This window comes from Leptolyngbya subtilissima AS-A7, from assembly GCF_039962255.1.
Classification (GTDB): Bacteria; Cyanobacteriota; Cyanobacteriia; order Phormidesmidales; family Phormidesmidaceae; genus Nodosilinea.
The window spans coordinates 1-57,671 of record NZ_JAMPKY010000014.1; the positions used below are offsets into that span (position 1 = coordinate 1).

The 57,671-nt window shown below is 50.5% G+C and carries 39 protein-coding genes, 1 tRNA gene and 1 pseudogene (1 of these 41 running past the window's edge); 30 read left to right on the top strand and 11 right to left on the bottom strand.

Features of this window, described 5'->3' with window-relative positions; genetic code table 11:
- Positions 1-2: 2 nt before the first annotated feature.
- Positions 3-833 carry an oxidoreductase gene (locus NC979_RS24315; RefSeq protein ID WP_190517823.1) on the bottom strand — a complete coding sequence of 277 codons (831 nt, stop codon included), beginning with the start codon at positions 831-833 and terminating at the stop codon, positions 3-5.
- A 1,279-nt stretch (positions 834-2,112) separates the two neighbouring features.
- On the opposite strand from NC979_RS24315, the gene thrS reads away from it, so the two are divergent.
- The 9 genes from thrS to NC979_RS24360 all read left to right on the top strand — a co-directional run bounded on the left by thrS (position 2,113) and on the right by NC979_RS24360 (position 11,186).
- Entirely contained in the window at positions 2,113-3,354 is a 1,242-nt protein-coding gene (gene thrS, locus NC979_RS24320) for a threonine--tRNA ligase (protein WP_190517826.1), read from the top strand.
- A gap of 84 nt (positions 3,355-3,438) precedes the next feature.
- A complete protein-coding gene (locus tag NC979_RS24325; protein WP_190517828.1) occupies positions 3,439-4,176 on the top strand; it encodes a class I SAM-dependent methyltransferase in 738 nt (245 codons plus the stop codon).
- A gap of 99 nt (positions 4,177-4,275) precedes the next feature.
- On the top strand, positions 4,276-4,905 hold the full coding sequence (locus NC979_RS24330) for a nucleoside/nucleotide kinase family protein (RefSeq protein WP_190517831.1): 630 nt from the start codon (positions 4,276-4,278) through the stop codon (positions 4,903-4,905).
- Between the two features lie 175 nt (positions 4,906-5,080).
- A complete protein-coding gene (locus NC979_RS24335; protein ID WP_190517834.1) occupies positions 5,081-5,572 on the top strand; it encodes a GNAT family N-acetyltransferase in 492 nt (163 codons plus the stop codon).
- A 594-nt stretch (positions 5,573-6,166) separates the two neighbouring features.
- A complete protein-coding gene (locus NC979_RS24340) occupies positions 6,167-7,792 on the top strand; it encodes an ABC transporter substrate-binding protein (protein WP_190517836.1) in 1,626 nt (541 codons plus the stop codon).
- Positions 7,783-8,781 (top strand): ABC transporter permease, encoded by a 999-nt coding sequence (locus NC979_RS24345; RefSeq protein WP_190517839.1) that lies wholly within the window; start codon positions 7,783-7,785, stop codon positions 8,779-8,781. The genes NC979_RS24340 and NC979_RS24345 overlap by 10 nt, the downstream gene beginning before the upstream one ends.
- Complete coding sequence (locus tag NC979_RS24350; RefSeq protein WP_190517841.1) at positions 8,778-9,638, top strand: ABC transporter permease; 861 nt, start codon at positions 8,778-8,780, stop codon at positions 9,636-9,638. The genes NC979_RS24345 and NC979_RS24350 overlap by 4 nt, the downstream gene beginning before the upstream one ends.
- 2 nt (positions 9,639-9,640) lie before the next feature.
- Complete coding sequence (locus NC979_RS24355; protein ID WP_190517843.1) at positions 9,641-10,570, top strand: ABC transporter ATP-binding protein; 930 nt, start codon at positions 9,641-9,643, stop codon at positions 10,568-10,570.
- Positions 10,557-11,186 (top strand): ABC transporter ATP-binding protein, encoded by a 630-nt coding sequence (locus NC979_RS24360; protein WP_190517846.1) that lies wholly within the window; start codon positions 10,557-10,559, stop codon positions 11,184-11,186. Before NC979_RS24355 ends, NC979_RS24360 begins: the two co-directional genes overlap by 14 nt.
- On the opposite strand, the gene NC979_RS24365 is transcribed toward NC979_RS24360, so the two are convergent.
- Positions 11,172-11,483, bottom strand: a complete 312-nt coding sequence (locus NC979_RS24365) for a hypothetical protein (protein WP_242023966.1) — start codon at positions 11,481-11,483, stop codon at positions 11,172-11,174. The genes NC979_RS24360 and NC979_RS24365 overlap by 15 nt on opposite strands.
- 543 nt (positions 11,484-12,026) lie before the next feature.
- Here NC979_RS24365 and NC979_RS24375 point away from each other — a divergent pair.
- Positions 12,027-13,289, top strand: a complete 1,263-nt coding sequence (locus tag NC979_RS24375) for a Na/Pi cotransporter family protein (RefSeq protein WP_190517848.1) — start codon at positions 12,027-12,029, stop codon at positions 13,287-13,289.
- A gap of 126 nt (positions 13,290-13,415) precedes the next feature.
- On the opposite strand, the gene NC979_RS24380 is transcribed toward NC979_RS24375, so the two are convergent.
- The gene (locus NC979_RS24380; RefSeq protein WP_190517850.1) at positions 13,416-13,670 is read right to left on the bottom strand and encodes a hypothetical protein; all 255 of its coding nucleotides are present in this window, start codon (positions 13,668-13,670) and stop codon (positions 13,416-13,418) included.
- 1,481 nt (positions 13,671-15,151) lie between these two features.
- Here NC979_RS24380 and NC979_RS24385 point away from each other — a divergent pair.
- The 3 genes and pseudogenes from NC979_RS24385 (at position 15,152) to NC979_RS24395 (ending at position 18,627) form a co-directional block, all read left to right on the top strand.
- On the top strand, positions 15,152-15,700 hold the full coding sequence (locus NC979_RS24385) for a nucleoside triphosphate pyrophosphohydrolase family protein (protein ID WP_190517855.1): 549 nt from the start codon (positions 15,152-15,154) through the stop codon (positions 15,698-15,700).
- 749 nt (positions 15,701-16,449) lie between these two features.
- Positions 16,450-17,698: pseudogene (locus tag NC979_RS24390) on the top strand (erythromycin esterase family protein).
- Positions 17,699-18,471: 773 nt separating this feature from the next.
- Complete coding sequence (locus NC979_RS24395) at positions 18,472-18,627, top strand: hypothetical protein (protein ID WP_190517857.1); 156 nt, start codon at positions 18,472-18,474, stop codon at positions 18,625-18,627.
- Between the two features lie 188 nt (positions 18,628-18,815).
- On the opposite strand, the gene NC979_RS24400 is transcribed toward NC979_RS24395, so the two are convergent.
- The 3 genes from NC979_RS24400 to NC979_RS24410 all read right to left on the bottom strand — a co-directional run bounded on the left by NC979_RS24400 (position 18,816) and on the right by NC979_RS24410 (position 22,524).
- Complete coding sequence (locus NC979_RS24400) at positions 18,816-21,770, bottom strand: COR domain-containing protein (RefSeq protein ID WP_190517859.1); 2,955 nt, start codon at positions 21,768-21,770, stop codon at positions 18,816-18,818.
- Positions 21,771-21,794: 24 nt separating this feature from the next.
- On the bottom strand, positions 21,795-22,181 hold the full coding sequence (locus tag NC979_RS24405) for a hypothetical protein (protein ID WP_190517861.1): 387 nt from the start codon (positions 22,179-22,181) through the stop codon (positions 21,795-21,797).
- A 112-nt stretch (positions 22,182-22,293) separates the two neighbouring features.
- Positions 22,294-22,524 (bottom strand): hypothetical protein, encoded by a 231-nt coding sequence (locus tag NC979_RS24410; protein WP_190517863.1) that lies wholly within the window; start codon positions 22,522-22,524, stop codon positions 22,294-22,296.
- Positions 22,525-22,861: 337 nt separating this feature from the next.
- On the opposite strand from NC979_RS24410, the gene NC979_RS24415 reads away from it, so the two are divergent.
- The 3 genes from NC979_RS24415 to NC979_RS24425 are packed head-to-tail and all read left to right on the top strand — an operon-like array spanning position 22,862 to position 25,922.
- Positions 22,862-24,586: a Mu transposase C-terminal domain-containing protein gene (locus tag NC979_RS24415; protein ID WP_199308784.1), complete on the top strand. Its 1,725-nt coding sequence runs from the start codon at positions 22,862-22,864 to the stop codon at positions 24,584-24,586.
- A 2-nt stretch (positions 24,587-24,588) separates the two neighbouring features.
- Positions 24,589-25,419, top strand: coding sequence for a TniB family NTP-binding protein (locus NC979_RS24420; RefSeq protein WP_190517865.1), 831 nt, complete (start codon positions 24,589-24,591; stop codon positions 25,417-25,419).
- Positions 25,419-25,922 carry a TniQ family protein gene (locus NC979_RS24425; protein WP_190517868.1) on the top strand — a complete coding sequence of 168 codons (504 nt, stop codon included), beginning with the start codon at positions 25,419-25,421 and terminating at the stop codon, positions 25,920-25,922. Before NC979_RS24420 ends, NC979_RS24425 begins: the two co-directional genes overlap by 1 nt.
- A 22-nt stretch (positions 25,923-25,944) precedes the next feature.
- Here NC979_RS24425 and NC979_RS24430 read toward each other — a convergent pair whose 3' ends face one another.
- From NC979_RS24430 to NC979_RS24445, 4 genes are all read right to left on the bottom strand, one after another.
- Positions 25,945-32,220 carry a DEAD/DEAH box helicase gene (locus tag NC979_RS24430; protein WP_190517870.1) on the bottom strand — a complete coding sequence of 2,092 codons (6,276 nt, stop codon included), beginning with the start codon at positions 32,218-32,220 and terminating at the stop codon, positions 25,945-25,947.
- A gap of 18 nt (positions 32,221-32,238) precedes the next feature.
- Entirely contained in the window at positions 32,239-33,102 is an 864-nt protein-coding gene (locus tag NC979_RS24435) for a hypothetical protein (RefSeq protein WP_190517873.1), read from the bottom strand.
- A gap of 81 nt (positions 33,103-33,183) precedes the next feature.
- Complete coding sequence (locus NC979_RS24440) at positions 33,184-35,568, bottom strand: hypothetical protein (RefSeq protein WP_190517875.1); 2,385 nt, start codon at positions 35,566-35,568, stop codon at positions 33,184-33,186.
- Positions 35,569-35,767: 199 nt separating this feature from the next.
- Positions 35,768-36,946, bottom strand: a complete 1,179-nt coding sequence (locus NC979_RS24445) for a helix-turn-helix transcriptional regulator (RefSeq protein WP_190517877.1) — start codon at positions 36,944-36,946, stop codon at positions 35,768-35,770.
- Positions 36,947-37,188: 242 nt separating this feature from the next.
- Between NC979_RS24445 and NC979_RS24450 the strand changes: the two genes are divergently transcribed.
- The 11 genes from NC979_RS24450 to cas12k all read left to right on the top strand — a co-directional run bounded on the left by NC979_RS24450 (position 37,189) and on the right by cas12k (position 52,850).
- Positions 37,189-39,462 carry a type I restriction endonuclease subunit R gene (locus NC979_RS24450; RefSeq protein ID WP_190517880.1) on the top strand — a complete coding sequence of 758 codons (2,274 nt, stop codon included), beginning with the start codon at positions 37,189-37,191 and terminating at the stop codon, positions 39,460-39,462.
- 47 nt (positions 39,463-39,509) lie between these two features.
- Positions 39,510-40,325: a hypothetical protein gene (locus tag NC979_RS24455; protein WP_190517883.1), complete on the top strand. Its 816-nt coding sequence runs from the start codon at positions 39,510-39,512 to the stop codon at positions 40,323-40,325.
- Entirely contained in the window at positions 40,326-41,318 is a 993-nt protein-coding gene (locus NC979_RS24460; protein ID WP_190517886.1) for a hypothetical protein, read from the top strand.
- Between the two features lie 35 nt (positions 41,319-41,353).
- On the top strand, positions 41,354-42,994 hold the full coding sequence (locus tag NC979_RS24465; RefSeq protein ID WP_190517888.1) for a type I restriction-modification system subunit M: 1,641 nt from the start codon (positions 41,354-41,356) through the stop codon (positions 42,992-42,994).
- Positions 42,995-43,168: 174 nt separating this feature from the next.
- On the top strand, positions 43,169-43,516 hold the full coding sequence (locus NC979_RS24470) for a hypothetical protein (protein WP_190517891.1): 348 nt from the start codon (positions 43,169-43,171) through the stop codon (positions 43,514-43,516).
- Positions 43,517-43,837: 321 nt separating this feature from the next.
- A complete protein-coding gene (locus NC979_RS24475; protein WP_190517893.1) occupies positions 43,838-45,118 on the top strand; it encodes a restriction endonuclease subunit S in 1,281 nt (426 codons plus the stop codon).
- A gap of 35 nt (positions 45,119-45,153) precedes the next feature.
- Entirely contained in the window at positions 45,154-45,408 is a 255-nt protein-coding gene (locus tag NC979_RS24480; RefSeq protein ID WP_190517896.1) for a hypothetical protein, read from the top strand.
- Positions 45,405-47,270, top strand: coding sequence for an AAA family ATPase (locus NC979_RS24485; protein WP_190517898.1), 1,866 nt, complete (start codon positions 45,405-45,407; stop codon positions 47,268-47,270). The genes NC979_RS24480 and NC979_RS24485 overlap by 4 nt, the downstream gene beginning before the upstream one ends.
- Before the next feature lie 2 nt (positions 47,271-47,272).
- A complete protein-coding gene (locus NC979_RS24490; protein ID WP_190517901.1) occupies positions 47,273-48,220 on the top strand; it encodes a hypothetical protein in 948 nt (315 codons plus the stop codon).
- A 197-nt stretch (positions 48,221-48,417) separates the two neighbouring features.
- Entirely contained in the window at positions 48,418-50,877 is a 2,460-nt protein-coding gene (locus tag NC979_RS24495; RefSeq protein ID WP_190517903.1) for a 3'-5' exonuclease, read from the top strand.
- An 83-nt stretch (positions 50,878-50,960) separates the two neighbouring features.
- On the top strand, positions 50,961-52,850 hold the full coding sequence (cas12k, locus tag NC979_RS24500) for a type V CRISPR-associated protein Cas12k (protein WP_190517905.1): 1,890 nt from the start codon (positions 50,961-50,963) through the stop codon (positions 52,848-52,850).
- 934 nt (positions 52,851-53,784) lie between these two features.
- On the opposite strand, the gene NC979_RS24505 is transcribed toward cas12k, so the two are convergent.
- Positions 53,785-53,857, bottom strand: a tRNA-His gene (locus NC979_RS24505).
- Between the two features lie 215 nt (positions 53,858-54,072).
- Here NC979_RS24505 and NC979_RS24510 point away from each other — a divergent pair.
- The 3 genes from NC979_RS24510 to NC979_RS24520 form a co-directional block, all read left to right on the top strand.
- A complete protein-coding gene (locus NC979_RS24510) occupies positions 54,073-54,813 on the top strand; it encodes a TIGR04283 family arsenosugar biosynthesis glycosyltransferase (protein WP_190517908.1) in 741 nt (246 codons plus the stop codon).
- Between the two features lie 388 nt (positions 54,814-55,201).
- Positions 55,202-57,004 (top strand): DVUA0089 family protein, encoded by a 1,803-nt coding sequence (locus tag NC979_RS24515; protein WP_190517910.1) that lies wholly within the window; start codon positions 55,202-55,204, stop codon positions 57,002-57,004.
- A 110-nt stretch (positions 57,005-57,114) separates the two neighbouring features.
- On the top strand, positions 57,115-57,671 hold the start of the coding sequence (locus NC979_RS24520) for a DUF4331 domain-containing protein (protein ID WP_190517912.1). Its footprint extends 667 nt past the window's final position; only the first 557 of its 1,224 coding nucleotides appear in the window; its start codon is at positions 57,115-57,117; its stop codon lies off the right edge, out of view.

Genomic DNA, 57,671 nt, shown 5'->3' on the forward strand with positions numbered 1-57,671 from the left:
TGTTATCGATAATCAGTCGATTCAGCTAGCGCACGCCATTGCGCCGTTTCTTGCTCGACGTAAGCGTTTTTCTGAGCAATCGCTTGAAGGGTGTCGGTGCCAAGCGGCAACCGTAGCGGTGGCGCATCCGCATTGGCAAGCTGAAGCATGGCTTGGGCCAGCTTGACCGGGTCTCCCGGTTGCTGGTAGCTCAGTTGGGAGGCGATTTGACGAACCTTACCGACCGTCTCGGCGTAATCGGGAATCTCGGTAGCAGTGCGCTGGAGCGAACTGCCATCGAGGAAATTGGTGCGGAAGTAGCCCGGCTCGACCACCGTGGCATGGATGCCCAGCGGCGCTAATTCATCGTGCAGCGCTTCGGTGATGCCTTCAACGGCAAACTTGGTTGAGGAGTAGACGCCCCATCCCGGCGTAGAGCGATAGCCCCCAATCGACGAAAGGTTGATGATATGTCCAGAGCGGCGCTGACGCATGCTGGGTAGTACCGCACGGGTCATATTCAATAGCCCAAAGACATTCGTGCGATAGACCCGCTCAACCTCTTGGGCGCTGGTTTCTTCAATGCCGCCCAGGATGCCGAATCCAGCATTGTTGACGAGGACATCAATCTGCCCAAAGCGTTCTAGTCCGGCTACCACGGCCGCCTGTACTTGAGCCTCGTCGGTGATGTCCAGGCTGAGCGTCAAGGCATTGGGGTTCGACTCGAATTGCTCCAGATCAGACGTTTTGCGAGCGGTTGCAATAAGTTGATCGCCTGCGGCCAGAACGGCTTTTGCGATTTCGGCCCCAATTCCACGGGACGCACCGGTAATGAACCATGTTTTTTGAGTCATCGGTCTATCTCCTTTATTGCCTTATCCTTTCATTGCCTTTCGGGCATGGGTTCATAGTAGGTTTTGGTGCAAGGGTTATAAATACACAGACCTTGCAGATCATTGCCTAATTGTCTCAAGCAGGAGAGCGGCGCTCAGAAGCATCCTCTCGAGTAGGGGCAGCCAACCGCTGAGCGGGATGTCTATGACACACCGCTCAGCGGTTACAAAGAGCTGCCGAGAGATCGTGATGCTGCTTTGTGGCGCGGGGCAACTAGCCTGAACCAATATCCAAAAAATGCTGAGCCTTTTGTTTGGTGTCTCGGTCTTGCGTATTTGCATACTATGGCCTCGGCTGGATTCTGCCCCCTTCAACGCCTGTTGCCAAACGCTAGGCCGTCCTGATGCCTTAGGGTTCTGTGGCTCCCTGGCCGTTTCCGGCCAGACCTCAGTTAGACTCCCCTAGCCTCAATGACTGTCAAAGGGGTAGACCTTCCCAGGTAAGAACGTGAACTGTCAATGCACCGCCGCGTCATTTACCGTATCCTCCGAACCAAAAGGCTTCGTTGTGTTGTGCCAACTCGCCCCGGGAACTCGGCCTTCTATGACGTTTCTGTCCGTCGGCCCGCACTTTTGCCGCTAGCTTCCTATGCTTTCGGCAGGCTGCGCCAACAGACCCTTGCTCGCGGAAACGCCCTTGCCTTAAGCTAGTGGTTGTCCATCTCTCGGCTCTTATGACTTTCGAGCATTTGGAAAGCTGGTCCTCCCACAGGGGACTTTCACCCCATTAGTTCACGCCCGTGCTGGGCGTACCCAATGCGTTGGTGCGGATGGTACAGAGTTTATTAGTGGGCATTCAAGGCGCTCTGCCGCCGCACAACTTCTTCGTTAGCCTGCTAAATATGTTGTTCAGTTTTCCTAAGTACTTGACATTTTTTAGATAATTGAGTTAGAGAACATATATCAAAACAGAACTTCTCCCGCCATGAGAGTAGCGATCGCCCTTACTACCACTACCACCCCAACTATCCATCTAGGAGGGTCGTAAGGCGCTGCACACAAATACAGTCTTACTACTTTAGTTGCCCTCCAGACAGAATCTGGGGGGCAATGTTTTTGAATGGAAAGGAATGCTCATGTTACTGATGATGCTGCTTGCAATAAATACTAATACCACCACTACCATCACGCCAGGAGGGACGTGACGATTAGATTGCATATGCAATTTTTTCTAAACCCTCCGAGCCAAGATTGGAGGGTTTTTTGTTGCCAAATTACTTTTACATCAGGAGAAACTAAAATGGCGGATCACCGTGAACTTGCAAGAGATATGGACTTGTTTCATTTTGAGGAGCATAGTCCGGGAATGGTGTTTTGGCACTCCCAAGGGTTTCAGCTTTTTCGCAGCATTGAAAACTTGATGCGACAAGTTTATCAAGCCTATAACTTTGAAGAAGTGCGATCGCCCATTGCGCTGAGCCGATCACTCTGGGAACGTTCAGGGCATTGGGAAAAATTTCGCAAGGGGATGTTTGTGGTGGGCAGTGGAGAGCCAGAGGCAGACAATGACTCAGCTCAATCCATCCTCAACCCTGACTATGCGCTCAAGCCCATGTCTTGCCCTGCCCACATCGCCATTTATCAGTCCCACAAGCGCAGCTATCGAGAGCATCCCATGCGATTGATGGAGTTTGGCATGTGTCATCGCAATGAACTCTCTGGAACCTTGTCGGGCTGTATGCGACTACGACAGTTTGTTCAGGATGATGCTCATATCTTCTGCCGAGAATCTGATGTGCAGCATGAAATCGGCAATTTCCTCAAAATGGTGCAGCAGGTCTACGCTGCCTTTGGCTATGACCACTTTTCCTTGCAAATTTCTCTGAGACCTGAGCAACGGCTTGGCTCTGATGACCTCTGGGATCGCGCTGAGTCGTTGTTAATCGAAGCCGTTCAATCACTAGGGCACAGCTACCAATTAGCTCCAAAGGAAGGAGCATTCTACGGGCCAAAACTCGAAATTAGTTTGCAAGATCAGTTGGGGCGATCGTGGCAGTGTGGCACGTTTCAAGTTGATTTTAACCTTCCTCAGGTGTTTGAGTTAGCGTTTGTGAATGAACAGGGAGAACTGGAACGACCTGTCATGCTGCATCAGGCAATTTTAGGGTCGCTAGAGCGGTGGATCGGCATTTTGTTAGAACACCATCGCGGTGTCCTCCCCGTTTGGGCCGCCCCGACACAGATTGCGATCGCCTCTATTTCTAACAAGGCATCTGTCTGGGCAGAAACGATTTTCTCTCGGCTCAAGCAACTGGGGATTAGAGTAGAACTTCACAATCAAGATCGAACAATTAGCAAGAAAATTCGGGACCTCTCCAAACGCAGGGTTCCGTTGATTGCGATTGTGGGTGAGCAGGAAGCTAAGAGCCAAACGTTGAACCTTCGACGTTTGGGTGCTGTCGAACAACAAGAAATCAGCCTTGCTCAACTTGAGCTTATGTTGGCAGATCTTGCCATGCCGAGCGTACGTTTGTCATCCTGATTACCAGAAGAAGATACGCAATTGCAAGCTGCAATAAGATTTAAAGGTTATACCTGAAGTGTTATCAGATTATCGAGCTGGAGAATGAACACAGCGAAAGATCACTATGATCAGCAGATTGCCTCTGTTTATAGTTGGATGACGGGTGCTCCAGAAACAGCACTTAAACGCAATCATGACCTTTTCCGTCAGCTTGGGCTTGATTCAACACCACGGGGATTAGCCATCGATTTAGGAGCAGGATCGGGATTTCAATCCATTCCATTAGCAGAGTTGGGATTCCCAGTCGTTGCTGTGGATTTTTGTGCAGCGTTATTGTCAGAATTGAGTGCTCGTGCCAAGTATCTTCCTGTCCGCACGGTTCACGACGACATTCTTAACTTCTCCAAGCATGTCAAAGAGCAAGCGAAGGTCATTGTTTGCATGGGCGACACGCTGACACATTTGGAGTCATTGAGTTCAGTCCAGTCTTTACTCTTGAACATAAAATGTGCATTGGTTAAAGATGGTAAACTGATTTTGACTTTCCGTGACTACGCTTCTGCAGAGCCTGACAGAACACAGCGTTTTATCCCTGTCCAAAGTGATGAGTCTACAATTCTCACCTGTTTTCTTGAGTATCATGAAGACTTTGTGGAAGTCTACGACCTACTTTATCGAAAGATTGGAGAACAATGGATATTGAATGTTAGTTCTTATCCGAAGTTACGCATCAATAAAAACTGGATTTTTGATCAGCTACAAAAAGAAGGATTTCAAGTGGTTCGGAATGAAACAATCAATGGAATGATATGTATTGCTGCCAATGCACTGGAACTTTGAAGTACACTGGGTTCTAGCAAAAACTATTTGCGTCCGGTGATTGCGCACGTTAGGTTGCCAAATTGCAAGAGTATGACAGAGTTACTGAGATGCAAGAGTATGGCAGGAACAGTTAACAAACGATCATCAAGTTTTGTAGTTGCTATCAGTGGGCCCTCTGGAGCAGGAAAAACTTCTCTGGTGCAGAAAGTGACCTGCTTGTTAGAGGACGCTGTATCTTTCTATTTCGATGACTATGTCTGTGTATCAAAGTATCCTTCAGACTTCTCTCAGTGGATTAGAGAAGGGGCTGATCTTAATCAGTGGGAAACTCTACAGCTCCTCGAAGACTTACAAGCATTACGGCATGGAAAGGCCATTTCTTTGCCCGAGAATCAAGAAATAATTCAATCAGCCAGCTTCATTGTGATCGAAGAGCCGTTTGGTAGAGAACGCGCCAAGATGAGCGAACTAATTGATTTTGTAGCATATATCAACCTTCCGCTAGAAGTTGCCTTGGCACGTCGATTGCTGCGAGACATTGAACAGTGTGTCACTGAAAGAAAGCAAGATATCCTAGCAGCCTATCTCAAAGAATATCTGACAGAATATCTCAATGGTGGCACTCGAGAACTGTATTTTGAAGTAAGTACAAGAGTTTTGCAGAATTGTGATTTGATTCTAAATGGGGTCAACTCTTTGGATGAGTTAGCGAATGAAATAGTGACTGCGATCAAAACAAGGGTGTAGGTTGCCTAATAAGGATCTGGATCTAACCACCTTCGTCAACCCCGATAAATAGAAGTGGTTGTCGCACCTAACCCTTCGCTGCAACGGGCAGCATCAAGATCCTAGCTGTGTCCCAAAGATTACTAACCATCGTTGAGCTTCACCGTTAAGGCGCACAACAACCAACGAGGCAAGAATGATCATTACAGGCGTTCGTGAAAGTGAGAGAGAAGAGTTGCTCAGTTTGGCGGTCAGCACAGGTCTCTTTACGCCCGAAGATGCAGAGGGGCTGCTCGGTGGAATCTTAGACGGGCTTGCGGCTGGAGGGCTCCCAGAAGGCCACATGGCTGTGGCCTGTCGCAAGTCACACGACAGTGAGGCCATAGGCTGGTCCTACTATGCACCTGACCCGTATGCAGAAAATATACTGAATGTGTGGTGGATTGGTGTAGCTCCAGAGCATCATGGAAGCGGTGCAGGACACGTTCTTCTGTTGCACATAGAGAAAGAAGCAAGAGATCAAGGGGTGCGCGTTGTAGTTATTGAGACAAGCGATCAAGCCCCTATGGCTAGAGCTCGTAAGTTCTACGACAAGCAGGGATATGCGGAGAGGGGTCGGATCCCAGATTTCTATGGGCAAGGAGATGCAAAAGTCATCTTTTCGCGCTCACTTGCGAGTGCGCCCTAACGCCGACAATTAACCTATTTCCTGAAGTATGGACTTTAACTAGGCAGAATGGCACGGCTAACAGGTAGCTGAGGTGACTTTTGATCAAGCCGAGTGCTCAATGGCCTTGACTTGCTGAAGGCTTGTGGGTTGAGTAGTTGCCTGCGCGTGCAGCTAGCCAATCTGGCTTAACCCCATGCCTGTACTCACGAAAGAGCTGCTAAGAGGGGTTGTGATGCTGCTTTGTGGCGCGGGACAACCATTCCGCCACGTCTTTTAGCTATTTGGCTCGAACTGCTTCTAGTTTTACCAGCGAGCATAGGGCGACGGAAACGTCGCCAAAAACCTTATTAGCTTTTGCCCAGTAGTTCACGAGTCCTCAGAAAAGCTGTGCGTTGGCCAAATCTGTCGTTTTAGTCAATGCTTGGATTAGAACTGTTCAAATGAGCTTGCCAGCCTAAATTCTCTTCTGCTCTATATCCCTCACCCCCGGATTGTTGATTAGAGCAGGCGGTGGTAGCCTCAAAAGTCGTGAAACCCCTCTTGCTGCTTAGGATGCTTGATTAAGCCATAAAGGGGGCAACTCATTTTGCAAATTAACTGATAGGTGCAGCTATGGCATTACGTCTCAAACTGCCCGCCTGGTCTATAGGGGTGCTCCTCCTGGGGCCAATTCTGACTGGATGTGCTTCAAATTCAACTGAGCCAAGTGCTACTGCGCCAGCCTCCAATGCTTCTGCAGAGCAGATAGTCCTGGCGATTGGAGGAGAGAGTGAGGAAGGGTATGACCCCACGTTAGGCTGGGGCCGCTACGGTTCACCCCTGTTTCAGAGCACCTTGCTGCAGCGCGATGAAAACCTTGAAATCGTCAATGATCTGGCGACCAACTATACGGTCAGCGAAGACGGCAGAACCTGGACGGTGACGATTCGCCAAGACGCTCAGTTTTCTGATGGGGAGCCGCTGACAGCAGCCGATGTTGCCTACACCTTCAACAAGGCAGCAGAGAGCGGCGGCCTGACCGATGTAACGGTACTAGAAGAAGCTGTCGCCACTGACGACTACACGGTAGAGCTGCGGCTGAAGCAGCCCCAAAGCACCTTCGTCAACCGCCTGATCACCGTAGGCATTGTGCCGGAGCACGCCCATGGTCCTGACTATGCTCGCAACCCCATTGGCTCTGGCCCCTATCAACTCGTCCAGTGGGACGAGGGGCAGCAGCTGATTGTCGAAGCCAACCTCAACTATTACGGCGAAGCTCCTGGGATTGGGCAACTCGTTTTTCTATTTACTGAAGAAGACGCGGCCTTTGCGGCCGCCCAGGCGGGACAGGCCCAAGTGGTCAGCGTGCCCCAGTCGCTGGCGGTGCAGAGCATTGAGGGCATGAAGCTCTATGACGTTGCCAGCGTGGATAACCGGGGGCTGATGTTTCCCTTTCCTGACGAGGGGAGTAAGACTACGCCAGACGGTAAACCGGTGGGTAACGCCGTCACCTCAGATCGGGCAATTCGGCAGGCGGTGAACTACGCCGTCGATCGGCAGGCGCTGGTAGATGGAGTGCTGGAGGGTTATGGATCGCCCGCCTACGGCCCAGTCAGCGGCCTGGCTTGGGAGGAACCGAACGCCAATATCGACGATGCTGACCCTGAGCTGGCCCGTCAGATCCTAGCAGACGGGGGCTGGAGCGACAGCAATGGCGATGGTGTCGTTGAAAAAGATGGCTTAAAGGCCGAGTTCACCCTACTTTATCCGGCCAGTGACAGCACCCGTCAGGCCTTGGCGTTGTCGGTCGCGGAGATGCTTAAGCCCGTGGGCATTCAGGTCAATGTCGAGGGCAAGAGCTGGGATGAGATTACCCCCCTAGCGCACAGCAACGCGGTGCTGTTTGGCTGGGGTAGCCACGACCAGACGGAGATGTACAACCTCTATCACAGCAAGGCGGCCCAGGGCGATTTTTACAACGCGGGCTACTACGCTAACCAAGCCATCGACCAAACGCTAGATTTGGCGATGGGTGCCCCTTCAGAGGCAGAAGCGATCGCATTCTGGAAAGCCGCCCAGTGGGATGGCCAGCGAGGGTTCACGGCCAAGGGCGATGCCGCTTGGGCCTGGCTGGTCAACCTTGACCACACCTACTTTGTCCACGAGTGTCTAGACATCGGTCAACCCCAGGTTGAGCCCCACGGCCACGGCTGGCCGATCACCGCCAACATCGCTAGCTGGACCTGGACATGCAATTAAAACCAATTCTGCTGTTTTTCAGCTACAAGCTGGTGCGGCTGGCGCTGCTGCTGGTCGCCGTAGCAGTGCTGACCTTTGGGCTGATGAGTCTGTCACCGATTGATCCGGTGCAAGCCTATGTTGGGGCCGACATGCTGCAGGTCAGTGCCACTCAGCGAGAGCTGATCGCCCAGCGCTGGGGCCTGGATCAGCCAATGATTGTGCGCTTTTGGGACTGGTTTGGGCAGATCATTCAGGGCAACTGGGGCACCTCAATGGTGTTTAACCAACCGGTTTTGCAGGTGATCGGCCAGCGGTTTCAGGTGTCGCTACAGCTGCTTGCGATCGCATGGCTCGTTTCTGGTCTGCTGGGGCTAGTGCTGGGTGTGCTAGCCGGAGCCTTTGAGGGCACCTGGATTGACCGGGGCATTCGCCTCTATGCCTACACCCTGGCCTCATCGCCAACATTTTGGGTGGCGCTGCTGCTGCTGATTTTCTTTTCGGTGTCGCTGCGGCTTACCCCAATTTGCTGTGCCGCTCCGCCCGGTGTGCTGGCCCAAAACGTTACTTTCTGGCAGCATCTGCACCACCTACTGCTGCCCGCCCTCGCCCTGAGCATCATCGGCATTGCCAACATTGCCCTGCACACCCGCCAGAAGCTGATCGATGTGCTGCACAGCGACTATGTGCTGTTTGCCCGCGCTCAGGGCGAAAGCCTTTGGGGCATCTTGCAGCACCACGGACTGAGGAACATCCTGCTGCCCGCATTAACCCTGCAATTTGCTTCTCTCAGTGAGCTGTTTGGTGGCTCGGTGCTGGTGGAGCAGGTGTTTGCCTATCCGGGGCTGGGGCAGGCGACCGTGCAGGCGGCTCTGCGCAGCGATGTGCCGCTGCTGGTGGGCATCGTTTTCTTCAGTGCCCTGTTTGTCTACGCCGGAAATACCCTGGCCGATTTGTCTTACCAGGTGATTGACCCACGTATCCGCATTGGCGGCAGGAGGACCGCATGACCACCCTTGCACCTCCTCAGATCCGCGCTGCCAAACAGCGGAGCAATCGGCGGCAACGAACTCTTTGGACCATTGGGCTGTGTGCCTTCTTTTTAGCGGCCATCATCTTCAGCACCTGGGTGATTGGCGATGCTGGACTTAGCCCGGTATTGACCCAGCGCAACCAGCCTCCCTCCTTAGCCCATCCCTTTGGCACCGACTGGCTGGGGCGAGACATGCTGACGCGATCGCTCCACGGCATGTCCCTTAGTCTGCGGGTGGGTCTGCTGGCCGCCACCTCCAGTGCGCTGATCGCTACTTTGCTGGGGTTGGCGGCAGGCACGTTGGGCGGCTGGGTTGATGCCGTCATCTGCTGGATTATCGACGTGTGCTTTAGCCTGCCCCACCTGGTGCTGCTGATTTTAGTTGCCTTTGCGGTCGGGGGCGGAACGCGGGGCGTAATCATTGCCGTAGCGCTGACCCACTGGCCTAGTCTGGCCCGCGTCATTCGGGCAGAGGTGTTGCAGGTCAACAGCTCCGACTACGTGCAGCTCTCTCACCGGCTGGGTCGCTCTCCCGCCTGGATTGCCCGCCACCACATGGTGCCCCACGTCATTCCTCAGCTGCTGGTGGGGCTGATTCTGCTGTTTCCCCATGCCATTTTGCACGAGGCAGCGCTGTCGTTTATCGGCATTGGCATTTCGCCCCACCTGCCCGCCATTGGCATCATTTTGGCGGAGTCGATGCGCCACCTATCTACCGGCTACTGGTGGTTGGGGGTGATGCCCGGTTTGCTGCTGCTGCTGTCGGTCAAAGCCTTTGACTGGCTGGGCGAAAATTTGCGGGCGTTGCTTGATCCGAAGACGAGTCAGGGGTAGCTATGCTGTCAGTTTCAAATCTCAGCGTTACGTTTACTCAGTACGAGCAGGGGCTGCGCCGCAAGCAGCTAACAGTGATCACTGACCTAGATTTAGAGGTCAAAGCCGGAGAAGTGGTGGCGGTGGTGGGCGCTAGCGGGTCGGGTAAGAGCCTGCTGGCCCACGCCATTTTGGGCATTTTGCCGGAGAACGCGACCGTCGGTGGCACGATGCTGTTTCAGGGTCAGCCGCTGACGCCCCAACGGTGTCAGCAACTGCGCGGCAAGGCCATTGCTCTGATTCCTCAGTCAGTGGGCTATCTCGATCCGCTCATGCAGGTGGGGAAGCAGGTGCAGCGGGTAGCTCAGCTCAACGGGCTGGCCAAATCAGCGGCTCGAACGGCGGTGAAGCAAACCTTTCAGCGCTACGACCTGCCGCCCCAGACAGGTCGCTGCTACCCGTTTCAGGTCTCAGGGGGCATGGCACGGCGGGTGCTGGTGTCTACGGCGGTGGTCAGTCAGGCCGATCTGGTCATCGCCGACGAACCCACGCCTGGCCTGCACCCGGATGTGGTGATCGAAACGCTAAACCACCTGCGGGAGCTGTCTCAGGAAGGGCGCGGGGTGATTTTGATTACCCATGACATCGAAGCGGCGCTGCTGATAGCCGATCGGGTAGCGGTGTTTTACGCCGGCACGACGGCAGAGATTGCTTCGGCTCAGGACTTTGCCACCGGGAACTTGCGCCACCCCTACACCCAGGCGCTCTGGCGATCGCTGCCCCAAAACGATTTCACGCCGGTGCAGGGTAACCAGCCCAGCCCTGAGGCGCTGCCGGTAGGCTGCCTGTTTAGCGATCGCTGCCCCTGGATGACAGAGGCCTGTCTGCCAGAGCGACCAGTGCTGCGGATGGTACGAAGTGGTTTAGTGAGGTGCATTCATGCTGACCGGTGAAGACCTTTGGTTTCGCTATGCGCCCCAGCTGCCCTGGGTGGTGCAGGCTCAGTCTCTGGCCGTGAAACCGGGTGAAGTGGTCGGACTAATGGCCCCTTCTGGTTTTGGTAAAACAACTCTGGCCAAGCTGCTGGCGGGCTATTTGATGCCCACCCGCGGCAGGGTGAGCTTAGACGAACAGCCGCTTCCCGCCCGGCGGTACTGCCCAGTGCAGCTCGTTTTTCAAAATCCGGAGCTGGCGGTCAACCCGCGCTGGCGCATTGACCAAATTTTGCGCGAAGGCCATCCCCCCCAGATGCATCAGCTCGATGCCCTAGGCATTCACCCTGGCTGGCTCAGCCGCTACCCCCATGAGCTGAGCGGCGGTGAGCTGCAGCGAATTGCGATCGCCCGCACCCTCAACCCTCAAACTCGCTACCTGATCGCCGACGAAATGACGGCCATGCTCGATGCCAACACCCAGGCGCTGATCTGGCAGGCCGTTTTGGCCTACACCCATTCCCATCAGATCGGGGTTTTGGTAGTCAGTCACGATTGGCCTCTGATGAGGCGGCTGTGCGATCGAATCCTCGATTTGGCGGCCACACAAAACCACAGCACCCTAATTTCTCAGTAGCCGCAGCCTGCTCAGCGTCGAGCCTTCGTGCCCCAGCACGCCCAAGGGCAGCGTCAGATTGCCTGCAAAATTCGAAATCAGCAGAAGTACGACAAACCCAAGGGCAAACACTATGTTTTGCTTGACCACGTTCTGGGCCCGACGGCCTAGCCGAATCGCGTGCTCTAGGTGCTCCAAGCGATCGGCCATCAGCACAACGTCTGCGGTTTCAAGCGCCGCGTCGCTGCCTGCGGTTACGCCTAACCACCAAGCCGAGGGCAGCTCCATTGGCCTTGGCGAAATTGAGTCAAGGGTCACGCAAATTAGGCGGCGGGTGAAGATTTTGGGAACTCAGTGGGACGAAGACAACGTGCAGCGGGTGCTGCGACAGCAGTGCGCGTATTTAAACAATTACTTCTCAAAATGAGTCTTGCAAGACTGGGCTGCCCCCGTTCACCGGGTGCATTATCTTGCTCTGACGCAGATGTTGCAGAAGGTCAGTTGTGTTGCAACAGCCTAAGGCAGCGAACGCTATTGAGTACTACTTAATCGATGCGATGCGATTGAAGTTTAATGGGCTATCACTAATAAATAAATCTGGCTTTTGACCTCAGAAACTAACTTAGTTTTTCTTCTGCTTACCTTAAACAAAATGAATCGATGGTTAAGTTTAGCTTTAGAGGAAATTAACGCTGTTAAATGTAATTAAAAATGTAAGTTCGTCTGAGAAAAAACAATTAATCTACGCCTTTTGGAAGAGAGGCGAGCAAAACCATTAAGATACTCTAAGCATGCTTGAATCGCGATGTTTGAATCAGTTTTGCGCTCATTTATCACAATCAAAATAATTGAGAGACAAACATGTTTATCTTAAAGCAACTAAGCCGCAAACTATTCAGCTATTTGAGTCTTGTACTTTTAGTTTTAACATTACTCGTTTTTCCACCTGAGTTTCCTACTCAGTTTTCATTTTTGAATTTGCCTGCTATTGCATCTAGCGTCAGTGCTCAGACGACTCAACCTGGAGATAACGAGTCTGAATCTAGTGCTCCTCAACAACCTGAGCTTCCTTTGAGCCAGGAAAAACAAGGGGAAAATTCGATCGGCTTCTTCAAAATGATAATGGGTGCGCTCGCAGGTTTAGTGTTGTTTATTTATGGTGTTACGCGATTAGCTGAGGGATTAGAAGACATGGGAGAAGAACGGATGAAACGCCTCCTCAGCAAATTCACTACGAATCGCTTTGCAGGGGTTGCAACTGGAGTCGTCGCCACAACATTCTTGGAATCATCATCCGTCACAATTATTCTGGTGATTGCGATGGTAAGTGCTAGCATTCTTACCTTTGTACAATCCCTTGGGGTTGTACTGGGTTCCAATATTGGTACAGCAGTCGGAGCACAAATTATTTCTCTCAATATCGAATTGTATGTTCCTATTTTAATGTTTAGCGGTCTGCTGGTGTTCTTCTTAGGCAGAACGGTCCGTATTAAATCTATTGGTATCGTTTTGCTCGGGTTTGGATTGATGTTTTACGGGCTTGAAGCGATCAACTCAGCCATGGAGCCGTTTCGAGATTACGAACCGTTCTTAAACTGGATGGAAAGGCTGGGTCGTAATCCCATTCTAGGGGCTTTGGTGGGGGCTATCTTTACGGTGATTATTCAATCTTCTTCAGCCACAGTCGCGATCGTAGTGACATTAGCAGGCTCCGGTTTAATTGCTTTGCCTGCTGGAATTGCAATTATGCTGGGTGCAGAAGTTGGAACCTGTGCTGATACTCTGATTGCTACGATTGGACGGGGAAGTGCTGCGTTGCGAACGGGTCTATTTCACCTCTTATTTAACCTCAGTAGTGCCGCTGTGGGAATTCTTTTAGCGCCACAACTAGCTCAATTAGCTCAAACAATTTCTGGTGATGACGTTGGACGGCAGATTGCGAATGCTCAAATGCTATTTAATATCATTGGCGCTGCTGCTGTCATCGGTTTTTTGCCAATCATTGCACGGGCGCTAGAAAAGCTAGTTCCAGAAACTGATGCAGATCGTGAACGGCAGCAACGCCAGCTCGAAAAACAGCAAGCGAATGCTAAAAACCCGCAGGCTGAACCTCTCACTCGTTAAACATGCCTTATACCTTAGCCAAGGCTTCTGAGCTAAGGGGCTTCAATTAGCTCCTTAGCTCTTCATGGTCCACTAGCCTTAATTCAGTGCCACTCAGGATACAGCGTGCTTTCTAAGAGACAAAGCTCAGTCTGGAGAGCGATTAACCAGCAGGTCAAACTGACCTCTTCCCACATCCAGCTTGTCTTGATCTTCCTGCACAATTTCATCAATGTTTTCTACTCCGGAATCTGCCGAAGTTTGAGATGAGTCCTCCTGCTGCATCTTGTTTAGGGTCTCGTCACCCAGGGGTTGACGAGTCTGGCTTGTGGTTGGTGGCTGCATGACACTTTCGAGCCCCAAAGGTTTTTGGCTATCGTTATCTAAATTTTTGTTTTCCACTTTTAATACCACTAAATTCTTATTTTTATACTTGCTCTAGTGCTCTAATTTTTTATCAATCTAAAGTCGGATTAATTTGGCTCTAAATGTACATTTGAAATTAATGTTCGATGGCTAAACATCTCAAACCCATTTTCACTTGCTATGAAGACTCCCTTATTTTCACCGCTGGAGGCACTGGTCTATTAAGAAGAGATGCAAAGAACCCCTAGCAATAAGGCTAGGGGCTGAGGTGAAATTTTGCTAAGGCTATTGTGCCTCAAGCTGCTTCAGGACAGCGATCGCGCTTTGGATGCCCCCATAGGCTTTATCTATCAATGCGGCCTGGGTTTTGTCGGCGGGTTCAGTATGCAGGATGCGGTTGAGAATTTGCTCTAGGGTCTGAATGTCGGCGTCTATTTGATACCTTACCAGTGTGGTCTAACCTGAACTATCCCATTGCTCTAAGGGCGGTGTTGCTGAGGGTTTGCGCGTTTTTTGCCCAAACCTTGGCGTACTATGGGCTCCTGCGCGATCGCCCCGATGAGGGGCATAGCAATGGTGGTCTATCCAAAGCTAACCCTAGGTAGAGTGTTGACTTGTGATTCTGCTGCTCTCAGCTCACGACGATTTACCTTGGAGCTTTTGGACAGTGCTCCAAAAAGCGTTCTCAAGTTGGGATGATACAGCTAGACCATCTAGTTCTCTCATCAACGCTTCAGCAGTCCCCGTGTCCCCGTCGTTCGAGGCTTGGGTATAGGCTTCTAGCAAAATACAAAATTCGTTGTTCACCGTTTGCCACCGCTCTGGTACTGCGTCAGGTTGATTTCTCCTCTACGAGATAACACTTGTAGTTATTGAGGAACCATGACCGAACGGCGGATTTCACAGGAAGTCTTACTAGTGGTGCTGACTGCGCTGGCAATCAAGCACCTGTACTAAAGAAGGCGCTGGGCAGGGTGGGTTGAGTAGTTGTCTGCGCACGCAATCAGCCGATCTGGCTTACCCCATGCCTGTACTCACGAAAGATCTGCCAAGAGAGACTGTGATGCTGCTTTACGGCGCGGACAACTAGTCTAGGCCACTTTTCGCCCTGCCCCTGCTATCGCACCCACATGCTGAGTACCATAAGCTCAGCACCGGCGATCACTATGCGGTAATGAGGTGTCCAAATTGTGGAGACGGTGGACGCCAGATCAGCGACAGCTACAGGGGAAATTGCCTTAAGGTTGAGGCTGTGGGAGCAATTGACCGGCCCCAAGACAGAAGGCGGCAAGCGCATCGTGGCACAGAATGCTAATAAGCATGGCCAGCGATCGCGAGCGCTATCGAGCGCCAGCAGCAGTTTAACGCTGCACTGAGAGAGCTTAGAGGATTGCTCGATGGCTTAAGTATTTAGGCTACGGTTGACCCCGGTGCAAATGCCCCATGCCCCCAGGGAGAGTTCCCAGGCGGGCACTAAGGCGGCAGCCATGCAGCAATCATCATTTAAAGGCAGGGTCATGGAAACGGCAAAAATCTACGATGAGGCACTCCAACTTTGGGGTGCAGAGGCAGTGGTCGCGATCGCCCTTTGCGAGGCAGCTGAGCTAACGGCTGCGATCATTCAGCATGAATTGCAGGGGTGCGACGACCTCTCCGTCAAGGAGAAGATCGTCGATGTTTCAATTATGTCGGAGCAACTTGGTCTAATCTGCAGCCCAGCCGCTGCTCTACTCTTGCCAGAAGGAGCGACACCCACGCTTTTGCTAACCAAGGCCATGAGCATCTTTGCTCAGCCTAGCTCCCTCAATTCGGCGAGTACTCAAGAGGCTCTTCGCAGCCTCCTGAGTGCGTGTGACATGTTATGGCCCGACCGCGAATCCACTGAAGAATTTCGGCAGATGAAAGCAGATAAGCTGGGTCGTCTTTATGAGAAAGTTTGCGCTGAAACCAACCGGCAAGCACTGGGAATTGCCGAGCAGTCAACCACCTCTGAGAATCATTTAGGTGTAGCTTTCACCGAAAACTTAAACACATTGCCGCTCCAGCTCCAAAAAACTGGTGCCTAGTCAGCCAGCTTCGCTGTCGCTGGTGCTGTGGCTAGCACCAGCGGCAGCGAAACTCCCCTAGCGACTCCCAATTTCACTGAAGCGAAAATGAAAGGCTGCCCAGTGGTGAGCCGCTATAGGTAAGGCTGGAGCGATCGCCAGGGTCTGACGCTATGCAATGCAGCCGGAGGGCAACCGGCCCACAGTGGCGACTGGTTTCCGTTGCTCAATCATGCTCTGAGCCTGTCGTTCAACTTCAACTTCTTGACCTGATTTATATCTCGGCGAAGTAACCGAAGAGGGATTAATCTTAAGCCTCCCCAGACGACTTTAGTGGCAGAGCCTGTCTCTAAAAACTGGCCTATTGATTAGGGGCAATTTCAACTTGTGACGGAGCATTGCACCGGCCAGTACCCTCTACAGTGAAAGCCACACTGGAAGGGGGAAAAAGATCACTATCCTGGCTCGGTCGCTGGTCGCGTGAGCAGGGGTATGACCTGCAGGCAAAACCATTTTGATGGCTGGGTCCCACGCGGATTAGGGCTGGCATGGCACGTCAGCTAGTTAAGGCCTGTGCTCGGCTGGCGATTTGCGCGGGATGATGCCGAACTGGAGCGGGCGCGCACCAAACTGACGCAGAGGAAACGGCTGGCAGAGATCTGATAAAGAGGTGAAGAACCATGCCTAACGATACAAGCACAACCCTTGCCGATACTGTGCGGCAGGTCGCCCACCCCCTGAGGGGAAATGCTTCAGATTACGATCCGTTGATGAATTGGGTAGGGGATGCTCGTCTGGTGCTGCTGGGCGAAGCCACCCACGGCACCCACGAGTTTTATGCCCAACGGGCAGAAATCACCCAGCGGTTAATTCAGGAAAAAGGCTTTACAGCGGTGGCCGTAGAGGCAGATTTCCCCGATGGCTACCGGGCGAATCGCTTTATTCGCGGCATTGGGGAAGATTCAACGCCTGAAGAAGCCCTGCGGGGCTTTCAAAAGTTTCCAACCTGGATGTGGCGCAATACCGATGTCGTGCATTTTGTGGGCTGGTTACGGCAGTACAACGAGGCTTTGGCGGCCGACAGGCCCAAGGTTGGCTTCTACGGGCTCGATCTTTATAGTCTGTATGCCTCTATGGGCGAGGTGCTCAAGTATTTGGAACAGGTTGATCCAGAGGCGGCCCAACGGGCTCGCGATCGCTATGCCTGCTTCGAGCAGTTTGAGCAAGATTCTCAGGAATACGGTTTTGCGGCCAGCTTCGACTTAGAAGCATCCTGCCGCGATGAAACCGTGAATCAGCTGCGAGACTTGCAGCAGCAAACGGCAAAATATCTCCAAAGCGACAGTCAAATGGCGGCAGATGAGTTCTTCTATGCCGAGCAAAACGCGCGGCTGGTGAAAAACGCTGAGGAGTATTATCGCTCAATGTTTCAGGGTCGAATTAACTCATGGAACGTGCGCGATCGCCATATGGCAGAAACCCTAGAGCAATTGATGGCTCATTTGGAGCGCCAAGGCAATCCAAGCAAGATCGTAGTTTGGGAACACAACTCCCACTTAGGCGATGCCCGCGCTACCGATCTGGGACGAGTCGGGGAATGTTGGCCAGCTGGTGCGCGAACGCTACGGCAATGAAGCGGTTCTAGTTGGTTTCACGACCTACACGGGCACCGTGACGGCAGCCTCCAACTGGGGCGACCTACCTCAATTTAAGCCGGTTAACCCAGCCCTTCCAGACAGTTATGAGGCTCTGTTTCACGACACCGGCTTGCCCCGGTTTCTGCTGAACTTGCGGGATCAAAACCAGGCCGTTACCGAACTGAACCAGAACCGGCTAGAGCGGGCCATTGGTGTGATTTATCGACCTGAAACCGAGCGCAGCAGCCACTACTTCTATGCCCATCTGCCCGCTCAGTTTGATGCTATCATTTACATCGACGAGACCCAAGCCGTGCAGCCCCTCGATCTGGCTCCGCCTGAAACAGGGGAGATTCCCGAAACGTTTCCCTCAGCCCTTTAGAGCATTGCGGTTTGACTAGCAGCCAGCAACGCTGCAAACAAGCCAAACTCCAGCAGGGGAGACAGTATAAACCAATCTACTTGGATGTTGAGTACTACTCAACACCTCTAACCTTTGAATATGTGGGGCCTACAGGGGTGTCGTTGGTATTTGTTGAGCAGGTTTTTACTGCTTCATTCCAACCTGCCCATTCTCAATGGGCAAAAAGCCAAAAATAAAAACACCAGGTTCTAAGTGATCGATAGATCACTATGACCGCTTACACCATACAGAGAGAGAGAATCAGGTAGATCACTTAAGTGATCTACCTGATCTATAGTTCAGGTATGCTTACCCATAGATCGCTTGCAGGTCTATGGGCGAAGAAGCTCTGTACCAGCTGAAAAATGTCCAGCTGAGTGTCAAGTTTGTTCTGTTGAACCCTAAATGTACAGTGACACGTTATTTGTCATCGGGTCAAATTGGTGTCGTCAGCCTAAAACCCTTTATTTTCCTGCGTTTCAAGTGCTGCCCTAGGTATTTTAGCTCTCTTCATGGTCTGTGGATGCGTGACACATAGACTGTCGTCTTCCGAAAAAGTGCCACACTGCTTGTCGGCTTTCTTCAAAGCCCAAATTAGACGAGTGACAGAATGAGTGTCGCTTTCTGCTCAAATGACATACAATACGCATGAACTACTTACCCTGCTTGTCCTAACGATTGAAGTAGTTGCCTTTTTTGATTACGAGGACTAGCGTGGCGGGGTGACCCATCAACGACTCGCGGCCTGGCGCGTGAGCAGAGTTGATAAGTATGTAGGCAACACCGGCCAAGAGGCTATGGATGACGTGGTCATTGTCTACTGTGCTTATGGGCCGCTGCTAGAGAATGAGAATCCTTGGGTAGAAACGGGCTCCGGCGATCGTCTCTCCCGATTCCTTTGGGGGTGATGTGGCAGGTTATGAGGCATGGAAGTCTCGCCAGGTCGTGACGGTTTAAGCCTGTTAAGGGCCTATTGGCCTTTTCTCTGAACGCGCTGATCGCCCAAAACGATACTGGCTCAAGCTGTTGATACCCACAGGCTGAGTTGTGTCCCACCTGCGAGGATCGGGTGCGTGGCACGATTGCGACGTCCTATTTATTCTAGGTAGCCTTCTAGACCTGCGACTAAGACTTTGGCAACGGGATGATCGATTGCTTCTTCAAAGGCGGTTTTGCCTGCTTGTTTGAGGGCGTTGAGGGCGCGACTTTGAATAGTGGTGTTGCCTTCGAGGGCTTCAAGGACTCTATCGGAGAGTTTGCGCTTGCCGGATGGGGTGGTGGTGTCGTAATCGGCGGAAAGTTGATTAATTAGGGCTTTGATATCTTGGGCGGCTTGGGCAAGGTTTTGCGTGTTGACGATTTTGTTGCCTGCGATCGCATCACCTTCAACGGTGTGAATCTGCATTTTGTTGCCTGCAACTTTGTCACCCACGACTTTGTCGCCATCGATGCGATCGCCCTGCCAGATTTTATCGTTACTCATAGCTTGCTCCTGTTGATTTTTGTTATTAATGGGAACCGTTAGTGCAATATTAACTGTTGAATGATCTTGTGAAGGGCGATTGCGCTTCCGCTTTTTTCCTGACAATTTCTTAGGGAACAACTCAGATTCAAGAAATTTACCGATCGCATCATCGATCAAACTAAAGACATCGACTTTGAGATAAGGAGGTTTGTCACATTCAATTTCGTAGGTTTTATTTTGAATTCTTTCTTGTAATTTTTGAAGTACATACGCATGGGGATTTTGAGAACCTTTGCAAGCTTGGCAATTGCAGGGGATTAATTCTTGATAGCGAAGTCTTTCGTAAGAATCGTGGATTTTATTAAATTCGTGGCGAATGCGGGTAAGTAGTTCTTTCTTGGGAAAACCGGACACACGAATACAAATTTCGTTTTTATAATAGGCTTCAATAACTTCAGCACGGGCATTTTCATCGGCAAGAATGACGCCATCTTTCCAAACGAGGTCGCGTTCAATTAACCTGTGCATTTCGACGACAAAGCGAATGAGCATTCCCTTGGGCATGAAGTCATAATGGTAACGCAGGATTAGATTGTCGTTTTCATTCCAAACGTATTCGGGTTGGTTAAGAGATAGAAGCTGGGGGGCGATGTAAGTGCGGGGGCGATGCGGGATTTCGTAGCAGAGTTTAAACCGCATCATCAGCTGCAATAGTTCATCGCGCATATCTGTATATTGATCGTCTGCCCAGATTTCTGCTAGGTCGTCGTGGCTGAAATGTCCAAGGGTTTGTTGGACTCTTGGGGTGTCGAGAACTTTGTAAACAGCGGTGGTGCCCCATTCGGGTTTGAGGATGATCCAGTTTTTGAGAATGGGGTCGTCTTGGAAGTGGAGACAAACACCGAGGTCATGAAGATATCCACTGAGTTGGAGTTTGTCTTCACGGCGTTTGAAGCCGTTGATATCGCAGAGCGATAGGAATTCGGATTGGGTCATGTAATCTCGAGGGTCTGCTTCAAGTTCTTCGCGAACTCGCACCCAGGTTTTAGGCAGGGGTTGCCCAATATGGGGGAGCTGACCAATGTGGTGTTTGACAGCATTGAGGATTTCGGCAAGTCCGCGATTGTTGGGGTTGGCAAGGTTAGTGGGGAGGATTTTTTCGAGTTTAGGAAAGCGTCCGCGCAGTTGATTTTCGTTGATTTGACAGAGGCGGTCTTGTTTTTCGTTTTTAACAATTAGTATGGGACTAGCTTCACTGAGGAGTTCGACGACTTCGAGCCAATAGTTAAAGTCAGTGTTGTCTTGTCGGGTATCGGCGACAAGGAGATACAGAGATCGCTTGGTGAGAAAGAATTGGTGGGTAGTATGATAAATTTCTTGCCCTCCAAAGTCCCAGATGTTGATGCGGAAAGAGTTACCACTGGTGTGAGGAAAGTCAAAACGGAGAACATCAATACCTTCAGTCGATTTCTCGGGAGTGGGACTGCCTTCAAGTTTGAGCTTATAGTTGGAGTCAATAAGTTTATTAGCAAGGCTAGTTTTTCCCACTCCGCCTTCACCAATAATAAGGAGCTTGGCTTCGTAAATATAATCAGTGCTCTCTTCTAAACGTTGCAGATAGTAATCACGGACTATAAGCCCACCTTTGATTACAATTTCGGGAGGCAGCTGAGTTAGAGTATTGCCCCCTAGATTTAAAGACTTTAAATTTGTTAAATGCCCGATCTCCTCTGGTAACACCGTGAGTTGGTTAAAACGAAGGTCGAGGGAGGTGAGGTCGATTAACTGGCCGATCTCCTCCGGTAACGCCGTGAGTTGGTTAGAGCGGAGGCTGAGGGAGGTGAGGTTGGTTAACTGCCCGATCGACTCCGGTAACGCCGTGAGTTGGTTAGAGCTGAGGTCGAGGAAGGTAAGGCTGGTTAACTGGTCGATCCACTCTGGTAACGCTGTGAGTTGGTTAAAGCGGAGGTTGAGGGAGGTGAGATTAGTTAACTGCCCAATCGGCTCCGGTAACGCCGTGAGTTGGTTAGAGCTGAGGTTGAGGGAAGTGAGATTGGTTAACTGCCCGATCGACTCCAGTAACGCCATAAGCTGGTTAGAGCGGAGGTTGAGGGAGGTGAGGTTGGTTAACTGCCCGATCGACTCCGGTAGCGCCGTGAGTTGGTTAGAGTGGAGGGTGAGAGAGGTGAGACTGGTTAACTGCCCAATCGACTCCGGTAGCACCGTGAGTTGGTTAGAGTGGAGGGTGAGAGAGGTGAGGCTGGTCAACTGCCCAATCGACTCTGGTAACGCTGTGAGTTGCTTAGAGTGGAGGTTGAGGGAGGAGAGGCTGGTTAACTGCCCAATCGACTCCGGTAACGCTATGAGTTGGTTATGGCTGAGGTTGAGGGAGGTAAGTTTGGTTAACTGCCCAATCGACTCCGGTAACGCTGTGAGTTGGTTATAGCCTAAGTTGAGGGAGGTAAGTTTGGTTAACTGCCCAATCGACTCCGGTAACGTCGATAGCCCCATTCCAGCCAGAGCCAGTTCTTCCCACTGTTCCTCGGCAGCCTGGGCGATAAGGGATAGTACTAATGGGCGTTCCACGGGGCGTTCCCAAAGATACTGTGGTTATTCTGGCATTCCCAAAGATACTATGGTTATTCTGGCATTCCCAATCATAACTACCCATTGCTTGGGGTTCAGGAGCCAGCGGCATCCGGTCGACAACTTGAAGCGCACACAGTCGGTGTAGTGGCAGTAGTAATAATTCTCTGCAAAGCCCTTCAGAATGCCCTGCATTTCATCCTTGGTAAAAGCCTTACGCTTTTGCTGAGGCGGATTTCTGAGTCGCATATCTGCCCAGGGGTTATCTGTTAGCAGCCCCTTCTCAATACCCCCAGAGCCATGCTGAATCCAAAAGATCCAGTCGCTCTTTAGCTGTTCTGGGTGCCAAGTTCTCCATGAGGTAGGCAATAAATTCCGGGGCCTCATCTTTTTCAACAGCGCGATCGCCAAAATACTATTTCAACCAAGTCACCAGGCCTCGGTACTTTTCAAGAGTACGAGTCTGCATCTGTTTAGCCTTCCACTCGATATACCGCTTGAAGAGGCCAACCGCCTCGCTCGCCTAGAGCTGCTGGCTGCGATCACCCTTGTACCTGGACAACTTTGGGTCACAATCGCCGAAAACGATGTCCAGAGGAATCTGATTAGCTCGCTGCTGCGCTACCGCCAGATTCACCGGGTCATGGCGTAGGCCCAGGCTCATCGTCTTGCGCTGCCCCTGGTGCCGCCACCTCAGGCGAATCCAGCAGTCTATGTCCTCAATTGAAACTTCACCTTTAGGAGTTCTAGCCATTTTGGGTACCCATTCTGTACCCATCGAAGTGCTAAAACCCTGATTGTTCCGTTTAAATTCGTTAAGCACATACCCATTCTTGGGTGCGATCACACCTAATGAGCAATCGCTAAATGCCTTGGAACGTAAGCTTTTCAGGTGTACAGTGGCTCACTATTTATCATTGGGTCAAATTAATGTCTTCAGCCTGAATCAAAGCCCAAATTAGACGAGTGACGGAATGAGTGTCGCTTTCTGCCTAAACAGCGTACAATACGCATGAACTACTTATTCTACTTGTCGCAACGATTGAAGTGGATGAGGGTTAGTTGGCTTTTTGGATTAGAGGGCTAGCTCAATGGTGTTGGATATATCCCAAAGGGATTTGGAGCAGCCGATAGAAGAAGTGCTTTCTGCTCAGAGAGACCCTGATCAATCGGAAGGCATCACGATTGTTGAACAGTTAGACGAAGAGGCCCAACGCAAGCTGGAGGTGATTCAGTCGTTGCTAGAGCCATGCGATCGCGCCACCTACGGAGAAAAGCTGCGAGAAGCGGCTGACAAATTAAGCTGCACTGTCAGAACGGTGCAGCGGTTAGTTAAGCGGTGGGAGGTTGAAGGGGTTTCAGCTCTGATGACCTCTGGTAGAGCTGACCAGGGTAAGCACCGAATCTCAGAGTTCTGGCAAGACTTCATCATTAAGACTTACGAGGCAGGCAACAAGGGCAGTAAGCGCATGAAGCCCAAGCAAGTTGCCGTCAGAGTGCAGGTCAAGGCGCGTGAAATAGGGGATAAAAAGCCTCCTAGCTACAAGACCGTGCTAAGGGTACTGCAGCCCATTATTGAGCGGAAGGAAAAAGCTAAGAGCATTCGTAGCCCAGGGTGGAGGGGATCGACGCTATCGGTCACGACTCGCGAGGGGCAAGATCTCTCGATCGAATACAGTAACCATGTGTGGCAGTGCGATCATACCCGCGCCGATGTAATGCTGGTTGACCAGTACGGAGAGGTGCTGGGGCGACCTTGGCTGACAACTGTTATCGACACCTACTCACGCTGCATTATGGGCATCAACCTGGGGTTTGATGCGCCTAGCTCTCAGGTGGTAGCCCTGGCTATGCGACACGCTATTTTGCCGAAACGACACGGGCCCGAGTACAAGCTCAACTGTGACTGGGGCACGTTTGGCAAGCCCGACCATTTCTATACTGATGGCGGTAAAGACTTTCGCTCTAATCATCTCCAACGCATTGGGGCAGATTTAGGGTTTGCCTGTCATTTGCGCGATCGCCCCTCGGAAGGTGGTGTCGTGGAGCGGCCTTTTCGCACGTTGAATGATCAGTTGTTTTCAACCTTACCAGGATACACCGGGTCGAATGTTCAGCAGCGGCCCAAAGATGCCGAGAAAGAGGCCAGCCTCACCCTGAGAGACCTAGAACACCTGATTGTGCGGTTTATTTGTGACCAATACAATCAAACCCTCGATGCCCGCATGGGTGACCAGACCCGCTTTCAGCGCTGGGAAGCAGGGCTACCGAAGGTGCCAGAGCTGCTCGAAGAAAAGCACCTAGACGTGTGCCTGATGAAAGAAGGTCGTCGCACGGTGCAGCGGGGTGGTCACCTGCAATTTGAGAATTTGATTTATCGGGGAGAAAACCTAGCCGGGTATGGCGGGGAGGTGGTTTCCATTAGGTTTGACCCTAACGACATCACCATGGTGCGGGTTTATCGCAAGGAGGGGACAGGGGAAGTTTTTCTAACCCGCGCCTACGCTCAAGGGTTGGAGGCTGAACAGCTTTCCTACGAAGAGGCCAAGGCTAGTAGCAAACGCTTGCGGGCCAAGGGTAAGACGATCAGCAATGAGTCAATTTTGCAGGAAACGGTGGAGCGAGATGCTCTGGTTGCGAAGAAAAGCCGGAAGCAACGACATAAGGAAGAGCAGGCGCTAGCAAAACCTGCAAGAGTTTCTGAGTCAAAACTAATTGAAGTGGATTTAGAACAGGAGGAGCCTACGGATGAGGTTGATCTGGCCTTAGATGCCTTTGAGCCGATTGATTTTGACGATATTCGCGGAGCATGGTGAGCATGGTACAGGCAAAGGCGTGGGCTGAGGCTCTAGGTGAATCTAAGCCTGATGAGGCCTCCTTGCAGGCTGAAGTAACTCGCTTACAGAAGAAAAAGGTTTTGCCTCTGGATCACGTCACCAATCTCCATGATTGGCTGGACGGAAAGCGAAAAGCTCGGCAGTCGTGCCGTATTGTTGGAGAATCCAGAACGGGTAAGTCGAGTGCCTGTGAGGCGTATTTTTACCGGAACAAACCCACACAGGAAACCGGTAAAAAGCCGATTGTCCCTGTTGTCTACATTCAGCCGCCGCAAAAGTGCGGGTCAAGGGAGCTATTTAAAGAGATAATCGAATTTCTCAAGTACCGGGTGGCTAAGGGGACAGTCTCAGATTTCCGGGGGCGGGCGTTTGAGGTGCTGAAGGGCTGTGAGGTGGAGATGATCATCATTGACGAAGCTGATCGCCTTAAGCCAGAGACCTTTGCTGATGTTAGGGACTTCTACGACAAGCTGGCGATTTCGGTGGTGCTGGTGGGCACTGATCGGCTGGATACAGTGATCATGCGGGATGAGCAGGTGTATAACCGCTTCCGAGCCTGCTACCGTTTTGGCAAGCTGTCTGACGACGATTTCGTCAAAGCAGTCAAGAAGTGGGAGCAAAACGTTTTAGCATTGCCAGTGGCTTCTAACCTGACTAGCAAGCCGATGCAGACAATTCTAATAAGAGCTACGGCGGGGTACATTGGCCGGATGGATGAGGTGTTGCGGGAGGCAGCGATTCGCGCTCTGAGCAAGGGGCTGAAAAAGATCACAAAAGCGGTACTGGAAGAGGTAGCCGATGAGTACAAGTAATGGTTGATACAGGTATTCAGCCCTGGTTGTTCGAGGTGGAACCCTATGAGGGGGAGAGCCTGAGCCATTACTTGGGGCGGTTCAGGCAGCAAAACCATCTGACTCCAGGTGGGCTAGGGACGATGGCTGGTATTGGGGCAGTGGTAGCCCGTTGGGAGAAGTTTCATTTGAACCCTTACCCGACCCAGACGCAGTTTGAGGCGTTAGGGAAGGTGCTGGGGCTTTCGGCTGAGCGGCTATGGGGGATGCTGCCGCCTCAGGGGGAGGGGATGCAGTATAAGCCGATTCGGCTGTGTGGGGCCTGCTATGGGGAGAACCCCTGCCACCGGATTGAGTGGCAGGCCAAGTCGGTGTGGCGATGCGATCGCCACAGTTTCAAGCTCCTCACTAAATGTCCGAACTGCGAAGCCAAGTTTAAAGTTCCAACCCTTTGGGAATGTGACTACTGTAGTCAATGTCATCTTTCATTTGAGAAAATGAAAGAGTTTCAGAAGACAGGGTAAGCGAATCCATGAACGGGACTAATTATGTAGGCTGAGAATAAGTTATGACCAAATAAGTCTCATCCGTTATTTCATACAGGTCTGATGTTACCAACTGGAGGAAATCCATACCTTTGTCAAATAGGACTTTGCATGTTGTTCCAGACTGATAGGAAATCTCAAGCTCTCGTCTGTGGGGAAATGGTGGAGAATGGCGTCGGGAATATGGCCGCATTTTGAGTTGGCAACTATCCAGATGCTGTCTTAGTGTGGATTCTACTTCAGAACGACGTTGCCCATCCCTATATTTGTTTTCATCGTAGGACTCCTGGATATGCACCTGTACTGAAAAATTAGATGTTGCTCCCATTCTCAGAAACTGAGCTAGTACTTTTGCTCCTAATTCGTTCAGATAGCGATCGCTGTATTTCACAGAAGTTATCGTGTCCTTGGCTAGGATTGCCTTAAATCCTAAGCATTTTTGAAGAGTTTCTAAATCCATTTGCCCCCAATTAGGTTCGGGAAAAATAACTTCAGTTTGAGGATCATCGAGGTCCTTGGCAGATATCTGAGATGCCTGGCACCCCAATATATTCAGACTCTGTTTAACAGAATCTACCCCTCGTTGGCTACGGGTTTGGAACCATTCGATGGGTTCTCCAGTATCAGCTAGACGCATCTGGAGGGCTACGCGGTTTGAAGACTGGCTACTGACACAGAGTGTGGGCTGCATGTCAGATTGAATTTGTCTGATCACCACCAATCCTTGATCGATCCACTGGGATAGCCGCTTGCGTAAAACCTGAATTTCGTCAGGCAATAGTTTTCCTGGCTTGCTGCCTAGGCCCTGTTCCGGTAACTGGCTCACGATCAGATTGAGCTGGGTGTTTTGCTTAGCGAGCGATCGCACCAATTTGGTCAGCAATGCCAGATTAAACGGGGGCGTGATCTCTGGTAAGTAAAGGATGGTTTCAGCACGGGCGTTGTCACAGTAGCCGAGTAGACGCTCGGCTATAGCCGTTAAAGGCATTCGATTCGCATCTGGGGCAAAGGCTTGAAGATCAGGGTCAGGGTTGATCTGTTCTACTAAGAAACGTAAAAACTCAGCAACTGGGCGACGAGCCAACTCGTGGTGAAAAGCCTGATTAATATAGGTGCGAAGGCAGTCATAGCAGCTGCTGCTGCATCCGCAAGATTCCACTAGCTGATAGGCCCGTTGAAGAATCTCTTCAAACTGAGCAGCAATTCTCTGGCTATAGCCAGCTCCCCCTGGTACGTTGTCGTAGATAACGATTTCAGCCACGCCCGAGCCCTCATTATCCGGCGGTCTGAATAGTCCGTCCAACTCTGCCCTGGGTACATCGATGACCTGGGCGGCTGCCGCTAACAGGGCGTAGGTGAGCGATCGCCAGAACCCTGTACCACCTGATGGGGATGTGACGACGGATTCATCGATGTCTGACTGGATCCTGTCTCCGGTATTAAGGTGAATCACCTCTTCAAACAAGGGAGGCGGATTGGTTCTGCGAGTAAATCGGATCTTGAGTAGGTCACTGGAGAACTCATGCCCTAGGTGAACTCGCTGGTACCAGCCCGTGCAGATTTTGCCGGTGACGGGATGAGTGTGCTCCCGTTCTCCCTTACGACGATTAACGTGGGTTTTGGGCAAGCCGTCACTCAAATCCCTACCACAACGCTCACAAAGGGCAAATCCTAAGTTTTTAAAGCCCCAACCCCCTTGGTTTGCCAGAAAGAATTGCCCCCCACGGCTCAGTTGTAACTCGTACAGGTGGTGGGGATCAATGTCGTTCTGTTCCCCTGCCTGGGCCAGAAAGACTTGGGACGTTGGTTGTCGTAGGGGCTTAAGGTAGGGGGTAACCCTTGGGGTCACGCTCCAATCGGTCGTAAACGACTTGGGTACTTTGTAAAATCGGCTGCTCTGTTCCATGCCTTTGACGGGCTCCTGGCAGGTAGGGCAGTCGTCATGCTGAAACTCTTGCGCCTGAGACTCAAAGAAGTTGCAGTGAGGGCAAACCCAGTAATACCGACTATCCAGATTATCGGGCCGCAGAATGCCAACGCTGGTGTGTACCCGGTCATCTACCACAATGTCTTGGCCAGGGGCGTATTCTGCCAGGGCCATGCGCCGATCCCGTTGGAGGCGATGTTTTCCTTGGGTAGAATAAGATTGTCCCCGGCTGTCTTGAGTCAGCAGTTGAACGACATCGATAGGAAAGCCATAAATGGGCAGAATGCTGGCTTTGGCCAATTCTTCATGCAGTTGTCGCTTTTGAATTTTGCGAAGTTCATCTTCGATGCGATCGCGCTTCACCTCTAATGCCCGACGCACTTTAGATTTGGTTTCTCCAAGAATATCGGTTTTAAGGGTAGTGAGCAGTTCCGCCAGCCCATTCCAGTCTTTGAGCTGCTCCACTTGAAAGTCATCAAGCTCCCTACGGAAATCATCCAAAGTCCCTTCAACCGTTTGCGGGCTATCCAACAGATGTAACCATGCGGCCAAAAGCTGCCTAGCAGGTTGGCTGCTCAACCACTCCTGGAACTGAACAGTCAGAGCACTGCTTGATAGCGCAGTAATGGGTTGAAAGGCATTGTCGCTTTCTTCATCAGGTAGATCTAAGAAGGCACTGATTTTGACATGCTCGGCCCCCGTTTGGCATTCAGATCTTAGAAACTTAGCCAAAAGTTCTGCTCGCAGATGGCGCTGCTGAATTTGAAAATTACCCGTATCTAGCCGAGGCACCTGATTACGGCCATTAATCAACTCAGCGGGTTGGTCAAAATAATAGCGATCGTGGGGGCGGCGCTGACCATACATGAGACTAATGGCCACCCCATCGGTACGACGACCTGCCCGCCCAGCCCGTTGTTGGTAATTGCTCACATGGGGTGGGAAGTTACGCATTGCCACGGCCTGCAATTCTCCAATGTCAACCCCCATTTCGAGCGTGGTTGAACAACTTAGTAGATTGATTTTGCCTTGGCGAAAGCGGCTTTCCCGATGGGCTAGTTCCCCAGTGCCCAGTTGGGCAGTGTGCTCCTGGGCGCGGAGGGGAATAATCTCTCGGTTTTGAATGATGTGGCGGTAGTGATGTTCCTCAAAGGTTGACGCCTCCGTTGAGGTGGTGCCCCAAGGTTGTAGCTGCCCACCACAGCGGGACGCCAGGCAGTGATCTAACGCTAGATTAGAAAATTGTCGAACCTCAGTCAGGCCTGGTACATGAAAGATCTGTTGGCAGGAATCGCACTTATACCAGTCTGTCTGGGTCTGGTGCAAAGAAAACAGTTCCCAATTCAGCTGCCGACCATCTCCAAAACCCTTGAGATAGCCTTGGTGTTTTAGCTCATCAAACAACCACAGCAAGTTTTCCTCAGCGGGAAAGTTGCCTTTGAAAAAATTGAAGTAGAACGAAACAATTTGATTTTGAACCTTGGTTGGCTGCCCCTGCTTAGTTTTCCGCCAGAGAAATCCAAGGGCATCAGACGAATCATTTGGATCCCTTCTGAGTTTGATATACCGCTTTGAACGTCCCTGGGTACTCAGTCGAGCTGGCTGCCCACCTTCAACCCCTCCCGTCTCAGGAAAGTAACGAGATGCCCCTTCCATGTCAGTGGCTCCTAACAACCGAAGGATGTTGGTCAAGCCAGTTAAGAAAATTTTGGCTTCAGCCTCGTCTATTTCAAATTTTTGTGCAGTATCCGCCACTAGGGTTGGATCATCGTCCCAGTCGATATAGCAGGCCAGTAATCCTAGAGCTTCTATAGAGAAGCGCTTCGCTGAAGGTAAACCAAACTCACGTAGCATTAGCTCCTTAGCTCTTTTTCGTGCCTGCTCTTTACAGTTTTTTGGATTTTTTCGGTCATGAGTTACCTCGTCAATAGGATCTCTCACAACATAGCTACGATGGTGAAATTCTGATTCACGGTCAGGATGGGGAATCGAGACCTCTAAGAAACGATGAATAATTTCTTCCTGAACTTGAGTGACTGAGGCACTGCCATCTTGCTGAACTTCGTCAAAAGCCCGCCAAACCATCTGCCGATAAAGGGCTTCAGTGTGAGTCCGTTGAAAGTCTGAGGCAAAAAACGAGGCATCCTGCCGACCATCTGAGAAGGTTAAGATCTTGCGCTGACTGAAGGTGCCATTAGCTTCTCCAGGTTCTGGCAACAGCTCAAATAGACTGTCGAGCATTACCTCCAGCGGAGCATCAGTATAAGAAACAAACCGTCCAATCGCAGACATTTGCGATCGCCCCGCACTACAAGCTGGGCATTTAGTTAAGTAACCGCCTTCTAAATTCTTAGCTTTGGGTGGTATGTGCCAGTGCAGTCTATATGCGTTTTCAGGCGGGGGCGATGCCTCTGGAGTACTATTTTTAGCACTACCAAGCCACCCATCAGTGTGATTACCCTGAATTGAAAAGGTTCCGATCAGAGCATTTTCAGAATTCTCGCCGTCTTCTGCGACTTCGTCACCCTCGTCATCAGTGATGCTGTCTAGGGCTCCTGAGGTTAAAACATAAATGCGATCGCTATTTTCAGCTGCCTCTAACGCACGGGGAACTGGCAGCAGTTCTTTTTGGTGACCGTGAAAGGCCAACGCATAACCTTGCCCGCATTTACGACAACTGGAGAGTTCCAGCACGGGGGCATGGCACGCATCACACTCAGTCTTGCTGCTGAGAAACAACTTGCCATAGCGGCGAGGGCGATCCCTAAACCGTTCATCGATTACCGCACCAAGACAATCGGGATTAATACAAGCGTGCAACCCTTCTACACTGCGAAACAGCAGGTGAAGTCTCACCGGCAAGAGCGGTAAATCCTCTGGATCCAAACGGGCCAGAGTACCCAATTGCACAAGGTGGGCCAGAGCCTGTTCTACCCTAGTTTCTTCTTGGGTATCTAGACTGCCATCCAAATGAGTGGGAATCAACCAAAGGTGGGGGGATCGGGCTAGCCAGTTCCAGGGCTTTGGTCCCTGGCTGAGTAAATTAACTAAGCGGTGGACTACTGGATGACCTTTCAGGGCAAACCAAAGGAACTGATGGGCATCACCTTCAGCGTCCTGCTCAGCCTGTTGCAAGACATCGTAGGGCACCAAGTAGCTCAGACAGTCTTTCCAGGTTTCTAGGGAATCCTCAAGGGCCGGTAACTCCAGATCGCATAGGAGTTCGTACAGATCTTCTTCGGCGAGCCCTTCTGGCAAGATGTAGGCATCTCCTAGCCGTTCTGCAACGGTCACCCGGTCTCCCCAAATCACTTGCTCAAAAGGCTCGCCAAATAGTTCTTCGGCAAAGTCCGTGATGTGGTCAAAGGCTGCTGCGTCATTGCGATCGCCTAAGGTGGCACTGGTAGCGATGCAGCGAATTTGCCCCTTTGCCTTCAATCCTATAGCGGCTTTGAATCGTTTGAGCAGCATAGAAACTTCAGTACCCGTGGATCCGCTATAGGTGTGAGCTTCGTCAACCACCAGCATTTTGAAATTGGGCGATCGCTCAAAAATTTGCTCGCGCTCCACCGGGCGAATCAGCATGTGCTCCAACATGGAATAGTTGGTCACAAGAATCTGGGGCGGGTTTTCCCAAATTTCCCTGCGGGAGATAGCTTGAACACGCTGAACTCGTTCCACTACAGCTGTAATCAGGTCGTCTACACGACGGCGCTTCATCGCCTCTCGTTGGTTCTCTGGCAGTAGTTTCAGCAGTTCTTCCTTCTCAGTGGCCTGCAACTCTTCCTTCAGGGCAGACAATGCCTGGGCTGGCTCAGTTTGTGTGCGGCTGGTGTAGAACCCAAATCGAATCAGTTCCTGATCATCGCTTTGTTGAGAAAGCAGCTGCCGCAGGCGTTTCACCTGGTCGTTAACCAGTGCATTCATGGGGTACAAAATGAGAGCCTGCACCCCTGGGGCATGTTCTTTTAGCAGGCAATCCAACATAGGAATCAGAAAACACTCTGTTTTTCCGGAACCTGTGCCGGTAGCGACAACAATGTTTTGCTGTTTTCCTACTACCTTCTCAATGGCGTGCTCCTGGTGCTGATAGAGGGAGCGAGTAGGGTTAAAAAGTTTGATCAGTTCGGGATGCAGTAACCCATCGTCTACCAGGTTCTGGATGGAACAGGTAGACCTGTAAGGCTGTGCCCCTTCAAGGTAAGGCTGCTGATAGATATTGCCAGGTGCTTCCAGCAGTTTCCTAAACCCAAGACGAAGATGGGGATCGCGTAAGGGGTAAGCGGTCAGCAGGTAGCGAATTAGATCCTCGCGGGGTTGCCGCGCCGCATCCACTGGGTTCAGATACATGACTTCACTTCCTTTTGACTAAACTAGAACACAGCCCAACCGCTCTAGGGCAGCTTTTACCCTGGGTTGGTTTTGAGGCTCAATTAAACGAATGCGATTGTGATCAGACTCAGCTTTAGACAAGCGCCAAATCAGTTGGGCGTAGGCCTTTGGCAAGTAGGTATCGCGCAAATCCAAACGTCCAGGTTTTGCATCTAGAGCAATCTGAAGGGGCTGATTAACCTGCTGATCGAGTTTGAACATAACCAAGTAAGCAGCGTTTGGAGCAAGCTCGAAAAACTGTCCGTCTTGTAGCCACAAAAACTCCCCTTCAGGAGTTCGTAGCAGGTACAGCGACGAAATGCTGGCCAAGTGCTCGAATCCCACAATCGGTTTCCAGCGATCGCGTTGAGTGCCACCGATAGGTTGATAGCCAACAATGGAGTCAAACCCTTGGTAAGTGAAAAATGGATTCTCAAGACGTTCCTGCCCTCTTAAACTCCAAGCTGCGGGTATCTCTGGCAGAGGAAGTTGACTAATCGATTGCTCGATAGTCAGACAATTGATGCCTGCTTTAAGAAGGTGCTCTTGAATCCAAGGAAAGCTTTGTTTCTGGGGCCTCAGTAGGGTTCGAGATACAGGCTGTCCGGTATTGAGCATTTGATGGGCCAATCTTAAGTAAGCGCGATCACCCGTAAACTTCAGGCCAACTAAATTTTCTGGGCTCTCGACCATAACAGTAGGCCGAGCCATACAGGCCCGTTTACCAATGCCAAGCAGAACTTCTCCCTGAGCTTCTAGATTATGCAACTCAGCATCAATTTTGGCTGGGGTTAGGCTAGGTTCACTGAAAGATGGTGGCGCACTATGTTTTAGAAGTCCCATTAGCTGGAATCGTGTCAATGTCTGTGGTAGATGAGGTCTACCAGGAGCTCGATGATGGCTTAAAACCTGGATAATCTGCTTATTTAGCATGAGTAGTAATTAGCGATTTATAAGATTAATTTTTCGGTAGAGTCTTTTTTCGACTGATGAGCACATTTCCTTAAAAACTGGCTCATATTTCTGGTCACTAAGCCGGACAATCACAAATTCTGAAAGAGCCTTATCATAGGAGATAGAGACTACTCTAGCTAATCCCTCTGCCTGAATCTGTGAAGTCAGCAATTGCTGCAACTGCTTTGCCTTGCTCCTGCCTATCTCGATCCAGTAAACCGATGCCTTAACAGGTGGAACATCTATGGGAGCTGAGGAAGATTTCGATGCAGGTAAATTTTCAGGTTGGTCGAGAGACCAAAGTTCCTTATTAAGGTTAAAAGACAATAACTGGTAGCTCTTTCCCTCGCGGAGCCATGTAAGAGAGTAACGATCCGCCTCTGCCAGCACATCCCTGAATGAAGCTAGATTAATTACCACGTTACCCAATCCATCGACCTTTCTTAAGATACTGACTTTATCTTCTCCATTGGTCATCTCAAAATCTAATTCTTCTAAAGGCCAAAGACCTTTGATAGTTAATTCTTCAAGCCAAAAATCCTGACTTTCTAGACAATCAGCTGGAAATTTTTGGATTGTATTTTTCCGACGATCAAGGATATTGACGTCTTGAACAGAAGGTAAGTGGCTAAGCTGACAATCTTCTTGGATCTGAAAAGTTTCTGACCACTGTGTATTGCTACTCCATAACCGAATATTGTAAGTTCCGGAGGTTTGAATCCACTGGCGCAAATCTATCTCCTGCCAACTTGTACTAGCTGCGATAGTGATTTGTTCATTAGGTTGGGTAATAGCCTCACGTTGCTGTAAATCTTCAATTAGTATGTTTAGGGTTTTAGCAAGAACCCCTGGAGGATGCCAAAGGGTAGGTGTACCGAGGAAGCTGACGTAATGACTTTTTAGGTAAATTCCTTGCAGTTTTGGCTGTAGATAGCTATTTTTTTGCCAATATATTTTTTGGGTGACAGCTCCCCGCCGCAAGGTAATCTCTGCACTATTTCCCGTTCGCTGGATAAGATGACCGCGCCAACCTTGGAGACTACAAGGTATAAAACTGTCAATCAGCTCTATATTTCCTCCGTATTCTCTTTCTACATTGTTAGGTGTGAATAGGATGATCTCGGAAGAAATTTGGAGTTGTTCGGGCGATCGCCATTCCCCCGTATCAGCATCAAAAATCAAACAAAGCTGCTCTGGTTGAATGCCAGGATGATGCCATTCGAGCAAGACCGTATCATTGTGAGACCGTAACTGCCAAGCCCATTGCTCAGCAGATTCAGTAAGGGTCTGCCATAGTCCAGGGATTTTAACAACCCCAGATCCTAGGTCGATTGACCCTTCCCAGCTTCCCTCAAGGATCGTGCAGTATTCTGCCTGTAATTGTTTCCATCCCTTCCGATGAATTTCTTGCTCTGGCAGCACTAGCTGAATATCAAAAGAGTCAGTGATATCCAGCACAAGAGATAATGGTTTTCTACGCTGACTAATGATAGATGAACCGACGATTTTCTTTCTTCGCGGGGTTAAAACGTTAATCAGACTATCCCAGCTGCGAAGGAAAAATGTATTAGGCAGCGAATAGTTTTGAAGAATTCGAGTTCGCTGGAGTTCATCCCGTAGAATTTTGGGGGATTCGCCTCTCCGCTCAAGTTCGTGGGCAACAGCAGCTAAGCCCTGTAGTAAGGTGCCAGAGATGGGGTCGGCTTCTTCTTCATTGTCTTCAGGGCAGCTGCTTCTCAAAAACGTGAGCAGCCGACCTCGATTGGGAAACCTATGCTGGCATATATCGCAAAGTAGTTGAGCTAAGTCAACAGGGTCTGCGTGGGCTATATCCCACCAGTCATAATCCAATGCCTGAATTAGGTCTGCGAAATGTCCTAAATTTTGACAAGGAATACCGCTTTGCAGCCACAGGCTAGATACGTAACGATTAGCTTTGCTAGATTTGACGAGACCTAGCTCCTTAATTCCTTGCCAAACAACTTGTTGTAGAGCATGGGTGGTTCCTTGGCCATAATGAATATTTAACCGAGCGCAAAGTCCCTGCCAATAACCGTGGTTCCCATCATCGTAGTAAGCATACTCTGAGAGAGCAAAGGTCAAAAGTTTTATCCAGTTCGTCTCATACTCACCGAAATAGCGGCGGAGTTGAGTTGATGTTACAGACTCTAATCTGCCGAGATTTTCTCCAACGATGTCTAAAATCTCTTCTGTAGATTCTCTCTCAATTCCAACACTGCCAAGAAAACGTTGCCCTGACGGCAAACGTTGGTGACCCCAATGGTTTTGAATTCTCTCCCAAAAGCGATTGGCAATGGCCCTATTCGAGAGATTGATGAAAGGTCTTCCTGTGTCAGAGGTAGCAAGAGTCATAGTGGCACTCAAAAAATGCTGACCGACGACTCTATAGCAAAAAGCCAAGGAACCATCAGTTGCTTCATCTTATTGAAGGGTGCCCGACAGCTCCAAAGAAATCTCGAGACTATGATTTCACATAGAAAATACCTCAAAGTTCTATTAATCAAGGCTTTCTGAAGCCTTAGTCAGCTCTCCGGTCAATACTTTCTTTTTATCAGCCAAGTTCGGAGTACAACTTTACTTGTTGTTGAACAGCCTGCTGGTGCTGTTCAACCAGGTATTCCGGCGCTCGCACCTGGGCCTGCCCCATAAAGCGATAAACCCAAAAGCTAAATTCTCTCAATGACCGGGACGGCAGCTTCACCACATAGTCCACATACTCAGTTTTGCGATTGAGCGAGCCGGGGGGATAAGGCTCAATCTGCTGGCTGGGGTGCCGTAGGGGGCCTTCAGCGATAAACCCCATCACCTGTGGAAAGAATCTCACCCTGACCTCAACCAGGTCTAGTTGACCCAAGAGCTCTTGCTGTTGTGCTTCGGGATCGCCGAGAAATAGCCCCCACCCGTTTTCTAACAGCTCGTGGGCTAACCTTAGATTTCGACGCTGAGTGGTCAGACTACGGCCTCGGGGGTCAAGGATAGTGCATCGGTCTTCTAACCGGTCAATACGTGAAATGGCCAGGTGACCATTGTCGCAGGTCTGATGAATGAGGTACCAAGCGATATCGTAATAGAGCAACTGTAGGGGCCAGACATCAAAGGACTCGGCTTTATTTTCAAACCAGGGGCTAGCCTTACGGTGTAACCGAATTTTCTGGCCTTTGGTGATTGCAGATTCAACGGTATCCAAACAATCGAAGAGGTTGCGATCGCCAAAAGCTTCGGCAATTTTAACTGGGTCAGTTTCTACAATAGAGCGGTTGAGCTGTGCCCGCACCGGGTAAAACAACTGCTCTTTAGACTCAATTCCCTTCAGTCGGCGGATGAGACGGTTGTAGAGTTCCTGAGTTTGCACATCTCTCTGGTACTCAGCTTGGGAGTGGAGGGCGTTGAGGGCTGCCGTTAGCTCTGGTTCGCCCATGACTCCAGTGCCCAGAAAATAACCCCAGCGGTACATCTGCTTCCCCAAAATGCCTATGGAACGCAGAAATGCCAGATCCTTGTGAATGCTGTGAGTGGAACACTTAATCGTGACGCCTTCTTGCTGAGCAACTGCTAGCAGGTAGGCTTGAACCTCTTCAAGAGCGTTATGGTGCTTATCGGGTTGTTCAGCCTTGTCTAGATGCCCAACGCCAGGGTGTCGCAGCAGCGTGGCAATTAAGAGCATTAACCGCGTGAAGGCACCGTCATTAAAATACTTAGACTGTGGCGACTGCGACTGTTTTGTAGGCATGCTATTGTCGTTTGCTCTAAAGCCAGTATTTGAACCTTAGCCTAGTCAGCCCGCATAACAAGCAATCTTTATGCTTCACAGGGGGATCTGCCTAATTTTCTTTAATACTGGCAATAGTTAGCCGCATTTGCTCCGGTTTGGGTAGGCTTGTGGAGAAGAAAGTAAAGATAACCCAGGCTATGTCCCATGCTTAGTAACGGGGCACCCTGACAAAGTAACCAGTTTTTTGCACCTAGGAAACCATGGCTGGCTCTAGCGAAGCAGATGCGCGAATAGCAGTAGACCAGCGCCTTCGAGAAGCAGGTTGGGACTTAGCGGATAAGCTTCAAGTGCGCACTGAGGTTACCATCAGCGATTTAGGGCCTGCCGTGGTACGCGAGGCAGGGGGCGACTATTTGGGTAAAGCGTCTGTCAGGGGGCGCGGCAGAGCTGACTACGTACTGTGTGATCAACGGGGTCGAGCCTTAGCGGTAATTGAAGCTAAGCGTCAAGCATTTGAGCCCTACCAGGCTAAGCAGCAAGCGTTGCCCTACGCCCAGGCCATTGGTGCGCCTTTCATCTTCCTGAGCAATGGGGAGCTGATTTATTTCTGGGACTATCAAAACGACGATGCTCGGGTTGTTGATTCTTTCTTTTCTCAGCGAGATTTAGAGCGGTTGGTGGAGATGCGATCGCACCGCCAGCCTTTGGCCACTATCGAAATTCCTAGCTACTACCTCAGCCAGGGGGAGACCCATGAGGTGCGCCCATATCAGCAAGACACCATGCGAGCTATGGATCAAGCGCTTGAACTGGGCAAGCGGCGGTTCTTAATTGAGTTGCCCACAGGCACCGGCAAAACCGACTTGATCTGTTTGCAGCTAAAGCGCCTCATTCAGGCAGGCTATGCCGAAAAAATTCTGTTTTTGGTTGATCGCGAACAGCTGGCGAAACAGGCCATTGGTGCCCTGCAAGATCTATTGGGCGAATACGGCAGCTACTGGCTCAAGCCAGGTGTAGTGCGGCAAGAAAAACAGATCACCGTTTGTCTACTGCAAACGATGATTAGTCGATACAAAGAGTTCACCAGCGGCTATTTCGATGTGGTCGTGGCAGACGAATGCCACCGCTCGATCTACGGGGTCTGGCAGAAGTCGCTGACCCACTTTGACGCTTTCCACATAGGCCTGACCGCTACCCCGGCAGACTATATCGAGCGCAACACCTTTGAGTTTTACCAGTGTGTCAATGAGAAGCCCGATTTTGCCTATCCCATTCAAGAAGCTTTTGCCAAGGGCTACCTGGTGCCCTACCGCTTTGTCACTGGCATTACAACGCTGATTGCAGAGGGAGCTGAGGTAGATGAGGTTGACTATGACCCCTCTGGCTTTGAGCGGAAGTGGACGAATGAAGACACGAACCGCAAGATGATGCAGGAATTTGACCGGCTTGCCTGGGAGAATTACCAAGATTCAGCACCTGGTCAAGCTGTGGGGCCGGGTAAGACCATTGTGTTTGCGATCACTAAGCACCACGCCAGCCGATTGACGCGCTATCTAAATGATCTACACCCAGAGCACAACGGCCAATATGCCGAGGTGATTACGAGCGATGTTGCCAGTGCCGATGAGCTAATTCGTCGATTTAAATACGAGACTTACCCTCAGGTGGCGGTGAGCGTTGACATGCTCAATACCGGCTTTAACTGCCGCGAGGTACTGCATTTGGTTATGTGTCGCCCCATTCGCAGCCCTATTTTGTATCAGCAGATTCGAGGTAGGGGCACCCGCATTGCGCCCAAAATTGATAAGCAGCAGTTTGTAATCTACGACTTCTTTAGCAACCATCAGTATTTCAACGACAGCGATACCGAGATTTTTGCTGGGCCAGGTACCGGTAGTGGCTCTAGTGGTGGTGGCAGACCCCGTAACAGCCGATCATCCATTGAACTGGTCGAGCTAGGGCTGGCTGACCACTGGCAGGAGGTGGTTCGATACATCGAAATTGGCCCCGAAGGAGAGAGGGTCGATAAACGGGACTATGTGGAGCAATGGGAAACCATCATTCGATCGCAGCTCGATATTGACCCCATTCTTCAAAAGATTCGCAACAATGAGTTGCTGACTGAGGCAGAAGAAGAACAGCTCACCAGCCACCTCAATAGCTATCAACTCTACTTCAACCAAGAGAACCTGCGGAAAGCCTACCGCGATCGCGACCTTACTAAGAGCTTAGTGGACTTTATCAAAGTGGCGCTGGGCACCGCCAAAGTCAAAACCCGCGACCAGGTCTTAGATGAGAACTTTCGGGCCTGGCTGGTGTCGCGAGCCTTCTCGCCAGAGCAGGCTATTTATCTATCGACGTTAAAGAATCGGGCGATCGCCAAGGGCCGTCTAGAGATGGCCGACCTCTTTCAGCCCCCGCTCTCAGTGCTTGATGCCGCTAGTCAGGGAATTCTACTATTTGGGGAAGAGGGTTTACAGAACATTTTCGATGAGTTTAACCGAGCCATCTTTCCAGACAGAGCAGTAAGTTAGACACTATTGCAGATTCAAAATGTGTTTAGTTATATCGAACCAAATTTATGAGCTTATTTGAAATTGTTAATGAACTAAAAACTGATCAGCTTGTGTCGGTATCAAACACCCTTGGGATTGAAAAAAGCAAGAAAGATGGAGATTTTACTGAAGCGGCAAAAAGAACTCATCTTAAAAGATATATAAAGCTTAAACTGACAGAATTTTATCGCTTCAAGCAAGAAGGAGAGTTTTATGGGTCTTATCAAATCCTTGCTCTCTGGAGAGATTATACGCTTAAGATTTTCAAGAAGAAAAAAGTAAAGCCAGAGAATAAGGCCAGGCAAGAAAGTATTATTGATGAGCTTGAAAGGTTGACCTCTCGTGATGATCTAAATGACTCTGATCGAGTAGTTAGCATCGTTCGAGACATTTTACTTCTTCTCTGGGAAGAATCTAGCAAAAAGGAAAAAGAGAAGTTTATAGATATAGTAAAAAAAGAACTAGAAAAACACAATCTAAAATTTACAGAAGATCAACTTAAAAAGTCGATGCACTTTTTGCTAGTGGGCGGGATTGGCGGAGTTGCTCCGGTTGCAGTGCCCTTAGTAGCAGGTGTTATGCTTCAACAGCTTACAAAGGGTTTCATGGGTTGGTTGCTTGTAAGTGTTATGGGCCAAAAAGCCCTTCAAGTCGCTGTGCTTGGAGCAATAGCTGGACCTGTTGGTTTGGGAATTGCCCTTGGCACTGGTGGACTCAGTATTGCCCTTTCAATACTGAAGTTTAAACGTAAACAAGATAAGCTTCGCTTTGTACAAGCTGTTTTATCCATTTATGCTTATCGATATCAAAATCAAGTTGAACAGAGGAGAAAAGTTAGTTAAATGAGCTATCAATATTTACTTCAATTACCTCAACATCTAGAACCTGCTTTGAAGGCAGGCAAGATCTTTGTGGAAAGCGGGGTTGCCAGGGACATTAGCAATAAAGCTATAGTCGCTCATCTTGAAATGGTTGCACCTCAAGCGATAGGTGCCCTTGGCATGTCAAATCCGTATGCAGCTCTAGCCGGCATAGCACTCAAAACAGTAAGCGACACAAGCAAGCTAAACAAAATAATCAGTCTCACCCAAGAAATAAAGATGCTAAGTACTGTTAACTTAGCTATTTCAGGTGTAACTCTAGGGGTAGTCGTTGCTGGTTTCGCTATAGTTTTGCATAAGTTAAATAAGATTGATAAGAAGCTAGACAAAATCAGCCTTCAAATTCAAGCATTGGATGTGAAAGTTTCTGATCTTGTGAAAAATGAGACGAGCAAGCTCATAGCCGATGTAAAGCGCTATGTCAAACACTGTATTACGCTGATTCATCAGTTAGAGGATTTGGGTTGGAGTGAGCATTTGGATACTGAAACATCAAAGCTTCTTGACAACATTGAGGTTTTGGTGGAGAGAATCCTTGGCAAATATCTTGACCGGGATGGCATCAATGTTTCTCTTGAACTCGCCCAATGCCTACAAGGTGCATATGCCAACTTACTCAAAGCATATTTAACAAAACGCTACTTGCAGCAGAAAAGTCTCGATTATCCGGCTTTGAGGCTTCAAACCTTAATCAGTTTCTCGCAACAACTTTGTGCCCCAGAGCTTTTAGATGAGCTTTACGAGGAATACTTGGTCAGCAAAGAACACCGATTTAGCGAGGCGGAGATTGATATTATTTTGGCTCTTTACCGATACGGTTGTCAGCAGACAAGCAATAACGTCAACGTTCACTATGAAATCCTGAAGACAACCCCAGTCAGACAGTTCAAGGGCTGGCAGAAGTTGCTGAAGGCTAGTGACCAACCGCTAATTTGGCTTGAGCATCGGTCTTAACTGTAGAATTGCACCACAAATGACAAGGGTAGACCATGGATCAGGACATCCGCCGCAAGCTAAACCAGATCACCGATACCCTGTGGGCGGGCGGCGTCACTAACCCTGTCACTTACATTGAGCAGCTTTCTTACCTGATCTACTTAAAGCTGCTGGATGAGGAGGAATCGAGCCGTGAGCTTCAGGTTCGGTTGGGCGGGGCCAGCAAGCTACTGTTTGATAAACAGGCTGAGCGCTATCGCTGGTCGAAATGGCGGTTCAAGAGCGGTACCGATCTGCGCGACTTTTTGCGCGATGAAGTGTTTCCCTATATGGCGTCTTTGGTAAAGGATGCACCTAGGGTAGCGGACTACTTTCGGGATGCTGTCTTAGAAATTGTGGACCCTAACGTGCTGAAGGAGGTAATCGACGAGCTAGATAGCCTCAACTTTCAGAAAATGGGGCCAGATGTAAAGGGAGACATCTTTGAATATTTGCTTACCCACCTGGGGCAGTCGGCCTTAAATGGTCAGTTCCGTACCCCTCGGCAGATTCGAGCGTTCATGGTGGAAATGGTGGATCCTGACTTTGGCGACACCATTTGTGACTTGTCCTGCGGGACAGCGGGCTTTTTGATTGATTCGGTAGATTACTTGCTGGCTAAGTACAGCGAAAAACCGATTGAAATACCCATCTACGGCGAAGACTGGCTAGAGAAGCGAGGCCAAACCCTGGCGGAAGCTAAGCAAGCGATTCCTAACCTGCAAACCTACCGGAAGGGCATGGGAGATAAGCTCCCCAACTGGGAGATGCTGGAACAGTCGATCTACGGGTACGACGTCTCTCGCCAGATGATGCGGATTGCGATGATGAACCTGGTGCTGCACAACATCCCCAATGCCCGGTTGAAGCGGGCGAATGTGCTGTCTGACCAGGGCGGGCTGACAGAGGATGACCTGCACCGCCGCTATAAGGTCATGCTGGCCAATCCGCCCTTTGCTGGGCAACTGCCAAAAGACTCTATTCGTGGCGATTTGCCCACCAACTCTAAAAAGAGCGAGCTGCTGTTTTTGGGCGCGATGATGCAGTCGTTGGCTCCTGGGGGTCGCTGCGCCATTGTGGTGCCTGAGGGGGTGTTGTTTGGCTCTACCAAGGCCCACACAGACCTGCGGCGCAAGCTGGTGGAAGAGTTTAACCTACTGGCGGTAGTGTCGTTACCGGCGGGGGTGTTTAAGCCCTACACGGGGGTGAAAACGGCGGTGCTGGTATTTCGCAGCCCCTCTGAGGGTAGCCAGCAGGTGACAGGCAAGGTCTGGTTTTATGAGGTGAAAAACGACGGCTTTGACCCTGACAAGATAACTGGCGGTGGTCGTCCCGAAACCCCAAACGCAAACGATATCCCCGAATTGTTGAGCCAGTGGAAGACCTACAAACGCTCTGGTTTTAAGGAGCCACCTGGCATTGAGGGGGGGACGCTGCTAGAGGCGGGCAGCACAGAACCTAAGTGCTGGTGGGCTGAGCTGAGCACAATTGAGGAGAATGACTACAATCTGGCGGCGGGGCGCTATAAGCCCCAGGTGGCCGAAGCGGTATCTGATGACGACCCGGCGGAGCTAATTCGCGAGGTACTGGAGATTGAGAAGGAGATTACGATGGGATTAACGAAGCTGCTTAAAGAAGTGGAGCCCGCTGGGTAGGTGCTGATATACCGTCTCCGTTTCGAAAAATAAATCTTTATTTAGAAAATCTGGCTCTATGGCAAGCGAAAGACAAAGCTACCTGGGTTAAGTCTCAGCTAAATAAAAAGTGTCCAATAAGCCGAAATCTTTTTGTTGCATAAAGACGTTCTTTTGGCAAATTTTGAGGTAAAGATGGCACCTGATCAAGCCGACCAACGAACCGGTCAATTTAGCACTTGGATTTCTGGGGTAGTGATATTTTCCTTGGTTATTTGGCTCACTCTTTTAATTCCTCGGGCTATTATTCTGATGATTGCATATGAAGTAAAAAATGCAGGAGATAAGAGTATTATTGTAAACACCGCAGACGACTGTAATGGAGGCTTAAGACATCAGACACAGGGCGAGTGCCTTGTAGGCTTTTCCAAACATGAAAACTATCAATCTGTTCGTACGATGATTATTACTGGACAATATCTGGTCTCTGTTACAGCTGCTATCATACTTGCATCTCTTGTAAAAACTGAAGATAGCAACTAATATCACATCTTATTTTCGTCCTTAATTGAATGGGAAAAACGCCATTTTATTCTGCAAATTCAACTGCATTTGGAGCCGGGAATATTTATTCTTCATGCGCTTTACCTCCGAGTAAATAGCACGACAGATAAATTTCACAGTATATTAGGCCATGAGATCGCGCTTTACCAGAAGAGAACCAGTTAAGAGGCTGTATTAAGGCGCAACAACTCGGAAATAATTAAATCTTGCACCACATATAAAATTGCTTGCCAGGTTTCGGCACTTGGCAAGCAACGCACAATCTAAAGACTTGAAAGATACGAAATCAATAAGGAAAAAATGAACTGGCTAGAAGTAAGTCTTGGGGCTCTAGTTAAAATCAAGGGAGGCGGAACCCCTAGTCGCAAAATTCCAGAATACTACGAAGGTGAAGTCCCTTGGGCAACAGTCAAGGACTTGAAGGGAATGTATATATCTGAGACACAAGAATACATCACACAGGATGCTATTAAAGATAGTGCTGCTAACTTAATTCCTGCTGGCAATATCATTCTTTGTACCCGCGTTGGACTAGGAAAAGTTGCAATTAATACTATTGACATTGCGATAAATCAAGACTTGAAGGCTTTGTTCTGTTGTGAAAGTTTGCTACCTAAGTATCTACTCTATTACCTAAGCTCACTAACTACGTTAATTCAGTATCAAGGGGCTGGGGCCACCGTGAAAGGTATCACTATTGAGCAAGTCAAACACTGGCCTATCCCCTTGCCACCGATCGCAGAACAAAGACGCATTGTAGAAATTCTCGATCAGGCCGATTCGCTACGAAAGAAGCGGGCGGAAGCCAACGTCAAAGCCGAGCGCATCTTGCCAGCCCTCTTCATTAAAATGTTTGGCGATCCAAAAGAGTGGGATGAAAACAATTCAATCAAGCCTCTTGGTGAGTTAGTAGAGTTTCAGAGTGGTGGCACACCTTCTAAAAAGAAGCCAGAATACTGGGAAGGTCAGATCCCGTGGGTTTCTCCAAAAGACATGAAAAAGGATCTTTTGCTAGATGCAATGGATCATATTTCTGAGCTAGCGATAGAAGAGACTCCTGCCAAGTTGGTCCCTAAAGACTCAGTTTTAATCGTTGTAAGAGGTATGATTCTCGCTCATACTGTGCCTGTCGCCTTAGCAGGTGCTGAATTGACAATCAATCAAGATATGAAGGCTCTTATTCCCAAAACGGATGAGATTAATTCTCTTTATCTTTTCTCGGCTTTGAAAGCTTCTCATTCACGATTGCTGGCACAAGTTGGTACGGCAGGTCATGGTACTCGAAAGCTAGATACACGTTTTTTGATTGAATTGCCTATCATGATTCCCTCAAAGTCCAAATTAAAAACCTTTGAAGCAGCCTTGGAGATAGGTAAGAAGGCTACTGGGCAAATAAACTACACGGCCTCGAAACTCGAAGCCCTCTTTCAAAATCTGCTTCACCGAGCCTTCTCTAGCGATCTCACCGCCGAGTGGCGTAAGGCCCATATGGCCGAGCTGTTTCAAGAAATGGAGCACCAAGCCAAGGTACTGGGCCTAGAGCGTGCAGTAGAGTATGAGCAGTTGGGAGTGTTGGAATAGCTAGCCCTGAGTCGCAGGTAACGCGGGATCGTTTTATGGCAGAGACCACTACACTACATCCCCTTCAGACCAATACCTGGGTCAAAGCCTCTTGGATGGTGAACACGGCAGGTCTAGAGGTCATTGCCTTTGAGGTAGCCGAGGGGCATAACGGTTGCATTGAAACCTCCCAAGCATTACCCAACCTTAAGATTGTCTTGGTGAATAAAGCTCTAGGCCGTTCTGCCGCTGAGGACAACAGTACGATTGAGCGCTGTCTGCTGGCGCAATTTGGAAACCCTAACCTATGACCGCCAGCGCCATTACCGCCCTGCACCTGGGTAACTTCAAAGCCTTTGCCAACCTTCAGCGGATACCCCTTAAGCCGCTGACGTTGATCTATGGGCCAAACAGCTCCGGCAAATCGAGCATTATCCATAGCCTACTGCTAGCCCGCCACGGTCTAGAAACTGGCGAACTCGACGCCTACAGTACCAGCATTGGCGGTGATGCGGTCGATTTGGGTGGCTTTGGCCAGTACGTGTATCGACGCGATCGCACCAACCGGGTGGAATGGGGCCTAGAGTTAGACCCCCGCCAGCTCTCTGGGCCGCTAAAAGAGTTTTTGCAGCCAATTGACTCCCTAACCGTCTCTATCACAATCGGCCTTGATGGCGACGAGGTGCGGGTGCAGTCGTTTTCTTTAGAAGGCGATGGCGACGAGATTATCTATATGAGTGCCCGCCGAGGCGGAGAAATTTTGCGGTGCGATCGCCTTAACTACGACCATCCCATCATCGCCCAAATTATTGATGCCACCGTTGCCACCCAAACCACGGCTACCCAAATCACCGATACAGACCGAGAGGCCATCAAAGCCGCAATTAACGAGCTAGCGCCAGAGATTACGGCCCAAGCCTTAAACTGGCTGCCCCCAGGCATTATCTTCAATCTGGAGGAAGGTGAACCAACAAAGCCGAAAAAGAACTGGAAGCTAAGGGGTGTCCTATCGGCAGCTGTTGCTGCTGGGGCCATCACTGGTCCCGTAGGGATGACGCTGGGAGCAGCAACGTTAGCCGGGGCAGCAGCCTTCACCCGAGCTATGTCGCCCATTGGCTCGGGGGGGTCGGGCGATCGCCAGCAGGATTTAGTCACTGTGCTTCAGTTCTGGCTTATTCGCCGCCTGCACGACCTAATCTTGGGCATTTCTCAGGCGATCGAGTCCGACTTCAAACATTTTCGATATCTTGGTCCGTTTCGCTCCTACCCACCGCGCCATTTTGGAGCAGCGCGCCAACAAGACCCCAACTGGGATGCCGGGGGCGGAGCTGCCTGGCAAACCTTACTGACCAACGCCAAAGTTCGCGAAAAGGTAAACTACTGGCTATCTGATCCAGAGCGAATGAAAACCCCTTATGAACTGGTTTTACGAGAGCTGATTGCTGGTTCTGACCTAGCTGCCGACCTGCTGCCCCTAATTAACGAAGGATTTCAACAGCTCGCCGTTAAGCTCATTGCTCATGCCTCAAGCTTCGGCAGCGAAACGCAGTCTGAGGTAGAGCGGCTGATGGGTGATTTTGAAGCCTCCCCAGCCCATGAGGTACACACCCTGCCCGAAATTGAAGAACTCGTCTCCATCCTCTTAGATACCGAAGAAGTATCCGAGAGCTGGATTAAACAACTCACCGCCGCCAGCAGTGAACGCACCGTTAATTTAGTGCTGGTTGATCAACGCTCTCAAACCCCCGTTAGCCACCGCGATGTGGGCATTGGAGTCAGCCAGGTCATGCCCATTTTGGTTTCCTGCTACGCCCTAGAGAAGGCCAAAGTGGCGATCGAGCAACCCGAGTTGCACTTACACCCTCGTCTACAATCCGAGCTGGCCGACGTATTCATCGAGTCGGCACTGGGAGAGCAAAAAAATACCTTCATTCTTGAAACCCACAGCGAGCACCTGCTGCTGCGGATTATGCGCCGGATGAGGGAAACCTATAGCGGTACCCTCCCTGAGGGCTGCCTACCCATTACCCCAGAGGATGTCTGCGTGCTCTATGTAGACCCGGCTGGAGCCTCTAGCATTGTGCAAGAAATGCCCCTAAACCCACGAGGAGAATTAGTCAGAGCGTGGCCCGGTGGCTTCTTTGAAGAAGGCTTAGACGAGGTATTTGCCTAGCCATGCTGGTAGAGTACGCCCTAGTTCCAGACGTGCTGAATGCGACCTGCTATAGCAGTCCTGAGCTATGCGAGGCTCATTTACAAATTCTCAAGCCCATCCTGCTCGAAGAAGCCTTGATGCGCGACCTACGAGGAGGCGAGTGGTGGAATTACCTGCGAGATTGGATTAAGGCATTACCTGAACAATGCCACCCCAAAGCCAAAGAACTGCTGAAAAAGCTCAAGCAGAAAGAACGCATTCGCACAGTATCCTTCTGTGGACCGCAGCAACCTAGCTGCCCTGCCGCCTGGCTAGAGGAAGCCTTGGCCTCTCATAGCTGGCAAAATTTAGTGGGAGTTATTACCCTCTCCGAAGTCGCCCGCCAACATCGCGATAACCCTCTCATTACCTCTATCGACAAGCTCAACAACGCCGACTGGCTAAGAAGACGCGAGTCTTCGATTGAAATCCCCAAACAGAGCAGCACCTATCTTCAGCATCTGCGGCTGTTGCTCAACCACGCCAACTCAATTCTCTTTATCGATCCTTATCTAGATCCGACACAGTCCCACTATCAAGAATTCCATTTCCTCCTCAAAGCTATCAACCAAAAAGATATTTCTCCCTTGATTGAGCTGCATGTAGCGGCTAAAGGGATAGATAGGAATGGGGGCGATCGCAGTCAGTTCTCCCTAGCAGAGTGGAAATCTCGATTCCACCCATTGCTTCATGCTTTGGAAGAGTCTGGTCTAGGGGCAGAGGTCTTTATCTGGGAATACTTTCACGACAGATTCATCCTTACTAATCTAGCTGGGATTACGCTAACAGGAGGTTTAGATGTTATTCAGGATCCAAAAGCACGAGTAATCTGGAGCCGCCTACCCAACAGCCTTCGCGACGAAAAGCAGAGAGATTTTGCCCTCAACTCCCCCAAACACACCCTGAAGTATCGCTTCAAACTGGCTTGATTGAATCTTTTGGGAGAACAAAATCAAAGATAGTATTTTTCATTCTTACTCAAATAGCTTTATATCCCCCTATTACGAAGAGATGAGGAGTTGCGCGCAAGCCAGCCAAATACTCCCTTTTTGTAGGAACTCAGTATAGCTTTGGCTAAATTAGGCACATGCAGCACCGCAGTGTCACCCGCGAGGAGCCAAAGTCCATGAGCACCCCTATTTCCTTCAATCCCGAACAGCAAAATGTTATTCGCCACATCGAAGGTGGTCTGCTCGTTTTGGCTCCCGTTGGCACCGGCAAAACCTCTGTGCTCTCAGAACGGGTAGCCGAAGCCATTAAGCGTGGTATTTCTCCTGACCGTATTCTCTGCCTCACCTTCACTAACCGAGCAGCCATGGAAATGGGCGATCGCCTAGCCCAATCCTTGCCCGACGTTCGTCGCCAGCTCACCATCAAAACCTTTCACGGCCTCTGCGCCTGGATGCTCCGCATAGAAGCCCAGACCATCGGCCTACCCGCTGACTTCGTTGTCTACGACGACAACGACTGCTTCGACATCTTGAAGTCACTATCTTGCTTGGAAAAAGACCGAGATGTTTGGAATTTGATGGGCATCATCACTGATTGCAAGTCTAAAGCGCATCAGGATCAGCTCTCTCTAAAACTAACCCTAAGTGACCTATTTACCTCACTTGATGACCGTATCCGCCCGATCGCTCTCAAGTATCAAAAGACCCTCAGTGATCGTCATGCCCTCGACTTTGCCGATCTGATCTTCTTCACCCGGTCAATGCTGCATCACATGCCAAAAGTTGCTGAACGCTGGGCCAACCGCTTCAACCTGGTGCAGGTAGATGAAGTTCAAGATACTCACCTGGGTGAATACGAAATTGTCAGCCACCTGGCGCGCAAAAGCGGCAACCTGGCTCTAATTGGCGATCTAGATCAGACTATCTACGCCTGGCGTGGCTCTGAGCCAGCGGTTGTCTTAGAGCGCTTTAAGGTCGAGTTTAACTCGACGGCCTACTCTCTCTCCCTCAACTATCGCGCTACACAAACCCTGTTGCAGGCTGCCTCTGCCTTCGCCAATGAGTTTAACGAACGCCACACCTCTATTGAACCGTCTCCGACCTGTGCGATCGGCGAAAAGATTATGGTTTACACCGCTGCCGACGAAACCAAGGAAGCTGAATGGATAGCGAGGCAAGTAGCAACCTTGGCCGGGAATTCTCCCAATTTTCGGTACAGCCGCTTAGCTGTACTCACACGCACCCATGCACGGGCTCAATGCATCGCATCTATCTTCGCTAAAGCTGACATTCCTTGTGTCACCGTTGAGCAATACCAGTTCTTCATGCGTAAGGAAGTCAAAGATGTCTTGGCTTATCTACGCTTCATTACTAATTCCTTTGATGCCGGTGCATTCAAGCGGTTAGTCACCACCCCTAGCCGAGAGATTGGCCTAACCACCCTCCGCTCAATTTATAGGGAGGGCCAACCCTGCGGATTTCGCGTAACCGATTTGGCCCTACCTCAACCGTTTGTGAATGATGACCCTCTAGGAGCTGTCACGGAGGCTTTTCTCCACGGCACCATGGTCGTCTTTGATGTTGAAACGACAGGTACTGCCGTTGGTAGCGACATTGTTGAAATCGCAGCCGTCAAGTTAGTGAACGGTCAACCCATGGACCAGTTTCATGCCTATATTTCGGATGCTACCGATGTCGGTGACTCCGAGCAAATCCATGGCTACGACAATGATTTCTTAACGCAAAATGGCCACCCTGCCCAAGCTGTACTGCAAAGCTTCTGCGAGTTTGCCGGTAAATCGCTGCTAGTCGGTCACAATGTTGGGTTTGACATCAAAATGGTGATCGCACATGCCCAAAAGGTTGGTATTCAGGCCCCCATCTGGCAGTGGGCCGACACCTGGAACCTAGCCAATCGATTCCTCAGGGCTGAAAGCTACAGCCTCGAAAACTTAGCCAGCCAGCTCAACCTAGCCTCTACGCCTAACCATCACGCCATGGATGATGTGCTGACTACAGTGCAGCTATTAGGTCATCTAGTGCCACTAATTCAGGAGACTGCCAGCGATCGCGTAGCAATATACTACAAGTATGGAGAAAAATTTGCTCCCCTCGCCGACGAAATTGCCCACTGGAAGGCTCTCAGTCAAACCATTCGACCAGCTCAGCTCTTGATCCATATCCTCAACAGTTCAGGCTTGGCAAGTCTCTACGGGCAGGCCCCTGACCGCGTGCAAAATCTTAAGCAACTAGTAGTCATCTTTCGTACCCAAGATGACGCTGCTCTGCATCCAGACACTGCTCTAAGAAGCATTCTAGAGTTTACGGCACTAGCTAAAAATTTAGACCACATTTCAGAGCAGGACAATCAAGCTGTCATTATTACAGCCCATCAATCCAAAGGGTTAGAGTTTGACCACGTCTTCGTTGCTGGGATGTCTGACGGCGAGTTCCCAGGGTTCTACAGCATTGAGAATGGAAATGTAGAAGAAGAGAAACGTCTCTTCTACGTTGCCCTAACACGGGCCAAAAAGCGCCTTCATATTTCATGTTTTGCTGAAAATAGGTGGGGGTCTCAGTCTCCAAGCCAGTTTTTAGCGGCCTTACCACCAGCACTAGTTGAACTAAGTTTTTGATTGTTTCTTTTCAGATAGAAAATTAAAGGCCTAATCTAAATATGTTGCAGTACAATTGAACTAAATCTCGAAGCTTAGGCGCTGTGAGTCAGAAAACGATTCAATGTAAGCTTGTCGCCTCACCCGCAACCCGGCAACACCTGTGGATGCTGGCCGCAAAAAAGAACACCCCATTAATCAATGCCCTCATTCAAGCCGTCGTCACCCACGACGATTTTGAGACCTGGCGACTCAAGGGTAGGCACCCCACCGATGCCATCACCCAGCTTTGTAAAAGCCTGAAGACTGAGACTCCCTTCTCTGGCCAGCCTGCTCGGTTTTATACATCTGCTGAAAAAGCCGTCAACTATATCTTCAAGTCCTGGTTTACCCTCCAGAGTCGCCTCCAGCGCCAAATAACTGGCAAGCAGATGTGGCTAACTATCCTCAAAAGTGATGAGGAGCTAACCGAGATGTGTGGCCAGGATTTAGACACTGTCCAGAAAAAAGCCGTTCAAATTCTGGCTCAGCTTGAAAAAGCTGTTGAGATAGATGAGACCGAGGGCAGCCAAGGCAAATCAAAAAAAGACGTGATTAGGGCGCAACTCTTCAAAAAGCACGATGGTGCCAAACAATCCTTAATCCGCTGTGCCACAGCTTATTTACTCAAAAACGGGGGCAAGATTCCCGACCAGTCGGAAGACCCCGAGAAATTTGCCTATCGCCGCCGCAAAGCCGAAATTCAGGTGCAGCGCCTTCAAGACCAACTCGAAGCCCGTATCCCCAAAGGACGAGACTTGACCGGGCAAGCCTGGCTCTCGACCCTACTAACTGCCACTACCACCGTGCCCAGGGACAACCGCGAGCACAAGCAGTGGCAAGACAAGCTGCTGGCCCAGCCTCATACCATCCCCTTCCCCATCTTGTTTGAAACCAACACAGATTTAGTCTGGTCTCAAAACCAAGCCGGTCGCCTCTGTGTGCGCTTCAGCGGGCTCAAAGAGCATACCTTTCAGATTTTCTGCGATCAACGGCAGCTTCCTTGGTTCCAGAGATTTCTAGAAGATCAAACAACCAAACGGGCCAGCAAAAACCAGCATTCCAGTGCCCTCTTTACCCTGCGTTCAGCCCGCATCTTTTGGCAAGAAAGCGATCGCAAGGGCCAACCCTGGGAAACCCACTATCTCACTCTATTCTGTACCGTTGACGTTCGCCTCTGGAGCGCCGAGGGCACCGAGGAAGTGCGCCAGGAGAAAGCTGTAGGGACCGCCAGAGCGCTGACCCGGATGAACGAAAATGGCAGCCTATCTGATACCCAGCAAAGCAAAGCAAAGCGGCTCACCTCTACCCTAGAGCGGATCAACAGTCCCTTCGACCGCCCCAGCCAACCCCGATTCCCAGGCCAATCCCATATCATCGCTGGCCTTAGTCTAAGCTGGGATAACCCTCTAACTCTAGCTGTTTGGAACGCTAAGACCCAGGAAGTGCTGGTGTACCGAAGCCTCCGGCAGCTACTTGGGAAAGACTATTCCCTCTTTCTCCGGCAACGGCGAGAACAAGGTAAACAATCCCACGATCGCCACAAAGCCCAGCGACAGGGCAAGAACAACCAGTTTGGCACCTCTAACGTGGGGGAGCACGTAGATCGCCTGCTGGCTAAGGCTGTGGTGGTCACAGCTCAGCAATACGGAGCGGGTAGCATCGCGATTCCCAAGCTGGACAACATCCGTGAGATTCTCAACGCCGAAATTCAGGCCAAGGCCGAGCAGAAGGCCCCAGGCTCCATAGAAGGCCAGAAACGCTATGCCAAGCAGTACAAAAGCAGCATCCACAAGTGGAGCTACGGCAGGCTGCTAGATCAAATCGCGAGCAAAGCCGTCCAGAATGGGTTAGCCATAGAAGCCGTTAAACAGCCCTTGCAGCAGAATGCTGGGGAGATGGCGAAGGCAGTTGCGATCGCAGCCTATGAATCCAGACAGGCAATAGTATCTTAGAACTAGAGCCTGCACTACAATAGGCCAAAAGCTTTGAACCTAGAAAACTGAATAACTGAATAGTTTAATAGCGCCGCGACTCATGCTTTGGCCTCTGAGTCGTGTGAAATAAGGGTTAGTTTGACTGTCGGATGACAGCCGTGCTTTCTGGCCCTGGTAGCTACTTGCCCTGATGCTGTCAGACGAAAGGCTTAGGCTTTTCCGAAGAGATTAAGTCGTAGTTGACGTGCTAGTAACCTCAATTATGGCGTAGGTGCGCTCCCAGCAATAGGGGTGCAGATGTACTGCTATAGCGGCTACCAAATCACCCCCGAGCAAGGGGGAACTCGCTCCAATACTGCGTTTGAGGGTCTTCCTCAGGGTGTAGTTATCCTGAGCGATCTGCGCAAAGTCTGAAGTGCCTATCAAATAGTCGTTCTAGGTCTTTGTAAAGGTCAAAAGATCCACTAAATTAGTCAGTACAGTCGGGATAGATGAGCCGATTCGCTTAAATGACTTCTAAAAGCCTTGACTTGATTGCTTTTAAGGAGCCTGCGGTCACAATCAACTATCCTGACCAGGGGAGGTTGAAAGTGGAAGAACACAAATGGACACCGCCGCCTTTTTAATTGTTACAATCAACCACCTTGAACAGGGGATGTTGAAAGTTGTGGCAGTGGAATCCCGCTCCTGGCAAAACTGGTATCCTTTCAACCACCCTTGACAAAGGTGGTTAAAGATCAGATTCAGGCAAGGCTTAAGCGAGTTGAAAGAAGGCAGTGGATTGTGATTCTTGCATGAATCGACATTTAACCACCGCAGCAAGGAAATAAACGACACTTATTCTGTCACCGCCTCTTTAGCGACAGCAGTATGTCTCGATGACACTAACTTGTCACTGATGACAGCAATGTGTCATCGATGACAAATAAAGTGTCACTGTACATAAAACAAGGGCGGATGATGGGGCTCGAACCCACGAATGGTGGAATCACAATCCACTGCCTTAACCACTTGGCTACACCCGCCGTATTCGCGATACTTAATATAGCATCGATGATCACCTCAGTGCCACGACTGAACTAACTTTTATTCTGATCGTTTCCAAAGCCGAGATACCGTAGCGTAGAGCTAACCTGCAAACATTTGAAGGGACTGAGGTTCAGCCCGGTGAGGGTAGCTGTTTTTGCTGTTAGGCGACAAAGTTGTGCAGTATTGGGCTTTGTCTGTCTTTGGGTTTGCCATGCCGGTTTCCATCATCATCCCCACTTGGAACGAAGCGGCTTGTCTGGGCCGTACCCTAAATGTCTTGCAGAGTCTCAACCCACCTCCGCGCGAAATTTTATTGGTGGACGGGGGCAGCCACGATCGCACCCTGGAGATTGCCCACTCTTGGGTCGATCGCCTGCCATTAACGGTGCTCCAAGCTCCCGCCCCGGGGCGATCGGTGCAGATGAATTGGGGGGCCGCTGCCGCCAAGGGCGACGTGCTGTGCTTTCTTCACGCCGACACCCTCATTCCCGACGACTTGGTACAGGTAGTAGAAAACACCTTAGCTAACCCGACGGTAGCTGGTGGTGGGTTTATTTCTCTAATGGCTGGACCGCAAAAAACTCGCTGGGGTATTTCGCTGCACAATGCCCTCAAAACCTACTATGCGCCGCTACTGTTTCGGCCCCATTTATTTATGCGTGGGCTGCGCTTGCTGTTTGGCGACCAGGTCATGTTCTGCCGCCGAGCTGACTTTATTGCCTGTGGCGGATTCGACCCAGCCCTGCCGATTATGGAGGAAGCTGACCTATGCCTCAAGCTTTGCCGCCTGGGTCGCTTGTGCCAGCTCAGCCGAGTCGTTCAATCCTCGGACCGGCGGGTAGCTGCTTGGGGAACTTTAAGGGCCAACGCCATCTATTTGATGATCGGGGTGCTGTGGGGCATTGGGGTACCTGCTACTACCCTAAAGCGATTTTATGAAGAGGTCCGCTAGGTCGGCAAACGGATAAAATTCTCAAGCCGTTTGTATGAGAGTGACTTCATAGCGATGGCCCCTGTGTTTAGGCTACCCGGTCAGTACTACCAGCAAAAATTGGGGGTAGTGCGTGGTATACAGCGCTCGCGATCAAAAGCAATACAGACCGTTCTGGTTACTTTGGCGACACTGTAAATCTTCAACAGCTAGACCAAAACCGACGACGCACAACCATTTCGACGGTTTAGCCAAGGCGAAAGAACTTCGCCACTGAAGATGTGTAAAGTTTCTTTACGTATTTCCGGGTTTAAATCTGCTTCACAAAGTTGGGCGTAGTTGGCATGAAAACCTTACCCAGCAGGGTTGACTTGAACAAGGTTCAAGTGCCCGGCATAGGAGCGTTTGCATGAGCCCCCTTGATGCTGAAGCCCCCAATTCTGAGATTCTCCCGGCCCCTACTCAGCCCCTTGCCTTTGTCGAAGCTAATGATGTTGGAGAACAGCCTGACGGTGCCTTCTCTGTCGTTGCTGATCTAGTACAGCCATTGGCGTCAATCTCTGGCAGCCTCTCTGGAGATGCCGATCTCTTTCAAATCTTCATTTCGGGCGAGCAGCCCTTTTCTGCAACGACGCTAAGTGCAGCAACCTTGCTCGGCCTGCCCATCGACAATGCGTTGGGGATCCCCAACAGCCTGCTGGAAGATCCCCAGCTCTTTCTATTCGATAGCGTGGGCAACGGCGTCTATGGCAACGATGATCTATTTGGCTCGGCCCAGGCAACCTTGCCCTCCAAATCAAGCTTGCTCACTCCCGGCATTTACTACCTGGCCATTTCTGGGTTTGATTACGACCCCATCAGCACCGGTGGGGAAATCTTTCCCGACGAATCCTTAGATGGCGTTTTGTTGCCCACCGGGCCGAGTGCAGGCTCCCCGCTAGTGGGGTTTGCTGGCGAGGGTGCCTCTGGTGGTGCCTACACCATTGCCCTGACCGGTGCCCAAACCGTCGCGCCGACCCCGCCGCCCCAAGAATTTGACCTGTTGGGACTGACCGACGACAACCAGCTCGTGCTGTTTTCTACCGAAAATTTGGCTCAGACAACCCCGTTATCTGTGACTGGTCTTGAAGGCACCCTCATAGGCATTGATGTGCGTCCGGCCAACGGATTGCTCTACGGCCTCACAACCACCAACCAGCTCTACACCCTAGCCCTCAAGGGCAACGTGGCTGAAGCAACGCTGGTGAGCACCCTAGCTCAGCCCTTTGAAGGCGGGGCCGTTTCGGGCTTTGACTTTAACCCCGTGGCCGATCGCCTGCGTCTAGTGGGCGAGAACGATCAAAGCTTCCGCATCAATGTCGATACCGGTGCGGTGATTGCGGACGGAACCCTGGCCTTTGGCCCTGGAGATGCCAATGCTGGAGCTAACCCCAGGGTAACTGGGGCGGCCTACACCAACTCGTTTGCGGGTACCACAGCAACGCAGCTCTTTGACCTCGACGCTGAGCTCAACACTCTGGTGCTGCAAAACCCGCCCAACGATGGCACCTTGCGAACGTTAGGCGGGCTGGGTTTTGACCTTGACAGTTTGGGGGGGTTCGAAATTGTGGCCTCCTCGGCGGGAGACAACACGGCGTTTGTAGTGTCTGATGCGACCCTGTATGCCCTCAATCTTGAGTCTGGGGTGGCAACTAGTCTGGGGGCAATCGGCACCGACGACACGATCAATTTTCAGGGATTGACGGCCGCGCCCGCGATCGCCGACGTTGAGCCCTTACCCGAACTATTCGACCTGACCGGCTTTGACGGCAACGTGGCGATCAACGTGATTCAGCAGCTCTCCCGCGAGGCCTTTTTTGATAACGTGCTGGCTTTTTACGAGACCGATGCTCGAGGACAGGTGGATGGTCTGCTGCCCGGAGACGCTGGCTATGAGGCGGCTGTCGCCGCCAACCTGCTGGACGGCGTCGAGCTAATGGTTGGCAACAATCAAAGCATTGATGTGACGCTAAACCTCCCTGGCGGAACCTACTATGCGCCGGCATTGCTGATTGACGGCAGCCTGCAAAATCTGGCAACGGTGGGCGACGCGGCTCTAGGGCAGGCGCGCATTAAGCGTGAGGGCAATACGTGGCTATTTGAAGATGCCGGAGATTTTGACTTTAACGACCTAATCGTGACGCTCACCCCTGAGATCAGTGCGATCGCCTAGGCGACCGGTTCAACGGTCACTTGACCAATTGAAAAGCCTAGGAATCTACAGATTAGATGTCTAGGCTCAAGCCTTGTAATTCCTATCAACAATTAAGGGTTATTTCTGCCATGAAGACCACGAACAAAGCCTTCAAAAAAGCCCTGTATGCCGCTGGGCTAGTGCTAGGGCTAGCGACCACCATTGGTGCTGGTGCAGTATTTGTCAATGCGTCTGACCACGATGACGGTGAGTCAGAAATCAAAGGGCGCAACCTGAATTTGACCGACTTGTATGTGTTTCGAGAAGTAGATCAAAACACCACCGCTTCGCCAGAAAATTTGGTTTTGATTATGAATACCAACCCCCGGTCTGTGGCGGGGCAGCAGTATTATTTCAGCACCCGCGCGAAGTACAAGTTTAATATTTCTCGAATTAGCGACAATGATGCTACACCGACAGGATTGTCTGACGTTGTTCTAGAGTTTGAATTTGGCCCGCCGAAGGGCAACAATCGCCAAGACTATAAGCTGACGGTAACAAAAGACGGCAGCAAAGACGTGGTTGAAGGACAGACAACCGCGCTAAAAGAGCCCCCAGTCCTAAACACAGGCACTGTCGATGGCTCAAAAGTTCAAGTCTTTGCAGGGCTGCGCGAAGATCCGTTCTTTTTTGATGTAGAGCAGTT

What these genes read in the sequence shown, in the direction of transcription:
- NC979_RS24315 (WP_190517823.1), bottom strand. Translation starts at nt 833, where the DNA reads ATGACTCAAAAAACATGGTTCATTACCGGTGCGTCCCGTGGAATTGGG.
- thrS (WP_190517826.1), top strand. Translation starts at nt 2,113, where the DNA reads ATGGCGGATCACCGTGAACTTGCAAGAGATATGGACTTGTTTCATTTT.
- NC979_RS24325 (WP_190517828.1), top strand. Translation starts at nt 3,439, where the DNA reads ATGAACACAGCGAAAGATCACTATGATCAGCAGATTGCCTCTGTTTAT.
- NC979_RS24330 (WP_190517831.1), top strand. Translation starts at nt 4,276, where the DNA reads ATGGCAGGAACAGTTAACAAACGATCATCAAGTTTTGTAGTTGCTATC.
- NC979_RS24335 (WP_190517834.1), top strand. Translation starts at nt 5,081, where the DNA reads ATGATCATTACAGGCGTTCGTGAAAGTGAGAGAGAAGAGTTGCTCAGT.
- NC979_RS24340 (WP_190517836.1), top strand. Translation starts at nt 6,167, where the DNA reads ATGGCATTACGTCTCAAACTGCCCGCCTGGTCTATAGGGGTGCTCCTC.
- NC979_RS24345 (WP_190517839.1), top strand. Translation starts at nt 7,783, where the DNA reads ATGCAATTAAAACCAATTCTGCTGTTTTTCAGCTACAAGCTGGTGCGG.
- NC979_RS24350 (WP_190517841.1), top strand. Translation starts at nt 8,778, where the DNA reads ATGACCACCCTTGCACCTCCTCAGATCCGCGCTGCCAAACAGCGGAGC.
- NC979_RS24355 (WP_190517843.1), top strand. Translation starts at nt 9,641, where the DNA reads ATGCTGTCAGTTTCAAATCTCAGCGTTACGTTTACTCAGTACGAGCAG.
- NC979_RS24360 (WP_190517846.1), top strand. Translation starts at nt 10,557, where the DNA reads ATGCTGACCGGTGAAGACCTTTGGTTTCGCTATGCGCCCCAGCTGCCC.
- NC979_RS24375 (WP_190517848.1), top strand. Translation starts at nt 12,027, where the DNA reads ATGTTTATCTTAAAGCAACTAAGCCGCAAACTATTCAGCTATTTGAGT.
- NC979_RS24385 (WP_190517855.1), top strand. Translation starts at nt 15,152, where the DNA reads ATGGAAACGGCAAAAATCTACGATGAGGCACTCCAACTTTGGGGTGCA.
- NC979_RS24410 (WP_190517863.1), bottom strand. Translation starts at nt 22,524, where the DNA reads ATGGCTAGAACTCCTAAAGGTGAAGTTTCAATTGAGGACATAGACTGC.
- NC979_RS24415 (WP_199308784.1), top strand. Translation starts at nt 22,862, where the DNA reads ATGGTGTTGGATATATCCCAAAGGGATTTGGAGCAGCCGATAGAAGAA.
- NC979_RS24420 (WP_190517865.1), top strand. Translation starts at nt 24,589, where the DNA reads ATGGTACAGGCAAAGGCGTGGGCTGAGGCTCTAGGTGAATCTAAGCCT.
- NC979_RS24425 (WP_190517868.1), top strand. Translation starts at nt 25,419, where the DNA reads ATGGTTGATACAGGTATTCAGCCCTGGTTGTTCGAGGTGGAACCCTAT.
- NC979_RS24430 (WP_190517870.1), bottom strand. Translation starts at nt 32,220, where the DNA reads ATGTATCTGAACCCAGTGGATGCGGCGCGGCAACCCCGCGAGGATCTA.
- NC979_RS24440 (WP_190517875.1), bottom strand. Translation starts at nt 35,568, where the DNA reads ATGACTCTTGCTACCTCTGACACAGGAAGACCTTTCATCAATCTCTCG.
- NC979_RS24445 (WP_190517877.1), bottom strand. Translation starts at nt 36,946, where the DNA reads ATGCCTACAAAACAGTCGCAGTCGCCACAGTCTAAGTATTTTAATGAC.
- NC979_RS24450 (WP_190517880.1), top strand. Translation starts at nt 37,189, where the DNA reads ATGGCTGGCTCTAGCGAAGCAGATGCGCGAATAGCAGTAGACCAGCGC.
- NC979_RS24455 (WP_190517883.1), top strand. Translation starts at nt 39,510, where the DNA reads ATGAGCTTATTTGAAATTGTTAATGAACTAAAAACTGATCAGCTTGTG.
- NC979_RS24460 (WP_190517886.1), top strand. Translation starts at nt 40,326, where the DNA reads ATGAGCTATCAATATTTACTTCAATTACCTCAACATCTAGAACCTGCT.
- NC979_RS24465 (WP_190517888.1), top strand. Translation starts at nt 41,354, where the DNA reads ATGGATCAGGACATCCGCCGCAAGCTAAACCAGATCACCGATACCCTG.
- NC979_RS24470 (WP_190517891.1), top strand. Translation starts at nt 43,169, where the DNA reads ATGGCACCTGATCAAGCCGACCAACGAACCGGTCAATTTAGCACTTGG.
- NC979_RS24475 (WP_190517893.1), top strand. Translation starts at nt 43,838, where the DNA reads ATGAACTGGCTAGAAGTAAGTCTTGGGGCTCTAGTTAAAATCAAGGGA.
- NC979_RS24480 (WP_190517896.1), top strand. Translation starts at nt 45,154, where the DNA reads ATGGCAGAGACCACTACACTACATCCCCTTCAGACCAATACCTGGGTC.
- NC979_RS24485 (WP_190517898.1), top strand. Translation starts at nt 45,405, where the DNA reads ATGACCGCCAGCGCCATTACCGCCCTGCACCTGGGTAACTTCAAAGCC.
- NC979_RS24490 (WP_190517901.1), top strand. Translation starts at nt 47,273, where the DNA reads ATGCTGGTAGAGTACGCCCTAGTTCCAGACGTGCTGAATGCGACCTGC.
- NC979_RS24495 (WP_190517903.1), top strand. Translation starts at nt 48,418, where the DNA reads ATGAGCACCCCTATTTCCTTCAATCCCGAACAGCAAAATGTTATTCGC.
- NC979_RS24510 (WP_190517908.1), top strand. Translation starts at nt 54,073, where the DNA reads ATGCCGGTTTCCATCATCATCCCCACTTGGAACGAAGCGGCTTGTCTG.
- NC979_RS24515 (WP_190517910.1), top strand. Translation starts at nt 55,202, where the DNA reads ATGAGCCCCCTTGATGCTGAAGCCCCCAATTCTGAGATTCTCCCGGCC.